Origin of the sequence: Curtobacterium sp. GC_Cur_3 (assembly GCF_026544205.1) — a bacterium.
In the GTDB taxonomy this organism is placed as follows: Bacteria; Actinomycetota; Actinomycetes; order Actinomycetales; family Microbacteriaceae; genus Curtobacterium.
This window is the reverse complement of record NZ_JALNUI010000010.1, coordinates 57672-115342: the sequence shown is the minus strand read 5'-3', so window position 1 is coordinate 115342 and position 57671 is coordinate 57672. Positions and strand designations below refer to the sequence as shown.

At 71.5% G+C, this 57671-nt stretch carries 48 protein-coding genes, 2 tRNA genes and 1 pseudogene (1 of these 51 only partly in view); 32 read left to right on the top strand and 19 right to left on the bottom strand.

The window, feature by feature from the left end:
• The 12 genes from OXR63_RS07360 to OXR63_RS07305 form a co-directional block, all read left to right on the top strand.
• Positions 1-2355, top strand: the final stretch of a protein-coding gene (locus OXR63_RS07360; RefSeq protein WP_267421452.1) for a choice-of-anchor G family protein. Its footprint begins 5235 nt before the window's first position; only the last 2355 of its 7590 coding nucleotides appear in the window; its start codon lies beyond the left edge, outside the window; its stop codon occupies positions 2353-2355.
• 161 nt (positions 2356-2516) lie between these two features.
• The gene (locus OXR63_RS07355) at positions 2517-5429 is read left to right on the top strand and encodes a DNA polymerase III subunit gamma and tau (RefSeq protein ID WP_267421449.1); all 2913 of its coding nucleotides are present in this window, start codon (positions 2517-2519) and stop codon (positions 5427-5429) included.
• Positions 5429-6028 (top strand): recombination mediator RecR, encoded by a 600-nt coding sequence (recR, locus tag OXR63_RS07350; protein ID WP_071270267.1) that lies wholly within the window; start codon positions 5429-5431, stop codon positions 6026-6028. The genes OXR63_RS07355 and recR overlap by 1 nt, the downstream gene beginning before the upstream one ends.
• 127 nt (positions 6029-6155) lie before the next feature.
• Positions 6156-7421 carry an aspartate kinase gene (locus OXR63_RS07345; RefSeq protein ID WP_071270270.1) on the top strand — a complete coding sequence of 422 codons (1266 nt, stop codon included), beginning with the start codon at positions 6156-6158 and terminating at the stop codon, positions 7419-7421.
• A 22-nt stretch (positions 7422-7443) separates the two neighbouring features.
• A complete protein-coding gene (locus OXR63_RS07340) occupies positions 7444-8499 on the top strand; it encodes an aspartate-semialdehyde dehydrogenase (protein ID WP_267421443.1) in 1056 nt (351 codons plus the stop codon).
• A gap of 139 nt (positions 8500-8638) precedes the next feature.
• Positions 8639-10126, top strand: a complete 1488-nt coding sequence (locus OXR63_RS07335) for a malate:quinone oxidoreductase (protein WP_267421441.1) — start codon at positions 8639-8641, stop codon at positions 10124-10126.
• 66 nt (positions 10127-10192) lie between these two features.
• Positions 10193-11329, top strand: a complete 1137-nt coding sequence (locus tag OXR63_RS07330) for an Rv2578c family radical SAM protein (protein ID WP_267421438.1) — start codon at positions 10193-10195, stop codon at positions 11327-11329.
• 168 nt (positions 11330-11497) lie between these two features.
• Positions 11498-12727 (top strand): sensor histidine kinase, encoded by a 1230-nt coding sequence (locus OXR63_RS07325; protein WP_267421436.1) that lies wholly within the window; start codon positions 11498-11500, stop codon positions 12725-12727.
• Complete coding sequence (locus OXR63_RS07320) at positions 12724-13857, top strand: hypothetical protein (RefSeq protein WP_267421434.1); 1134 nt, start codon at positions 12724-12726, stop codon at positions 13855-13857. The genes OXR63_RS07325 and OXR63_RS07320 overlap by 4 nt, the downstream gene beginning before the upstream one ends.
• Positions 13844-14545, top strand: coding sequence for a DNA-binding response regulator (locus tag OXR63_RS07315; RefSeq protein WP_071270285.1), 702 nt, complete (start codon positions 13844-13846; stop codon positions 14543-14545). The genes OXR63_RS07320 and OXR63_RS07315 overlap by 14 nt, the downstream gene beginning before the upstream one ends.
• A complete protein-coding gene (locus OXR63_RS07310) occupies positions 14545-15177 on the top strand; it encodes a thymidine kinase (RefSeq protein WP_267421425.1) in 633 nt (210 codons plus the stop codon). Before OXR63_RS07315 ends, OXR63_RS07310 begins: the two co-directional genes overlap by 1 nt.
• A 124-nt stretch (positions 15178-15301) precedes the next feature.
• Positions 15302-16342 carry an LLM class flavin-dependent oxidoreductase gene (locus tag OXR63_RS07305; RefSeq protein WP_267421423.1) on the top strand — a complete coding sequence of 347 codons (1041 nt, stop codon included), beginning with the start codon at positions 15302-15304 and terminating at the stop codon, positions 16340-16342.
• A gap of 41 nt (positions 16343-16383) precedes the next feature.
• On the opposite strand, the gene OXR63_RS18370 is transcribed toward OXR63_RS07305, so the two are convergent.
• The 5 genes from OXR63_RS18370 to OXR63_RS07280 all read right to left on the bottom strand — a co-directional run bounded on the left by OXR63_RS18370 (position 16384) and on the right by OXR63_RS07280 (position 21849).
• Positions 16384-17007 carry a response regulator transcription factor gene (locus OXR63_RS18370; RefSeq protein ID WP_267421421.1) on the bottom strand — a complete coding sequence of 208 codons (624 nt, stop codon included), beginning with the start codon at positions 17005-17007 and terminating at the stop codon, positions 16384-16386.
• On the bottom strand, positions 17004-18029 hold the full coding sequence (locus OXR63_RS07295) for a sensor histidine kinase (protein ID WP_267421419.1): 1026 nt from the start codon (positions 18027-18029) through the stop codon (positions 17004-17006). Before OXR63_RS07295 ends, OXR63_RS18370 begins: the two co-directional genes overlap by 4 nt.
• Positions 18030-18161: 132 nt before the next feature.
• Positions 18162-18235 (bottom strand) — tRNA-Pro (locus OXR63_RS07290).
• 93 nt (positions 18236-18328) lie between these two features.
• Positions 18329-19288, bottom strand: a complete 960-nt coding sequence (locus OXR63_RS07285; RefSeq protein ID WP_267421417.1) for a metallophosphoesterase — start codon at positions 19286-19288, stop codon at positions 18329-18331.
• Complete coding sequence (locus OXR63_RS07280; protein WP_267421415.1) at positions 19285-21849, bottom strand: transglycosylase domain-containing protein; 2565 nt, start codon at positions 21847-21849, stop codon at positions 19285-19287. Before OXR63_RS07280 ends, OXR63_RS07285 begins: the two co-directional genes overlap by 4 nt.
• Before the next feature lie 50 nt (positions 21850-21899).
• On the opposite strand from OXR63_RS07280, the gene OXR63_RS07275 reads away from it, so the two are divergent.
• On the top strand, positions 21900-22058 hold the full coding sequence (locus OXR63_RS07275) for a DUF4177 domain-containing protein (RefSeq protein ID WP_111106559.1): 159 nt from the start codon (positions 21900-21902) through the stop codon (positions 22056-22058).
• A complete protein-coding gene (locus OXR63_RS07270; protein WP_267421401.1) occupies positions 22055-22516 on the top strand; it encodes a RidA family protein in 462 nt (153 codons plus the stop codon). Before OXR63_RS07275 ends, OXR63_RS07270 begins: the two co-directional genes overlap by 4 nt.
• Positions 22517-22601: 85 nt before the next feature.
• On the opposite strand, the gene acs is transcribed toward OXR63_RS07270, so the two are convergent.
• The gene (gene acs, locus OXR63_RS07265) at positions 22602-24593 is read right to left on the bottom strand and encodes an acetate--CoA ligase (protein WP_267421398.1); all 1992 of its coding nucleotides are present in this window, start codon (positions 24591-24593) and stop codon (positions 22602-22604) included.
• 677 nt (positions 24594-25270) lie between these two features.
• Between acs and OXR63_RS07260 the strand changes: the two genes are divergently transcribed.
• The 10 genes from OXR63_RS07260 to OXR63_RS07215 all read left to right on the top strand — a co-directional run bounded on the left by OXR63_RS07260 (position 25271) and on the right by OXR63_RS07215 (position 33918).
• Positions 25271-26317 carry a TadA family conjugal transfer-associated ATPase gene (locus OXR63_RS07260; RefSeq protein ID WP_267421396.1) on the top strand — a complete coding sequence of 349 codons (1047 nt, stop codon included), beginning with the start codon at positions 25271-25273 and terminating at the stop codon, positions 26315-26317.
• Entirely contained in the window at positions 26314-27156 is an 843-nt protein-coding gene (locus OXR63_RS07255; RefSeq protein ID WP_267421394.1) for a type II secretion system F family protein, read from the top strand. The genes OXR63_RS07260 and OXR63_RS07255 overlap by 4 nt, the downstream gene beginning before the upstream one ends.
• 84 nt (positions 27157-27240) lie before the next feature.
• Entirely contained in the window at positions 27241-27453 is a 213-nt protein-coding gene (locus OXR63_RS07250; protein ID WP_267421392.1) for a DUF4244 domain-containing protein, read from the top strand.
• The gene (locus OXR63_RS07245; RefSeq protein ID WP_267421390.1) at positions 27434-27769 is read left to right on the top strand and encodes a TadE family type IV pilus minor pilin; all 336 of its coding nucleotides are present in this window, start codon (positions 27434-27436) and stop codon (positions 27767-27769) included. The genes OXR63_RS07250 and OXR63_RS07245 overlap by 20 nt, the downstream gene beginning before the upstream one ends.
• Entirely contained in the window at positions 27759-28100 is a 342-nt protein-coding gene (locus OXR63_RS07240; RefSeq protein ID WP_267421389.1) for an Rv3654c family TadE-like protein, read from the top strand. Before OXR63_RS07245 ends, OXR63_RS07240 begins: the two co-directional genes overlap by 11 nt.
• A 143-nt stretch (positions 28101-28243) precedes the next feature.
• Complete coding sequence (topA, locus tag OXR63_RS07235) at positions 28244-31063, top strand: type I DNA topoisomerase (protein ID WP_267421387.1); 2820 nt, start codon at positions 28244-28246, stop codon at positions 31061-31063.
• Positions 31060-31692, top strand: coding sequence for a dTMP kinase (gene tmk / locus OXR63_RS07230; RefSeq protein ID WP_267421385.1), 633 nt, complete (start codon positions 31060-31062; stop codon positions 31690-31692). The genes topA and tmk overlap by 4 nt, the downstream gene beginning before the upstream one ends.
• 49 nt (positions 31693-31741) lie before the next feature.
• Positions 31742-32884 (top strand): DNA polymerase III subunit delta', encoded by a 1143-nt coding sequence (locus OXR63_RS07225; RefSeq protein ID WP_267421384.1) that lies wholly within the window; start codon positions 31742-31744, stop codon positions 32882-32884.
• Between the two features lie 111 nt (positions 32885-32995).
• Positions 32996-33068 (top strand) — tRNA-Thr (locus tag OXR63_RS07220).
• A gap of 163 nt (positions 33069-33231) precedes the next feature.
• Entirely contained in the window at positions 33232-33918 is a 687-nt protein-coding gene (locus OXR63_RS07215; protein WP_267421383.1) for an SGNH/GDSL hydrolase family protein, read from the top strand.
• Positions 33919-33931: 13 nt separating this feature from the next.
• Here OXR63_RS07215 and OXR63_RS07210 read toward each other — a convergent pair whose 3' ends face one another.
• Together OXR63_RS07210 and OXR63_RS07205 are read right to left on the bottom strand one after the other, a co-directional pair.
• Positions 33932-34840: a family 16 glycosylhydrolase gene (locus OXR63_RS07210; RefSeq protein WP_267421381.1), complete on the bottom strand. Its 909-nt coding sequence runs from the start codon at positions 34838-34840 to the stop codon at positions 33932-33934.
• Between the two features lie 212 nt (positions 34841-35052).
• Positions 35053-36732: an HAD family acid phosphatase gene (locus OXR63_RS07205; RefSeq protein ID WP_267421379.1), complete on the bottom strand. Its 1680-nt coding sequence runs from the start codon at positions 36730-36732 to the stop codon at positions 35053-35055.
• Between the two features lie 151 nt (positions 36733-36883).
• Here OXR63_RS07205 and OXR63_RS07200 point away from each other — a divergent pair, with 151 nt between their 5' ends.
• From OXR63_RS07200 to OXR63_RS07185, 4 genes are all read left to right on the top strand, one after another.
• Positions 36884-37882, top strand: coding sequence for a Gfo/Idh/MocA family protein (locus OXR63_RS07200; RefSeq protein ID WP_267421378.1), 999 nt, complete (start codon positions 36884-36886; stop codon positions 37880-37882).
• A 72-nt stretch (positions 37883-37954) separates the two neighbouring features.
• Entirely contained in the window at positions 37955-39457 is a 1503-nt protein-coding gene (locus tag OXR63_RS07195) for a D-alanyl-D-alanine carboxypeptidase/D-alanyl-D-alanine-endopeptidase (RefSeq protein WP_267421377.1), read from the top strand.
• A gap of 23 nt (positions 39458-39480) precedes the next feature.
• Positions 39481-40101, top strand: coding sequence for an isochorismatase family protein (locus OXR63_RS07190; RefSeq protein ID WP_267421376.1), 621 nt, complete (start codon positions 39481-39483; stop codon positions 40099-40101).
• A 101-nt stretch (positions 40102-40202) separates the two neighbouring features.
• Positions 40203-41630 (top strand): NAD-dependent succinate-semialdehyde dehydrogenase, encoded by a 1428-nt coding sequence (locus OXR63_RS07185; RefSeq protein ID WP_267421461.1) that lies wholly within the window; start codon positions 40203-40205, stop codon positions 41628-41630.
• Positions 41631-41653: 23 nt separating this feature from the next.
• On the opposite strand, the gene OXR63_RS07180 is transcribed toward OXR63_RS07185, so the two are convergent.
• The 10 genes and pseudogenes from OXR63_RS07180 to OXR63_RS07135 all read right to left on the bottom strand — a co-directional run bounded on the left by OXR63_RS07180 (position 41654) and on the right by OXR63_RS07135 (position 51024).
• Positions 41654-43510 carry an ABC transporter ATP-binding protein gene (locus OXR63_RS07180; RefSeq protein WP_267421375.1) on the bottom strand — a complete coding sequence of 619 codons (1857 nt, stop codon included), beginning with the start codon at positions 43508-43510 and terminating at the stop codon, positions 41654-41656.
• Between the two features lie 6 nt (positions 43511-43516).
• The gene (locus OXR63_RS07175) at positions 43517-43732 is read right to left on the bottom strand and encodes a hypothetical protein (RefSeq protein WP_267421373.1); all 216 of its coding nucleotides are present in this window, start codon (positions 43730-43732) and stop codon (positions 43517-43519) included.
• A gap of 188 nt (positions 43733-43920) precedes the next feature.
• The gene (locus OXR63_RS07170; RefSeq protein WP_267421371.1) at positions 43921-45330 is read right to left on the bottom strand and encodes an MFS transporter; all 1410 of its coding nucleotides are present in this window, start codon (positions 45328-45330) and stop codon (positions 43921-43923) included.
• A gap of 184 nt (positions 45331-45514) precedes the next feature.
• A pseudogene (gene ribA / locus OXR63_RS07165) lies at positions 45515-46138 on the bottom strand (GTP cyclohydrolase II); the annotation flags it as partial.
• 29 nt (positions 46139-46167) lie between these two features.
• The gene (ribD, locus tag OXR63_RS07160; RefSeq protein WP_267421459.1) at positions 46168-47223 is read right to left on the bottom strand and encodes a bifunctional diaminohydroxyphosphoribosylaminopyrimidine deaminase/5-amino-6-(5-phosphoribosylamino)uracil reductase RibD; all 1056 of its coding nucleotides are present in this window, start codon (positions 47221-47223) and stop codon (positions 46168-46170) included.
• A gap of 72 nt (positions 47224-47295) precedes the next feature.
• On the bottom strand, positions 47296-47895 hold the full coding sequence (locus OXR63_RS07155; protein ID WP_267421369.1) for a GNAT family N-acetyltransferase: 600 nt from the start codon (positions 47893-47895) through the stop codon (positions 47296-47298).
• A gap of 1 nt (position 47896) precedes the next feature.
• Positions 47897-48907, bottom strand: coding sequence for a tryptophan--tRNA ligase (trpS, locus tag OXR63_RS07150; protein WP_267421367.1), 1011 nt, complete (start codon positions 48905-48907; stop codon positions 47897-47899).
• Between the two features lie 38 nt (positions 48908-48945).
• On the bottom strand, positions 48946-49788 hold the full coding sequence (locus tag OXR63_RS07145; RefSeq protein ID WP_267421365.1) for an exodeoxyribonuclease III: 843 nt from the start codon (positions 49786-49788) through the stop codon (positions 48946-48948).
• Between the two features lie 126 nt (positions 49789-49914).
• Positions 49915-50187, bottom strand: a complete 273-nt coding sequence (locus tag OXR63_RS07140; RefSeq protein ID WP_071270420.1) for an HPr family phosphocarrier protein — start codon at positions 50185-50187, stop codon at positions 49915-49917.
• Between the two features lie 66 nt (positions 50188-50253).
• Positions 50254-51024, bottom strand: coding sequence for a DeoR/GlpR family DNA-binding transcription regulator (locus OXR63_RS07135; RefSeq protein ID WP_194629987.1), 771 nt, complete (start codon positions 51022-51024; stop codon positions 50254-50256).
• 312 nt (positions 51025-51336) lie between these two features.
• Here OXR63_RS07135 and ptsP point away from each other — a divergent pair, with 312 nt between their 5' ends.
• The 4 genes from ptsP (at position 51337) to OXR63_RS07115 (ending at position 56355) form a co-directional block, all read left to right on the top strand.
• Positions 51337-52992, top strand: a complete 1656-nt coding sequence (gene ptsP / locus OXR63_RS07130; RefSeq protein ID WP_267421353.1) for a phosphoenolpyruvate--protein phosphotransferase — start codon at positions 51337-51339, stop codon at positions 52990-52992.
• A 95-nt stretch (positions 52993-53087) separates the two neighbouring features.
• Positions 53088-54644: a PTS mannitol transporter subunit IICB gene (locus OXR63_RS07125; protein ID WP_267421351.1), complete on the top strand. Its 1557-nt coding sequence runs from the start codon at positions 53088-53090 to the stop codon at positions 54642-54644.
• A gap of 125 nt (positions 54645-54769) precedes the next feature.
• Positions 54770-55207 carry a PTS sugar transporter subunit IIA gene (locus OXR63_RS07120; protein WP_194662079.1) on the top strand — a complete coding sequence of 146 codons (438 nt, stop codon included), beginning with the start codon at positions 54770-54772 and terminating at the stop codon, positions 55205-55207.
• The gene (locus OXR63_RS07115) at positions 55204-56355 is read left to right on the top strand and encodes a mannitol-1-phosphate 5-dehydrogenase (protein WP_267421346.1); all 1152 of its coding nucleotides are present in this window, start codon (positions 55204-55206) and stop codon (positions 56353-56355) included. Before OXR63_RS07120 ends, OXR63_RS07115 begins: the two co-directional genes overlap by 4 nt.
• A gap of 132 nt (positions 56356-56487) precedes the next feature.
• On the opposite strand, the gene OXR63_RS07110 is transcribed toward OXR63_RS07115, so the two are convergent.
• Positions 56488-57468, bottom strand: a complete 981-nt coding sequence (locus OXR63_RS07110; protein WP_267421345.1) for a diacylglycerol/lipid kinase family protein — start codon at positions 57466-57468, stop codon at positions 56488-56490.
• Positions 57469-57671: the final 203 nt, after the last annotated feature.

Sequence of the window (57671 nt, the reverse complement as noted above, 5' to 3'; positions counted from 1 at the left end):
GCTCCTGTCACCGCGACCTTCGAGGTCGTCGCCGGCGCACCCGTCCGGGTCACCACACCGACCACTGACGCGCAGTTCCGCGTCAGTGACGCGGACGCCACCACCACGATCCGTGTCAGCGGGACCGCCGAGCCCGGCGCGAACGTGGTCGTGGACCTCGGTGGCGGCCGGAGCGAGTCCACGACCGTCGACCGCGACGGCCGTTGGACCGTCGACGTCACGGACGTCGGAGCCGGTGACCCGGTGGTGTCGGTGACGCAGCGCATCGGCGACACGCAGTCCGCCCCGGTGACCGTGCCGGTCCACGTCGTCGTCGCCGACCCGCTCACGATCGCGGTCCCCGCGGACCAGTCGACGATCCGCGTCGCCCAGGACGACTCAACCACCACCGTCACCGCGACCGGTGCCGCCGCGGTCGGTGCCACCGTCCGGGTCCGTCTCGACGACGGCACCGAGCGGAGCACCACCGCGACGGACGCCGGCACCTGGTCGGTCGACTTCACCCGGGTCGGGACGGGGCGCCACACCGTCCGCGCCACCCAGACGGTCGACGGGTCGACGTCGAGCCCGGTCACCTCGCGGTTCACCGTCGCCGGTGCCACCACCCTGGCGATCGACGCCCCCGCAGCCGGCTCGACGATCACCGTCCCCGCCGGCACCACCGGCACGGACGTGGTCGTCAACGGCACCGGCCAGCCCGGCGCCACCGTCATGGTCGTCGCCGACGGGGGCGACCCCGTCGCAGTGCCCGTCGGGACCGACGGCCGCTGGACCACCACCCTCGAGGGCCTCGACGCCGGCGCCCACCAGCTGTCGGTGACGCAGGTCGTCAACGGCACGACCTCCGACCCGGTCGGCCGCGGCTTCACCGTCGTGGTCGCCGACGCGGAGAGCATCGTCGTGACCTCGCCCGCGGCGGGCACCGTGTACCGCGTGCTCGGTGGTTCGACCGACGTCGTCGTGACGGGCACGGCAGCGGCACGCGCCGCGGTGTCCGTGGCGGTCGACGGCGGCACGGCGGTCACGACCACGGCCGACACCGACGGCGCCTGGCGCGTCACGGTGCCGGGCATCGGCACCGGTCGGCACACGATCGCCGCGACGCAGACCGTCGACGGCCGGGGCAGCACCGCCCCCGAGGTCGGGTTCTCCGTGGTCGCCGCGACGCCGGTGACCGTGTCGAGCCCCACCGACGGCCAGGTGTTCCCGGTGACGGGTGACACCGCGGACGTCCCGGTGAGCGGCACCGCCGAGCCCGGGGCGAGCGTCACGGTCGAGCTCGACGGGCAGACGGTCACCACCGTCGCCGGCGACGACGGCTCGTGGACGGTCACCGTCGACGACGTCTCGACGGGCACCCACACGGTGTCCGTCACGGAGACGGTCGGGGGTCGCACGTCCGACCCCGTGACCGCCGACGTGCGGGTCGTCATGGCCCAGCCGACCGACGTGGTCATCACGTCGCCCACGAGCGGGCAGCTCATCCCGGCCACCGGGACGGGCTCGACGGGCTCGTTCACGGTGACGGGGCAGGCCACACCGGGCGTCATGGTCACGGTCACCCTGTCCGACGGCCAGGTGCGCACCGCCATGGCGGACGACGACGGTCACTGGAGCGTCGTGTTCGACCGGGTCCCCGAGGGGGAGTGGACCATCCGGGCGACGCAGACCGTCACCGGGGTGGACGCGCAGTCGCCGACGGTGACGATCGTGGTCGACGCGGTGGACCCGCTCGCGGTCACCTCGCCGGTGCACGGATCGCACCAGACCGCCGGAGACGCGGGCTGGGTCGACTGGATGATCACCGGGACCGCCGAGCCGGGCGCCACCGTCACGGTCTGGGCGGGCGACGGCACGCCGATGACGGCCACGGCCGACGCGGACGGCTCCTGGTCGCTCGTGCTCCGGCTGCCCGTCGGGACTCACCGGCTCTCGGCGACGCAGACGGTCCGCGGGGTCACGTCCGCGGTGCAGGAGTGGACCGTCATGGTGGACCGCGCGGCGGTCACACCGGGTCAGCCGACGGACCCGGGCCAGCCGGGCACGCCCGGCCAGCCGGGTCAGCCGGGCACGCCGGGTCAGCCGGGTCAGCCGGGCACGCCGGGTCAGCCCGGTCTGGGCGGGACCGGTGGGACGGGTCTGCTGGGCTCCGGGGTGACCGGCGGCGCGACCGGCGGCACCACCGGCGGCACCACCGGCGGCACCACCGGTCAGGGGACGCCGCGCGGTGACCTCGCCTTCACCGGCGCCGACGTCGCGCCGCTCGCCGCAGCCGCCGGCGGCCTGGTGGTCCTCGGGTTCCTGCTGCTCGGACTGTCGCGCCTGGCACGCGGCGTACGCCGCCGCCGGAGCTGACCGCTCGACCCCCAGCGCGCCTCCCGACCGTCGTCCTGACGGCCGGGAGGCGCGCTGCCGTTCCCGGGTCCCGGCACCGTCAGGCGGCGGCGGCTCCAGGGCCCCGGGCAGCCTGTGGAGAGCGGCCTCCGGGTGTCGGCCGTCCCGGCTACCCTTGTCGCGTGGTCACCGCCCTGTATCGCCGTTACCGGCCTGAGAACTTCGCCGAGCTCATCGGGCAGTCGCAGGTCACCGACCCGCTCCGCACGGCGCTCCGCACCAACCGCGTCAACCACGCGTACCTGTTCAGCGGACCGCGCGGCTGCGGCAAGACGACGTCGGCGCGCATCCTCGCACGCTGCCTGAACTGCGCGGAGGGCCCCACCGACACCCCGTGCGGCGTCTGCCCGAGCTGCGTCGAACTCGCGCGCGGCGGCAGTGGGTCGCTGGACGTCATCGAGATCGACGCCGCAAGCCACAACGGTGTCGATGACGCCCGCGACCTCCGCGACCGCGCCGTGTTCGCCCCCGCGCGCGACCGCTACAAGATCTTCATCCTCGACGAAGCCCACATGGTGACGCCGCAGGGCTTCAACGCGCTGCTCAAGCTGGTCGAGGAACCGCCGGAGCACGTCAAGTTCATCTTCGCCACCACCGAACCCGAGAAGGTCATCGGGACGATCCGGTCGCGCACGCACCACTACCCCTTCCGGCTCGTCCCGCCCGCCGCGATGCTCGAGTACGTCGAACAGCTCTGCACGCAGGAGTCCGTCACCGTGGCGCCCGGCGTGCTGCCCCTCGTCGTCCGGGCCGGTGGCGGCTCCGTCCGCGACACCCTCTCCCTGCTCGACCAGCTCATCGCCGGCAGTGAAGACGGGGCGCTCCGCTACGAGCGCGCCGTCGCCCTGCTCGGGTACACCGACAGCGCACTCCTCGACGACGTCGTCGACGCGCTCGCCGTCGCCGACCCGGGCTCGGCCTTCGCCGCCGTGGACCGCGTCGTGCAGACCGGGCAGGACCCCCGCCGCTTCGTCGAGGACCTGCTCGAACGCCTCCGCGACCTCATCGTCGTCGCCGCGACGAACGAGAGCGCCGGAGCAGTGCTGCGCGGCGTCTCACCCGAGGAGCTCGACACCATGTCGCGGCAGGCGGGCGTGTTCGGCGCGACGGGGCTGTCCCGCGGCGCGGACATCGCGAACCGGGCGCTCACCGACATGACGGGGGCGACGTCGCCGCGGCTGCACCTCGAGCTGATGGTCGCGCGGATGCTCGTGCCGGAGGCCGACGACTCCCAGCGCGGGGCGCTCGCGCGGGTCGAGCGGCTCGAACGCCGCGTCGGTGTCGGTGACGCTGGTGGGCACAGCGGTGGTCCCGCGGTGCTCGAGTCGGCGCCGTCCGCAGGGTCGTCGGCTGCCGCACCCGTCCGCGATGCCGCGCCGTCGGTGTCGTCGGCGACGGTGCCGGCCTCGTCCTCGATGCAGCCGGTCCGGCAGTCCGAGCCCGTGTCGACGAGCGCCAGCAGTGCGCCCGGAACGATCGGCGCGGCCGGGTCGTCGTCGGTGCCGTCGTCTGCCGTGCCGTCCTCCGCTGTGTCGCCCTCTGCTGGAGACGCTCCGCAGGGTGCCCCGGCTGCTGCTTCGGCAGCGCAGGACGCCGCCGCCTCGTGGGCCGCTGTGGCTCCGGGCAGCGCGGACTCGTCTCGGTCATCAGGTTCGTCGTCGACGCCGGGTACCGACGCGTCACCGACCGCCGAGTCCACCGACCGCCAGGGTGCTGCCGCGTCGGCGCCCAGCGAGCACGCCTCGTCGTCGTCCACCGGCCAGGGCACCGTCATCGGCTCGGAGCCGGCGGTCCGTCCGATCGCGCCGGTCGGGCTCCAGCAGATGCGGGACTCGTGGACGCAGGTCCTCGAGCACGTGCAGCACGCCAAGCGCTCCGCGTGGACGGTCGTCGTCACGGCACAGGTGACCGCGCTGCGGGACGACGTCCTGACGCTGACGTTCCCGAGCCAGCAGGACGTCGCCTCGTTCAAGGAGATGGCCGACCCCGCCACCAGCGTCAGCGAACTCGTCCGTGCGGCGATCCTCGACGTGCTCGGGTTCCGGGTGAAGTTCGTCGCCCGCGGTCCCGGTGGTGCCGGCGGCCCCGGACAGCAGCGTCCGGCCGAGCCGCCGCGGGACCAGCCTGCCGCCGCACAGCGCCCCACGTCGGCCCAACCGGCACCTGCACCCGTGCCGGCACCGACGACCCCGTCCGCGCAGGCTCCGGCGCAGCCCGCGTCGGCACAGCCCGCGTCAGCACAGCCCACGTCGGCCCAGCAGGCACAGGCGTCGCCCGCTGCCGCCGCACCGGTGGCGTCGTCCCGGCAGGAGTCGCCGCGGAGCGCGCCCGAGCAGCAGGAGCAGCAGCCGGAGTCCGCGCCGCCCGAGCCGCAGCAGCAGGAGTCCGTGCCGGCCGTGCAGCAGGCGCCTGTGTCGAACGACCCCGTGACCGAGTGGGCCGTCGCGACCATCCCGTCCACGGACCCGAGCACCGGCGCCGTCCCCGAGGACGTCGAGCCGGCCTGGGGAGCGCCCTTCGGGTCGACCGGGCCGTCGGACACCGTCGCCCCGACGACGACGACCACCACCGCTCCGGTCGCCGCGGCATCATCGCGTGCCGGTTCCCCGGACGCGGCGCCCAGTTCGTCCGCGTCCGGAGACCGCGACGGGCAGCGGGCGTCTGCCACGGCACCCGGCGCAGCAGCACCCCGGTCGGACGTCCCCGTCGACGACTACCCGATGGACGACGCCCCCTTCGACGACGGCCCCTACGACGACGGCGCCCCGTTCCCCGACCCCGGCTTCGGCGGTCGCGCGGCGGGTCCGGCACCGACGCAGCAGGCACCGACGCAGCAGGCACCGGCCGCCGCACAGCCGGCACCGACGCAGCAGGCACCGCAGCAGGCCGCTCCCGCACAGCAGCGTCCGGCACGACAGGCCCCGGCCCAGCAGCCGCGCCGTGCCCCCGTCCCCGGTCGCTACGGCGAGGCCGTGGTGCGTGAGATCCTCGGCGCGCAGTTCATCGAGGAGACCACCCTGAGCGAAGGCAACTGATGTACGACGGCATCGTCCAGGACCTCATCGACGAGTTCGGCCGCCTGCCCGGCATCGGCCCGAAGTCGGCGCAGCGCATCGCGTTCCACATCCTGCAGAACGAGTCGTTCGACCCGGCCCGGCTCGCCGAGCTGCTCGCGGACGTCAAGGAGCGGGTCCGGTTCTGCGAGGTCTGCGGCAACGTGACCGAGTCGGTGCGTTGCAGCATCTGCCGTGACCCCCGCCGCCAGCCTCAGACCATCTGCGTGGTCGAGGAGGCGAAGGACGTCGCCGCGATCGAGCGCACCCGGGAGTTCCGCGGGCTGTACCACGTGCTCGGCGGAGCGATCAGCCCGATCGACGGCGTCGGCCCGGACGACCTCCGGATCCAGCAGCTCATGACCCGACTGGCCGACGGCACCGTGGAGGAGGTCATCATCGCGACCGACCCGAACCTCGAGGGGGAGGCCACCGCGACCTACCTCAGCCGGCTGCTCGTGCCCATGGGCATCAGGACGACCCGCCTGGCGTCCGGACTGCCCGTCGGCGGCGACCTGGAGTACGCGGACGAGGTCACCCTCGGCCGTGCGTTCGAGGGCCGCCGCGTCGTCGGAGGCTGACGCTCCGACACCACCACGCACGATCGTTGCGTGGACGACCGCTCGCACGCAACATCCCCGAAACACCGTCTACGATTGTCGACAGCCGCGCCCGTCGCGGACCACCTCGTCCCAGGAGTACCCGCCCGTGGCCTTGATCGTGCAGAAGTTCGGTGGATCCTCCGTCGCGGACGCGGAGAGCATCAAGCGCGTGGCGAAGCGGATCGTCGAGACGAAGAAGGCCGGCAACGACGTCGTCGTGGCGGTGTCCGCGATGGGTGACACCACCGACGAACTCGTCGACCTCGCGCACCAGGTCACCCCGATCCCGGCCGGCCGCGAGCTCGACATGCTCCTCACCGCGGGGGAGCGCATCTCGATGGCGCTGCTCGCGATGGCGATCAAGAGCCAGGGCGTCGAGGCCTCGTCGTACACGGGCAGCCAGGCGGGCATGCTCACCGACGCCCAGCACGGCAAGGCCCGCATCGTCGACGTCACCCCGAAGCGCGTGCGTGAGGCCCTCGACGCCGGCCACGTGGCGATCGTCGCCGGGTTCCAGGGCTTCAACCGCACGACGGGCGAGATCACCACGCTCGGCCGCGGCGGGTCGGACACGACGGCGGTCGCCCTCGCAGCCGCTCTCGACGCCGACATCTGCGAGATCTACACCGACGTCGACGGCATCTTCTCCGCCGACCCCCGCATCGTGCCCAAGGCGCGCAAGATCGACCGCATCACGAGCGAGGAGATGCTCGAGCTCGCGGCGTCCGGCGCCAAGGTCCTCTACATCCGAGCCGTCGAGTACGCCAGGCGGCACGGCGTCACCCTCCACGTCCGTTCGTCGTTCTCCAACGCCGAGGGCACCATCGTCTACAACCCTGCGAAGGGGGAAACCGTGGAAGAACCGATCATCACCGGCATCGCCGGAGACCTCTCCGAGGGCAAGATCACCGTCGTCGGCGTGCCCGACCAGCCCGGCAAGGCGGCGGAGATCTTCACGATCGTGGCCCGTGCCGGCGCCAACATCGACATGATCGTGCAGAACGTGTCCGCGGCCTCGACCGGTCGCACCGACATCTCCTTCACGCTGCCGAAGGACCAGGGCCAGAACGTCCTGACCGCACTCGGCGTCGCGAAGGCGGACATCGGCTTCGAGAGCATCCAGTACGACGACCAGATCGGCAAGCTCGCCCTGGTCGGCGCCGGCATGCGCACGAACGCCGGCGTGTCCGCGGAGCTCTTCCGCGCCCTGCACCAGGCGTCGATCAACATCGAGATGATCTCGACGTCGGAGATCCGCATCTCGGTCGTCACCCGCGCCGACACGCTGAACGAGGCCATGCGCGTCGTGCACGAGGCCTTCGGCCTCGACGCCGACAGCGAGGCCGTCGTCTACGCCGGCACCGGCCGCTGACCCGCACCACCAGGAGCCACCCATGACCCGAGAACTCACCGTCGCCGTCGTCGGCGCCACCGGCCAGGTCGGTGCCGTGATGCGTCGTCTGCTCGAGGAGCGCGACTTCCCTGCCACCACCGTCCGCTTCTTCGCGAGCGCCCGGTCCGCCGGCACGACCCTGTCCTTCCGTGGGCAGGACGTCGTCGTCGAGGACAGCGAGACCGCCGACCCGTCGGGCATCGACATCGCGCTGTTCTCGGCCGGGGCCACCGCGTCCCGTGCGCTCGCACCGCGGTTCGCCGCCGCGGGCGCCCTGGTGATCGACAACTCGAGTGCCTGGCGCATGGACCCCGAGGTCCCGCTGGTCGTCAGCGAGGTTAACCCCCACGCCATCGACGCCGCGGGCAAGGGCATCATCGCGAACCCGAACTGCACGACGATGGCGATCATGCCGGTGCTGAAGGTCCTCGACGCCGAGGCCGGTCTGCAGCGCCTCGTCGCGACCACCTACCAGGCGGTCTCCGGCAGCGGGCTCGCGGGCGTCGAGGAGCTCCTCGGCCAGGCCCGCGCCGCACTCGAGCAGGACACCGCGGCGCTCACGCACGACGGCAGCGCCGTGACCTTCCCCGAGCCGGTCAAGTACGTCCGTCCCATCGCCTTCGACGTCATCCCGCTCGCCGGCAGCATCGTCGACGACGGCCTCGGCGAGACCGACGAGGAGAAGAAGCTCCGAAACGAGAGCCGGAAGATCCTCGAGCTCCCCGACCTGCTCGTCGCCGGCACCTGTGTCCGCGTGCCGGTGTTCACCGGCCACTCGATCTCGGTGCACGCCGAGTTCGCCCGGCCGCTGTCGCCGGAGCGCGCGACCGAGGTCCTCGCCGCCGCGCCGGGGGTCGAACTGTCCGACGTCCCGACGCCGCTGCAGGCCGCCGGGCAGGACTCGACGTTCGTCGGACGCATCCGCGCCGACCAGTCCGCACCCGAGGGCCGCGGCCTGGTCCTGTTCGTCAGCAACGACAACCTGCGGAAGGGCGCGGCACTGAACGCCGTGCAGATCGCGGAGGTCGTGGTCGCGCGTCGCGCGGTCGCCGCCTGACCGGACGCACGACCTGACGGGACGCACCACCCGACGGACGGGAGGCCCGGTGCCAGCTGGCACCAGGCCTCCCGTCCGTCATCCCGGAACCGTCTCGACCACCGGTCGCGCTGTCAGCGCCCGACGCTAGGATCGTCTGGTGGCAGAGAAGCAGGTGGACCCGATCGACGTCGTCCTCATCGGGGGCGGCATCATGAGCGCCACGTTGGGCGCGCTCATCCACCGGCTGGAGCCGTCGTGGAAGATCCGGGTCTACGAGCGCCTCGGCAGCGTCGCGCAGGAGAGCTCGAACCCGTGGAACAACGCCGGCACCGGGCACTCCGCCCTCTGCGAGCTGAACTACACGCCCGAGCTGCCGGACGGCCGCGTGGAGATCACGAAGGCCGTCAACGTCAACGAGCAGTTCCAGGTGTCCCGGCAGTTCTGGTCGTTCCTCGTCGAGACCGGCACGCTCCCCGACCCGTCGAACTTCATCAACCCGACGCCGCACATCTCCTTCGTCTGGGGTGCCGACAACGTCGCCTACATGCGCGCTCGGTACGAGGCCATGAAGGACCACCCCCTGTTCGCCGGGCTCGAGTTCAGTGACGACGCCGAGCAGATCCGGAAGTGGGCGCCGGCGCTCATCCCCGGCCGCAAGAAGGACCAGCCCATCGCGGCGACGTACTCGGCCGCCGGGTCGGACGTCGACTTCGGGTCGCTCACCCGCCAGCTGTTCGACCAGCTCGAGGTCGACGGCGTCGAGTTCGAGCCGAGCCACCGCGTGCGGAACATCAGCCGCGGCAAGGAGTTCGACGGCTGGGCCCTCGACGTCGTGAACGAGGTCGGCCGGTCCCCGCAGAAGATCGCCGCGAAGTTCGTCTTCGTCGGCGCCGGCGGTGGGGCACTGCAGCTCCTCCAGAAGTCGGGCATCCCGGAGATCCGCGGCTACGGCGGGTTCCCGGTGTCGGGGGAGTTCCTCCGCACCGACGACCCCGAGGTCGTCCAGAAGCACGCGGCGAAGGTCTACGGCAAGGCCAGCGTGGGCGCCCCGCCGATGTCGGTGCCGCACCTCGACACCCGCATCGTCGACGGCAAGGCCTCGCTGATGTTCGGCCCGTACGCCGGCTTCAGCCCCAAGTTCCTCAAGCAGGGGTCCGTGCTCGACCTGTTCCGGTCGATCCGTCCGCACAACCTGCGCCCGATGCTGAGTGTCGCCTTCGCGAACTTCGACCTGCTGCGCTACCTGATCGGACAGCTGCTCGCGTCGAAGTCGACCAAGTTCGACGCCCTGCGCGACTTCATGCCGAGCGCCGAACCGGAGCACTGGCACAAGATCATCGCCGGCCAGCGCGTGCAGGTGATCAAGCCCGACAAGGACAAGGGCGGTGTCCTGCAGTTCGGGACGGAGGTCATCACGGCGGCCGACGGGTCCATCGCCGGGTTGCTCGGAGCGTCGCCCGGGGCCTCGACCGCGGTGCCGATCATGCTCGGCCTGCTCCGGAAGTGCTTCCCCGACCGCTGGGACCGCTGGGAAGACGCCGTCCGGGTGATGGTCCCGACCTACGGAAAGGACCTCGGCGCCGACGCGGCACTCGCCGACGAGACCCTCGGCCGCACGGCAGCGGTGCTGGGCCTGCACCACTGACGCCTCCCGGCTCGCGCTGACCCTCCCCGGCTTGCATCGGGTTCGAACGTGTGTTCGAATGACGACATGCGATGGAACGGGCAGGCGATCGACGCGTCGCTCGACAACGCCCTGCCGGGGCTCGAGTCGAACAGCGGGTTCGTGCGGAGCGTCACGACGCCGGAGTTCGCGGACGTCACCTTCCACGAGGTCCTGGCGAAGTCCGCGCTGAACCGGGTCAACGGGGTGCAGGGGGACACCTGGGGGATGACGATCAACCCCTACCGCGGCTGCAGCCACGCCTGCGTGTACTGCTTCGCCCGGCCCACGCACACCTACCTGGAGTTCGACGCAGGCGCCGACTTCGACCAGCAGATCGTCGTGAAGACGAACGTGGCAGAGGTCCTGCGCCGTGAACTCGCGAAGCCGAGCTGGGACCGCCACCCGGTCGCACTCGGCACCAACACCGACCCGTACCAGCGGGCCGAGGGCCGGTACCGCCTGATGCCCGGCATCATCAAGGCCCTGGCCGAGTCCGGCACCCCGTTCAGCATCCTGACGAAGGGCACGCTGCTCCGCCGGGACATCCCGCTCCTGGTCGAGGCCGCCCGCAGCGTGCCGGTCGACGTGGCGATGTCCATCGCCGTGTACGACGACGACCTGCAGCAGTCCGTCGAGCCGGGCACCCCGACGACCTCGGCACGTCTCGCGACCGTCCGTGCCGTGGTCGACGCCGGTCTGCCGTGCTCGGTGTTCCTGATGCCCGTGCTCCCGTACGTCACGGACACCATCGCCCACCTCGACGACGCCATCGGACGCGCGGCGGCGGCGGGTGCCACGAGCCTGATGTACTCGGCCCTCCACCTGAAGCCGGGGGTCAAGCCCTGGTACATGGAGTGGTTGGGGCGCACACACCCGGACCTCGTCCCGCGGTACCGCGCGATGTACCTCGACAACACGTACGCGCCGAAGGACTACCGGCGCTGGCTCGCCGAGCGCATCCGTCCGATCATGCGGGCCCACGGCGTCGGGCTCGGCCGCGTCGACCCGGCGACGGGGTCGATGGGGTTCTCGGACGGCCCGACGGACGTCCGCAGCCCGGCGCTCGGCGTGGAGGGCCCCGGCAGCGACCGAGAGGCCGGCGTCTCCCCGCTGAAGCGCGCCGACCCCGGCTGGGACCGCCGCCGCACCGGGATCACGAACGGCGTGCCGACGCTGTTCTGACGCCGATCCGGGGCGTCGTCCAGCACGCCTTCGGGGGACATCGAACGTCAGACCCCTGCCGCTATCATCGAAGCAGTCGTCATCCGGTACCCGATCCGGGGTACACGACCGCGTCGATGGTGGTTGGATCGTGGGCGGCGCTCCCTGGCTCCCGGAAGGAGACGCACCGTGCTCGGCATCCCCACGCATCTCGCTCCGCGAGTGAACGCGTGGTCGACCGTGCGGGCCTTCCACGCCGCGGCCGTCGGGTCGCTGCTGGCCGCCGCGGTGACGCTCCTGCTCTTCGTCCTCACCGACACCGACGTCCGTGTCGCGGGAGCGTTGATCGCCCTGCTGCCGATGCTCGCGATGATCGGCGTGCACGTGCAGTTCGGCACGTGGCGCTCCGCCGTCGCCTTCCTGCTCGTCGGCGGGGTCTGCGCCTGGTGGTTCTCGCTCGTCGTGCAGCGCGACATCGCGGTGCCGTGGGTGACGTCCTACCTGCTCTCGCTCGTCGTCGTGCCGCTCGTCCTGGTCGGTGGTGCCGGCGCGGTGCCCGGTCGTGTCGTCCTGTGGTCCGTCGGTGGCCTGGCGGTCGGACGGGTCGCGACGGGCATCGCCACCGCGCAGACCGGCGGCCCCGGGCACCCGCTCGTGCTCGCGTGGATGACCCTGGCGTTCGTCGCCGGCATCGTGCTGGTCGGCGGCCGCAGCACCGCACGGTCGCAGCGCGTCCAGCCCGAGCTCCTCCGCTCCGCGCGCGAGGAACACGTCTCCGCGTACCGCGCCGGCGTCGAGTCCGAGGCCTCCGCGATCCTGCACGACACCGTGCTGAACCACCTCGGGGCGATCGCCCTCGCACCCGACGGCCCGATGGACGAGCAGCTCGCCCGCACGGTGGACGCCGACTTCGCGATGCTCACCGGCAAGGCCTGGTTGGCGAGCGAGCCGCACGACACCGGTGACAGCGCCGCCGTCGACGCCTTCGAGCACGTGATCGAGGAACACCGGGCCGAGGGGCTCCAGGTGCTGGTGACGGGGGACCCTGCCGCGCTCGCCCGGCTCGAGTCCCCGTCCCTGACCGCGCTCGTCCGGGCCGTCGGCGCGTGCCTGGCGAACGTCCGGAAGCACGCCGGCACCGACTCGGCAGAGGTCAGCGTGTTCGACGACGGCGCGGCCTGCACCGTGATGGTGGTCGACGACGGCCGCGGGTTCGACGAGCAGCAGACCGGTGCCGACCGGATGGGCCTGCGCAACTCCGTCCGCGACCGCATCGGTCGTGTCGGCGGCGACGTCCAGGTGTGGACGTCACCCGGCAGCGGCACGAGCGTGATGATGTCCGTGCCGTACGCCACCACGACCAGCCCCGTGCACGTCATCGGCCACGGTGACACCGACGGCCTGCGGGAGTCCGCGTGAAGGGCTCCAGGACCGCGCAGCAGTACGACCCGCTCGGCGCGATGGGGTCGAGGCCCCTCGCCGTCGTCCTCGGCGCCGCAGGCGTGGTCTGGGCGATCCTCGTGTCGCTCTTCGACCGTGACGTCCTCGGCAGCCCCACCCTCAGCGCCGTCGCCGTGCTCCTGGTCGCGGCGTCGACCGCCGTCGTGATCGTCGCGTCCAGTCCGTTCCGTGCGCCGTTCCCGCGTTGGGCCTTCGTCGCCCACGTCGCGCTGCTCGGCACAGCCGTCGTCGCGAGCGTCGCCGCGCAGTGGGGGCCCGACCGCAACGCGCTGAACGACTTCATGTCGCTGCTGACCGCCACCGGCATCGTGATGGTGGCGCCGTACCGCCCGTGGCTCGACCTCGTCGTGGGCGGCGTGGTGCTCGCCGCCGTCGACGCCGTCACCTGGGGCGTCGCCGCGACCGTCTTCCCGCACGCCGTGCCGGTCGCGGTGTCGGCGTTCCTCGCCGCCGCTCCGACCCTCGTGCTGACCGCGGCGGCCGTGGTCTTCGCGTGGACGTTCGCCGGCCTCGCCGAGCGGGTGCAGATCCGCGCGGGGTCGTACTCCGTCGAGCGAGCCGAACGTGACGGCATCGCGGAGAGCGTCCAGCAGGACCGCTCCTCGATCCTCGCGGAGGATGTCGCGCCGTTCTTCGCCGAGCTCCGCACCCGCGAGACGATCACCGACGCCGACCGGGCCAGAGCACGCTCGATCGCCGACGGCATCCGCCGCGTGATGGTCGCCGACGCCGACCGGACCTGGCTGCAGCAGGCGGTCCGGGCCGAGGGCGGGGCAGCCGCCACCATCGACGACCCCGACGGGCTCATCGCCGCGCTCGACGCCGACCAGCGCACGGTCGTCCGGACGTTCCTGCGTGCCGTGCTCCGGGCGTCGACCGTCGACCCCGCCGGCTTCCAGGCCACGGTCGCGCGCCGTCCGGACGACCGCATCGACGTCACCCTCGAGGCCGTGGTGGCCGACTCCGACGTCGGCATCCACCGTGCCTTCGACCCCTACCTCGCCGTCCTCCGCGTGACGTTCCCGGACCTCGACGTCGCCGTCCGCCCGTCCGCCCTCGCATTAAGGTTCTCCTATGACCAGCACTGACCCGAACAGGCTCTCGGAGGGCATGCCAGCCCTGCCGAACCCCGGATCGCGCCGTGTACGACTGGCCATCCTCGACGACCACGAGGTCCTGCTCGACAGCCTCTCCAGCTGGATCGCCGTCAACGCCTTCGACTTCGACCTCGCCCTCACCGCGCACACCTGGCTCGAGATGGTCCACAGCGACAGCTTCCCGACCGACCTGGTGTTCCTCGACTTCCAGCTCAAGGAACCCGTCTCGATCGAGGCCCGCGTGCGCACCTGCCGTGCCGCCGGCGCGAAGGTCGTCGTGCTCTCGAGCCTCGACACCCGTGAGTCCCGCGACCGTGCCCTCGCCGCCGGTGCCTCGGCGTTCCTGTCGAAGTCGCTGCCGATGCGCGAGGTCATGGACGTCGCCCGTGACGTCATGGGCGTCGCGCGCGAGACCCCGCCGCAGCGCGAGTGGCGGCCGCTGCCGACCGGTGCGACGGCGCACCAGCGGCCCAAACTCAGCCACGGTGAAGAAGAGGCCCTGCGGCTCTACGTCTCCGGGTACTCCACGAACGAGGTCGCCGCGCAGATGAACGTGCAGTACGAGACCGCCAAGACGTACCTGCGCCGCGTGCGCGAGAAGTACGCCAAGGTGGGGCGCCCGGCGTCGAAGAAGTCCGACCTGATCCGTCGCGCGGCGGAGGACGGCTTCCTCTCCTAGTGGCCAAGCTCTACTTCCGCTACGGGGCCATGAACAGCGGCAAGAGCACCGGCCTGCTGCAGGCCGCGTACAACTACGAGGAACGCGGCCAGCGGGTGCTCCTCGCCAAGCCCGGCGTCGACACGAAGGGCGACCGCGAGATCGTCTCCCGGCTCGGGGTCACCCGGCAGGTCGACGTCGTGTTCGCTGCCGAGGACGACGTCCGCACCGCCGTGGCCGCCGCCGGTGCCGTCGATCCCGCCGCCGCGGAGCTCGACGGCATGGTCCGCCCGGTGAGCTGCGTGCTCGTCGACGAGGCCCAGTTCCTGACGCCCCACCAGGTCGACGACCTGCTGCGCATCGCGGTGCTCGACGACGTCCCCGTGATCGCCTACGGCATCCGCACCGACTTCCGCACCGAGGCCTTCCCGGGCAGCCGACGTCTGCTGGAGCTCGCGCACTCGCTCGAGGAGCTCAAGACCATCTGCCGCTGCGGCCGCAAGGCGGTCTTCAACGCCCGCAAGGTCGACGGCGCCTTCGTGTTCGACGGCTCGCAGGTGGCCATCGACGGCGTCGACGTCGAGTACGAGTCCCTCTGCGCCAACTGCTACCTCACGGAGTCGGGCGGTCGCCTCGACGGCGACCTCGGCTGACCGGTCGCGCCACGCACCACGTGCCGGCCTGGAGGCTCGGTGCCGGACCGGAGCCGAGCCTCCAGTCCGACGCGGTGACCGCTGGGCGTGGAATGCCGACGTGGCAGCGCGCGTTCCAGCCTGCATGAGCGACGCTTCCCTGCACCTGTCCGTCCTCGACCTGGCGACCCGCGAGTACGGCCAGTCCAACACGGAGGCCCTGCAGGGGTCCATCGACATGGCGGTGCATGCCGAGGGCCTCGGCTACGAGCGCTTCTGGGTCGCCGAACACCACGGCATGCCCGGGATCACCTCCTCGGCCCCCGCCGTCCTGCTGAGTGCCGTGGGCGCCGCCACGAAGACGATCCGCATCGGGTCCGGTGGTGTGATGCTCCCGAACCACGCGCCGCTCGTCGTCGCGGAGCAGTTCGGCACGCTCCGGGCGCTCTACGGCGACCGCGTCGACCTCGGCCTCGGGCGTGCCCCTGGTACCGACGGCGCGACCGCGATCGCGCTCCGCCGCACCGACCGCCTCGACGTGGACGACTTCCCCGAGCGCCTGGCCGACCTGATCGGCTTCTTCACCGGCATGGACGCCGAGAACCCCCTGTCCCGCATCCGCGCGGTGCCCGGCTACGGTGACGTGCCGGAGTTCTGGCTGCTCGGGTCCTCCGGGTACAGCGCCCAGGTCGCCGGTGCGCTGGGCATCTCGTTCGCGTTCGCGCACCACTTCGCCTCCGACAACACCGAGGCCGCGCTCGCGCTCTACCGGGACTCGTTCCGACCGTCCCGCTTCCGCTCGGAGCCGAACGCGCTCATCGGCGTCCAGGTCGTCACGGACGAGGACCCCGCCGTCGTCGACGAGCAGTCCGCCCCCGGCATGATCTCGTTCATCCGGATGCGCCAGGGCACCAAGCCCGAGCCCGTCTCCATGGAAGAGGCCCGCGCCTACCAGTTCAGCGACCTCGAGCGCCGGTTCATCGCCGCCCGCACCGAGCGTCAGGCGTACGGCACGGCCGACCAGGTCGCCGAGAAGATCAACGCGCTGGTGGAGTCGACCGGGGCGAACGGCGTCATCGTCGCACCGGGGGCCGCGCAGGCGCGGTACCGACACCAGGCGCTCGACGTCGTGGCGTCGCTGCACGAGGCCGGCCGCCTGGTCCGGCGCTCGGTCGCGGTCGCCTAGCGGGCGAGGCCGAGTCGCGTTCGTCTGCCGGGAGGCTCCGCTCAGCTGAGCAGGCCGAGTCGCGTGGCCGTCGCCACGGCGCCCACGCGGCTGGTCACGTCGAGCTTGCGGAACACGTTGTAGACGTGGCGCTTCACCGTCCCCACCGCAAGACCGAGGTCGACGGCGATCTCGGCGTTCGACCGGGCGGCGGCGACCAGGCGGAGCACCTCCACCTCGCGGTCGCTCAGGGCTGAGCCCGCACGGGCGTCCGTCACGAGGTCGACGGGGAAGGTGACGGGCGTGTCCGGCCGGGTGCTCGCGCGGACGATCCGTTCGACGAGCTCGCGGCTCGGGGTGTCCTTCGTCACGAAGTCCACGGCGCCGGCGTCGAGCAGCGTCCGCCGCAGGACCGCGTCCCGGTGCATCGTCAGGACGACCACGGCGATCTGCGGGTGGTTCCGTCGCACGGTCGCGATCGTCGTGCGCGCCGGGGGCCCGTCGAGCTCGACGTCGAGCAGCAGCACGTCGATCGCGGCGGTCTCGGGACCGTCGAGCACGTCGGCCGGCCGCTCGCCGTGCGCGACGACGCGGATCGTGGGCACCGAGGCCAGGATCGTCGCCAGGCCCTCGCGGAACAGCCGGTGGTCGTCGACGATCGCGACGTGCGTGACGACCGGGCTCACAGCGCTCCCGTCGGCACGACGAGCGTCACCCTCGTGCCCGCGCCCGGTGCGCTGACGACGTCGAGGGTGGCGCCGATCAGGGCAGCGCGCTCGCGCATCGTCGACTGCCCGAGCCGACCCGGGGCGAGCGCTGCCTGGTCGAACCCGGGGCCGTCGTCCTGCACCGCGACCGTGATGGTGTCCTCCGCCCAGGTGAAGACGACGCGGACGGCGGCGTCGCCGGCGTGCTTCCACCAGTTCGTCAGTGCCTCGAGCAGGATCGTCAGCGACTCCTCGGCCCGCCAGTTCACGAGCGCGACCGGTGTGCCGTGCGACACGATCGCGACGTGGTCGGTGTCCGGGAACAGGTCCGCCGTGTGCCGCGCCAGAGCGGCGTCGAGCAGGTCGTCGCCGACGCGGGCGTGCAGGGCGACCGCCAGGTTCTGCACGTCGCCGAGGGCACGTCGGAGCTGCGCGGCCGCCGCCTCGAGCTGCGCCGTGCGTTCGGGTGCCGGGGGATCGGTGAGCAGCGCGAGGTCGATGCGCTGCAGACCGGCGAGGATCCCGTGGGCGACGCGGTCGTGGAGGTCGCGGGCGATGTGGACCCGCGAGTCCAGGTTCGCCGCCGTGACGCGTTGGCGGAGCGCTTCGGTGTACGCGATGGCTCCGGCGGGGAACCGTCGCCAGATGCCCGCGTGGAGGGCCCTGGCGGCACGTAGCAGCTCAGCCGGCGTCTCGGCACCGACCTCGTCGACGAACACCGGCAGGTACTCGTCGAAGAGCACCTCGGCCGCGAGCATCGCGCCGGCCGGGTGCTGCATCCGCTCGGCGTGCAGAGCGCCGGTCGCCAGGTGCTCGTCCGCCAGCAGCTGGTCACTCGTGATCGAGGCGTCGTCTCCGTCGGCGTAGTGCCGGTGCGCGTCGGCGAGCATCGACGTCACGTTCTCGACCAGGCTGGCTGCGAGGGCCGGGTCATCGCCGAGCTCCGGCGACGTGGCGGCGATCCGCTGCAGGACGGGGGCGAGGCGATCGGGGATGTCCATGTCCGCATCACGGTAGCGGTGCGACAGCCCTCACCCGATCGACGCGGAGCCGATGTGTCGAAGGACGTAGGCCGCGGCGGCGTCCGTCACATGCAGAAGGCCCGGGTCCTGGTGGACCCGGGCCTTCGTGTGTCGGGGTGACAGGATTTGAACCTGCGACCTCCTCGTCCCGAACGAGGCGCGCTACCAAGCTGCGCCACACCCCGAGGTGTGTTCGCCGCTCCGCGGAGCGACCCATGAAGTCTAGCGGATGATCGAGGTGCTCACGACCACGCGGCGACCCATCGGGCGCGTCGCGGTCAGGCGGTCCGAGCCGTCAGGGTGACCACGACGGCTTCGGGGCGGACGGCGAAGCGCACGGGTGCGTAGATCGACGTCCCGAGGCCGGCGGAGACGTTGAGCCACGCCCAGTGCGTCCGGTTCTGCCACTGGTGCAGGCCGCTGGCGTACCGGCGGGGGAGGTCGCTGTTCGTGACGAGCGCGCCCACACCGGGGACCGCCACCTGTCCGCCGTGCGTGTGCCCGGCGAAGATGACGTCGGCACCCTGCGTGACGAAGGCGTCGAGGACACGGCGGTAGGGCGCGTGCGTCACACCGATCGAGACCGGAGCGGGGCCGTCCTCGTCCTCGGACCAGGGGACCTCGCCGCGCATCTCGTCGACGTTCGTCGGGAGGACGTCGAGGCGGTCCCAGTCGCGGTGGGCGTCGGAGGTGCCGAAGAGCTCGAAGCGTGAGCCGCGGACCTCGATCGCGCGGGCCCTGTCGTTCAGGTCGAGCCAGCCGAGCGACTCGAAGAACGCCGTCTGCCGCTCGATGTCGAGGTCGACCGCTCGGGCCTTGGCGTGCATCGCGCTCGGGCCGCCGAAGTACTTGAGCGGGTTGCGCGGGGAGGGGCCGAAGAAGTCGTTCGACCCGTAGACGAACGCACCGGGGACACCGCGGAAGGGCTCGAGCGCGTACTCCACCGCGGTGTTGGCGGTCTCGTGCCCGAGGTTGTCGCCGGTGTTCACGATGAAGTCGGGCTCGACCAGGCTGAGGTCACGCAGCCACTGCTGCTTGTCCGCCTGCCACGGGGCCATGTGGATGTCCGAGAGGTGCAGGACGACGACGTCGCGGGCACCCGGCGGCAGGACCGGGACGGTCTCCCACCGGATGCCGAACCGCCGCCGCTCGATGAGTGCGCCCCAGGCCGCGGAGCCCGCACCGACGACGGCGCCGGCCGCGAGGACCCCGAGGCCGGCGCGGCCAGCAGCCGTCACTTGCAGTTCTTTCCGGGCTTGCCGTCCTTGTCGCCGAACAGCTTCAGGGTGATCGGGGTGGTCTTCGCGACGTTCGTGCCGACGCCCGGGTCGACCGCTGCCACGCGGCACTGCTGCTTCGAGTTGCCCTTCTCGAACTGGTCCGACACCGCCACGGAGCCGAAGCCCGCGGAGTTCAGGGTCGCCTGGGCCTCGTTGACCGGACGGTTGCCGACGTTGGGCACGGTGGCCTGCGAGCCGTCGGTCGTGTACACCGTGACGCTGGAGCCTCGGGACAGGAGCGCTCCGGCCGTCGGGGAGGTGGACGACACGGTGCCAGCGGTCCCGCCGCCGGCCTGGACGCCGCCGTCGACGTACGAGAAGCCGGACGACGCCACGAGGGAGCGGGCCTCCTCGGCCGTCTTCCCCGCGAGGTTCGGCAGCGCGATGCTGTTGCCGCGGATCGCCGTCTGGGAGGGGGTCGGGAACGCCCCACCCGGGTGCAGCTGGTTGATCGGCGTCATGGCCTGACGCCACACGTTTGCCCGGGAGCTCGCGTAGGAGCCGCCCGCGCCGCTGTAGTAGTGGCGGAGGTTGGTCTTGCCGCCGTCCGTGTTGCCCTGCCAGTACGCGGTGGTGACCGAGGTGCTCCCACCGACGAGCCAGATCTGGTCGGCCTCGTCGGTCGTGCCCGTCTTGGCGAAGAGCGGTGTGCCGTCCGCGGTCTGGGCTCCGACGGCGGTGCCGTACTTGATGGTGCCCTGCATCGCGTAGGCCGCGGTCGCGGCGACACCCGGGTCGAGGACCTGCTTGCAGTCCTTGGGCTGCCCGCCGAGGCTCTTGCCCTCGGCGTTCGTGATGTTGTCGATGGCGATCGGGGCGCAGTAGGTGCCGCCGTTCGCGATGGTGGCGTACGCGGAGGCCATGGTCATCGGGGCGATCTCGTTGATGCCGAGGACCGAGGTCGGGTTCGACTTCAGCTCACCGCCGTCAGCGCGGTGGACACCGAGAGACTTCGCCGTGTCGCGGATGTCGCAGAGGTCGAGCTTCTGCGCCATGTTGAGGAAGGCGACGTTCACCGACAGTGCGGTGGCGCGCGCGACCGTGAAGTTGCCGTTCTCCCCAGGGCTGTCGTTCTTCGGTGTGTACCCGCCGGCGTAGTAGGGAGCGCCGCACTCGGTCCAGCCGGAGGACATCAGGCGCGGTGTCCCGCTGACGGTCTCGTTGAGCCCGTGGCCGTTCTTCAGCCAGTCGAGCAGCGTGAAGACCTTGTAGGTCGACCCCGTCTGGAAGCCGCTCGACTCGCCGTACTTCTTGTCGACGCTGTAGTTCAGCGACGTCGCCGTCGGCGGGGACTGGATGGACTGGTCGTAGTCCTTGTTCTGCGCCATCGTCAGGATGCGACCGGACGAGGCCTCGATCGAGTTCATCGTCGAACCGAGAGCGAAGCGGCTCTCCGTGTTCGGGTCGTACGTGTTCAGCAGGTCCTTCTGCTGCCCGTTCAGGTTGATGTCCAGCGTCGTCTGGATCGTGTAGCCGCCGTTGCGCCACGCGGTGGCACGGTCCTTCTCGGAACCACCGAGCTGCGACATCTCCTTGACGACCTTGACGGCGTAGTCGCAGAAGAACTGCGCGCCGTTGCCCGCTGCTGCCTGGCAGCCCTGGGTCGGTTCGGTCAGGTGCACGTAGTCAGCGGGCTTCGAGGCGATCGCCGCGTCGAACTGCTCCTGGGTCAGGTGCTTCTGCGCGAGCATCGACTTCAGGATGACGTTGCGGCGCGCGACGTTGGCCTCGTAGTTCTTCGGGCTTGACAGGTTGCGCGTGTTCGGGGACTGCACGATCGCGAGGATCGAAGCGGCTTCCTGCGGGGTGAGGTCCGTGGCGTTCTTGTTGAAGTAGTGCTGCGCCGCGGCCTGTACGCCGTAGGTCTGGTCGCCGAAGTAGGCGATGTTGAGGTAGGCGGTGAGGATCTGGTTGTGCGAGTACTTCTTGGACAGCCCGATCGCGAGCTTCATCTCCTCGAGCTTGCGGGAGATCGACTGCTCGACCGCGGCGTTGTAGGCCTTCTCGCGCTCTTCCTTCGTCGGGAGCTCGAGGGCCTGCTGCATCTTGATGTTGCGGACGAGCTGCATCGTCAGCGTCGAACCGCCACCCGACTCGCCGAGCCCGCCGGCGACACTGCCGACACCGGCACGGACGAGCGAGGTCATGTCGACACCGCCGTGGTCGTAGAAGCGCTTGTCCTCACCGTCGATCGCGGCGTTCTTCAGCTGGTCGCTGATCTCGTCGTACTTCAGCTCCTCGCGGTTCTGGTCGTAGACCGAGGCGAGGTGGACCGGCTTGCCGTTCGCGTACGCGTACAGCTCGTTCCGCTGCGGGAGCTCACCGATCTCGATGTACTCGGGCAGGGACTCGAACACCCCGATCGTCGAGGTCGTCGTGACGCCGGCGACCGCGATGGCCGGGGTGACCCCGATGGTGACCAGGAGGCCGGCGAGCACGCTGAAGCCGGCGAAACCGATGAAGGCGCCGACTGCAGAGACGGGCTTGGTCCGCGATGCAGACGTCTTCTGGGCAGACATAGGATGCAGCCTAAACGACACCCACGACTGAAAGGCTGGCAAGGAACCGCATGACTCGCTGGGAGTACTTCACCACGCCCTTGATGATCCACAACACCACCGCCATCCTCAACAACTACGGGGACGAGGGCTGGGAACTGGTCCAGATCGTCACCGGACCCGAGGGCGGGCTCGTCGCGTACCTGAAGCGTCCGAAGGCCCAGGCGTGAGCGTCGCCGACCGCCTCGCGGAGCTCGGGCTGACGATCCCCGCGGTCGCCGCCCCAGTCGCCGCCTACGTCCCCGCGGTCCTCACCGGGAAGTACGTCCAGACGGCGGGCCAGCTGCCGTTCGTCGACGGAGCACTCCCCGTCACGGGCAAGGTCGGCGCCGAGGTGGACGCCGCGACCGCGACCGCCCAGGCACGCCAGGCGGCCCTGAACGGGCTCGCCGCCGTGCAGAGCGTCGCCGGGTCGCTCGACCGGGTCGCCCGTGTCGTCAAGCTCACGGTCTTCGTGGCGTCCGACCCGTCGTTCACGGGGCAGCCCGGTGTCGCCAACGGCGCCTCGCAGCTCGTCGGTGACGTCTTCGGCGAAGCGGGTGTCCACGCGCGGAGCGCCGTGGGTGTCGCCGTGCTCCCGCTCGACGCGCCCGTCGAGGTCGAGCTGGTGGTGGAGCTGACGGACTGAACCACCGTCGGACGCAACGCGTCCGCACACGCAGGAAGAGCCTCCAGTCCGAACGGGACGGGAGGCTCTTCCTACGTCCGGTGGGCTACATCAGCTCAGCGATGGTCGCCATGATCGTCGGGTCGGCCAGCGTGGTCGTGTCGCCGATGCGGCGGCCCTCTGCGGCGTCGCGGAGCAGCCGACGCATGATCTTGCCGGAGCGGGTCTTCGGCAGCTCCGGCACGATCACGACCTGGCGGGGCTTGGCGATCGCGCCGATCCGGGTGCCGACCCATGCGCGCAGTTCGGCGGCGACGGCATCGCGGTCGACGCCCTCGGCTGCCTCGGTCGTCAGGATCACGAACGCGACGATGGCCTGACCGGTCGTCTCGTCCGCTGCCCCGACGACGGCGGCCTCGGCGACGCCCTCGTGGCCGACGAGCGCCGACTCGATCTCGGCGGTCGAGAGCCGGTGTCCCGACACGTTCATGACGTCGTCGACGCGGCCCTGCACCCAGATGTCGCCCTGGCCGTCGAGCCGGGCGCCGTCGCCGGCGAAGTAGCGGCCGGGGAAACGGTCCCAGTACGTCTCGACGAAGCGGTCCGGGTCGTTCCAGATGCCGCGCGCCATCGACGGCCACGGTTCGGTGATGGTGAGGTAGCCGCTCTCGCCCGGGTCGGCGCGGTTGCCGTCCTCGTCCACGATCTCGGCGACGATGCCCGGCAGCGGCGTCTGCGCTGCGCCCGGCTTGAGCTTCGTGACGCCGGGGAGCGCGGAGATCATGATCGCGCCGGTCTCGGTCTGCCACCACGTGTCGACGATCGGGGTGCGGTCGTGGCCGATGACCTGCCGGTACCAGTGCCAGGCCTCGGGGTTGATCGGTTCGCCGACGCTGCCGAGCAGGCGCAGCGACGACAGGTCGTGCGCGTCGGGGACCTGGCGGCCGGCCTTCATCGCCGCGCGGACCGCGGTCGGGGCGGTGTAGAGGACCGTGACGCCGTACTGGTCCACGAGGTCCCACCAGCGACCGGGCTTCGGTTCGTCCGGGGTGCCCTCGTAGAGGACCTGGGTCACGCCGTTCGCGAGCGGCCCGTAGACGACGTACGTGTGTCCTGTGATCCAGCCGATGTCGGCGGTGCACCAGTAGACGTCCTTCTCCGGGTGCATGTCGAAGACGTTCTTCTGCGTGTACGCGGCCTGGGTGAGGTAGCCGCCCGACGTGTGCACGATGCCCTTCGGCTTCCCGGTCGTGCCCGAGGTGTACAGGATGAAGAGGGGGTTCTCGGCGGGGAAGGCCTGCGGCTCGTGGTGCTCGTCCGCCTTCGCCAGCTCGTCGTGCCACCAGCGGTCGCGGTCGTCGTGCCAGTCGATGGCGTTCTCACCGCGCCGCACGACCAGGACGTGCTCGACGCTGTCCGTGCCCTCGCCCTGCAGTGCCTCGTCGACCGCGGGCTTCAGGGCCGCCACGGCACCGCGACGCCAGCCGCCGTCCGCCGTGACCACGAGCTTCGCGCCGGCGTCCTCGATGCGGGCCCGGAGGCTCTCCGCGCTGAACCCGCCGAAGACCACCGAGTGCACCGCGCCGATGCGGGCGACCGCGAGCATCGTGACGACGGCCTCCGGGATGAGGGGGAGGTACACGACCACGCGGTCGCCCTGGCCGACGCCGAGGTCCGTGAGCATGTTCGCCGCCCGCTGCACGTCCGCGGTCAGCTCGGCGTACGTGATGCGGCGCGTGTCACCGCGGGTACCCTCGAAGTGGATCGCGACCCGGTCACCGTTGCCCGCGCGGACGTGGCGGTCCAGGCAGTTCTCCGCGACGTTGAGCGTGCCGTCGTCGAACCACTTGGCGAACGGCGCGCCCGACCAGTCGAGTGTCCGCGTGAACGGCGTGCGCCACTCGAGGAGCTCCCGGGACTGGTCCGCCCAGAACTGCTCGCGGTCGGCGCCGGCAGCGGTGTGCAGGTCCTCGCGCGCGACGGCGTCGGCGACGAACTCCGGCGTCGGGGGGAACGTGGGCGAGTCGTCGGTGCGTGCGTCGCCGCCGTCGTGGCGTGCGTCGTCGCCTCGGGGGTCGACCTGGGTCGGAGTGGACATCGATGTCCTTTCGCGTCGGTGCGTCCGGTGTGCACACGGAGACTACCGCTCGGCCGGAGGGGGAGGTGCGTCGTGCAACGGGCGGTTCTGCAGGGCGGCGTGGGGCTGTCGTGGTGGGTTCGTGCCGGTGTGCGTCTGGTCGTCGTGGTGGGTTCGTGCGGGTGCGTGTCGTACGCCCTCGGCGGACACGTGCCGGATGCGCGACACGGGTTGCCCCGGATGGCCCGACGTGGGGTACAGTGGTGCTTGCCGGACTCGTTTCCGGCGGCATCGGATCGGATTCCCCCCAATCCTCCGGTGTCCTGGCGGCACCTGTTCCCCCCAACCGGTGCCGCCTCTTCTTTTTCCCGGACGCGTCCAGCGTGATCCGGTGCGTGCTCGGGCCGGTCAGATCGGTCCGATCCGCGCGGTGACGCGGAACAGTGGACAGACCGGTACATGTCGACGCATACACCACCACTGACCGACCGGTGGTACATCGGTGGAACGAAGTTCCCGGGATGCCGATGCCCCGGGTGCCACGGCCCCTGACGGAGCATCTGCTCGCCCGCCGACTGCCCGGGGTACGTCGCTGTCGAACGGGGTACAAAACGTCTCGTTGACAGGACCGTCAAAGGTCCTCCACAGACGGCTGCATGGTCCGGCTCGGTCGCTCCTGCGCTCCCTAGCGTGCCCCCATGTACCGCCACCGCGCCGACGCTCCACCGTTCCTGCCGGGGTCCACCGTGCCCCTCCGGCTCCGCAGCGGCACGGACACGCTGGAGTTCGAGGAGCTGACTCCGTTCGTGCTCGACGACTCCGTGACGGACGTCCTCGTCCAGGGCGGCGTGTCGGTGTGGGTCGACCGCGGGACCGGACTGGTGGACACCGGACTCCGGATCGACGAGACCCGGACCAGGGACCTCGCGACCCGGCTCGTCGCGCTCGGGGGCCGACACGTCGACGAGTCCACCCCGATCGCGGACGTCCGCCACGGCGAGGGCGTCCGCGTCCACGTGGTCCTCGCCCCGGTGGCGGTGCGCGGGACGGCCCTCTCCATCCGGCTCCCGCGCGGCGACCCACCGACGATCGACGCCCTGGCACACAGCGGGGCGTTCGACCGGGTGTCGCGCCGACTCGTCGAGGACGCGGTCACGCGGCGGCGGAACGTGCTGGTCTCCGGTGCCACCGGCAGCGGGAAGACGACCCTGCTCGCGGCGATGCTCGGGCTCGTCCCGCACGACGAACGCATCGTCACGGTCGAGGACGTCGCCGAGCTCCGCATCGACCACCCGCACGTCGTGGGGCTCGAGGCCCGGCAGGCGAACGCCGAGGGAGCGGGAGCCCTCGGGCTCGACCGGCTCGTCCGCGAGGCCCTGCGCATGCGCCCGGACCGGATCGTCGTCGGGGAGTGCCGTGGAGCCGAGGTGCGGGAGCTCATGTCGGCGCTCAACACCGGGCACGACGGCGGAGCCGGGACCGTGCACGCGAACGGGATCGCCGACGTGCCCGCACGGCTCGAGGCCCTCGGGGCGCTGGCGGGCCTCGACCCCGACGCACTCGCGCGGCAGGCCGTCAGCGCCTTCGACCTCGTGCTGCACGTGGAGCGTTCACGGGGCACCCGCCGGCTGGCCGCTGCCGGGAGGCTCGGGGTCGACTCCGCCGGTCGGCTCGCCGTCGCGCCGGCCGCGGGAGCGGACACCCACGCCCGCCGACGTCCGGTCCCGGTCGCCGAGCGCCGGTGAGCCGTCCGGCCCCGACGTTCGACCCGGTCCGCGCGGCCCGGGTGCTCGACCAGGTGGCGACGCTGGTCACGGCTGGGATCCCGGCGCCCCGGGCGATGGCCCTGGCGGCGTTCGACCCCGGTCGGGGGAGCGGCACCCCCGCGTGGGACGACGTCCGCGCCGTGCTCACCGTCGCCGAGCGCACCGGGGCACCCGTCGCGCCGACACTCCGTGCCCTCGCCAGGGCCCTGCGGCGCGCGGCGTCCGGCGACCGGGCCGTCCGGGTCGCGCTCGCCGGACCACGGACCAGTGCGAACGTCGTGCTCATGCTGCCGGCGCTCGGTGTGGTGCTCGGGTCGCTGTGGGGGATCGACACCGCGGGGGTGCTGCTGCGCTCGCCCGTGGGGTGGGTCTGCGGCACGTCCGCGCTGTTCCTGGTCGGCGTCGGTCGTGCCTGGACCGCCCGGATGATCCGCGCCGCCACCCCGGAGGGCGGGGTCCCGGGGGTGCTCCTCGACGCATGGGCGGTGGCGCTCGCCGGAGGAGGCTCCTGGACGAGCGCCGCGGCAGCTGTCCGGGCCGTGATCGACGAGCGGCCGTCGCGGCCCGCCGAGGCAGCACGGCTGCGGGAGACGCTCGACCTGGCACGGCGGGCCGGGGTACCGGCGGCGGCACTGCTCCGGGCCGCCGCTGACGACGTGCGCGACGACGTCGCCGCGGACGCCCTGGCCGCTGCCGAACGGCTCGGTGTCCGGCTCGTGCTGCCGCTCGGGACGTGCGTGCTGCCGGCGTTCGTGCTCGTGGGTGTCGTCCCCGTGGTCGTCGGCATCCTGTCCTCCACCGTCCCGGGTGTCGGGTGACTTGTCCACGGGTGCGTCCGGAGCCGCGTCGTCGGACCGTCCGATCGTGAGGCTGGTCCCACCGAACGCGAAGGGAAGACCACCATGACCACCTCCACTCCAGACGTCCGACCCGGTCGGCGCTCCGACGTGCGCCGTCCTCCTGCACTCGACGATGACCGCGGGTCCGCCACCGCCGAGTACGCCGTCGTGATCCTCGCCGCCGTGGCGTTCGCCGGCGTCCTCGTCGCGGTGATGCGCTCCGGCGAGGTCCAGGCGATCCTCACGGACCTGGTCCGTGGTGCGCTCTCCCTGTGACCGTGGTGCCGTCACGGTCGAGTTCGCCGTCGCGCTGCCGGTCGTCGCCGTTGTCGTTTCCCTCGCGATCGGCGGGGTCCTGCTCGTCGACGCCCAGGGTCGGCTGCAGGTCGCTGCCGTCACGGCCGCGCGGGCCTGGGGCCGCGACGACGCCGACGGTGCCCGAGCCGCTCTGGGGCGGATCGCCGCCGGTGCCGACAGCCGCGTGGACCGGCACGACGGTCTGGTCTGCGTCACCGTCGAGCGCTCCGGCAGCGGACCCTTCTCCGTGCTCACCCTCCGCGCCTCGGGCTGCGCGGCGGACGGTGGACGCTGACCGCGGATCCGCCACGGTGGTCATGGTCGGCGTCGTCACCGTGACGACGGTCCTCGCCACGGTGCTCCTCGCCGCTGCCGGCACCCGGGTCGCGGTCCTGCGGTCCCAGGGGGCCGCGGACGCCGCCGCCGTGGCCGGGGCAGCGGCAGCCGTCGGGCTGGTCCGCGGGGAACCCTGCGCGGCCGCGGACCGGGCCGCCGGCGGCAACGGGGCACGGGTCTCCTCGTGCCAGGTCGCCGACGCCGTCGTCCGGGTCCGGGTGCAGGTCCGCGCCGGACCGTTCACCGTGGAAGCCGCCGCGCTCGCCGGTCCTCCGACCGCCGACGCATGACGACACGACCCGGACATCGACCCGGCGGGCATCCCCGTCACTGTGTGTATGGTGTGCCTGTCGGCCCGCCGGTCATCGATGTCCCGGTCGACCCGGACGCGTCCGCGTCCCAGGGCCGACAGCACCATCGATCAAGGAGTCACGTGCCAGGCACGAAGAAGCTCGTGATCGTCGAGAGCCCCGCGAAGGCGAAGACGATCGCGCAATACCTCGGTGACGGATACGAAGTCCAGGCGTCAGTCGGACACATCCGTGACCTCATCGAGCCCAAGAACCTGCCGCCGGAGCTGAAGAAGGGCTCGGTCGGCAAGTTCTCGGTCGACGTCGACAACGGGTTCGAGCCGTACTACGTGGTCTCCGACGCCAAGAAGAAGACGGTCGCCGACCTCAAGCGCGCCCTGAAGGACGCCGACGAGCTCTACCTCGCGACAGATGAGGACCGCGAGGGCGAGGCCATCGCGTGGCACCTCCTCCAGGTCCTGAAGCCCAAGGTGCCCGTCAAGCGCATGGTCTTCCACGAGATCACCAAGGAAGCCATCCAGCGGGCCCAGGAAGCCACCCGCGAACTGGACACGGCACTCGTCGACGCCCAGGAGACCCGCCGCATCCTGGACCGTCTCTACGGGTTCGAGGTCTCGCCGGTCCTCTGGCGCAAGGTCGGCCCCGGCCTGTCCGCAGGTCGCGTGCAGTCCGCAGCCACCCGACTCGTCGTCGACCGGGAGCGCGAGCGGCTCGCCTTCGTCTCGGCCAACTACTGGGACCTGACCGCTCGGTTCGAGAAGGCCGGCGACAGCGCGTTCACGGCCAAGCTCGCCCGGATCCACGGCACGCGTGTCGCCTCCGGCCGCGACTTCGACGACCGCGGTGTCACCACCTCCGACGCCGTGCGGCTCGACGAGGCCTCCGCCACCGCCCTGACCGCCGTGCTCGAGCGTTCCGGGGACGCCGTCGTGCGGAGCGTCGACTCCAAGCCCTACACGCGTCGACCGGCCGCACCCTTCACCACGTCGACCCTGCAGCAGGAAGCAGCACGCAAGCTCCGCTTCTCCGCGCGGCAGACGATGAGCGTCGCCCAGTCGCTGTACGAGAACGGCCACATCACCTACATGCGAACCGACTCCGCGTCGCTCTCGCAGCAGGCAGTGGCCGCCGCCAGGAAGCAGGCCGCCGAGCTCTACGGCGGGGACACGATCCCGGACAAGCCGCGCAGCTACGCCGGCAAGAGCAAGAACGCCCAGGAAGCCCACGAGGCCATCCGTCCCGCCGGTGACGTGTTCCGCACGCCGTCGCAGATGGAGAAGGTCCTGCGCGGCAACGACTGGAAGCTCTACGACCTGATCTGGAAGCGCACCGTCGCGTCGCAGATGGCCGACGCCAAGGGCTCCACCGCCTCCGTGGTCCTCGGGATCACCTCCACGGAGTCCGTCGAGGGCCTCGCGTCCACGGCGACGGGCACGGACGTCGAGTTCACCGCATCGGGCACCGTCATCACGTTCCGCGGCTTCCTCAACGCCTACGAAGAAGGCCGCGACGAAGAGCGCCACGACGCATCGGCCAACGCAGCGGACGCCAAGCTCCCCGTGATGACCGAGGGCGACCACCTCGGCGTCGACGAGGTCGAGGCCAAGGGACACGACACCTCCGCACCGCCGCGCTACACCGAGGCCAGCCTCGTCAAGACGCTGGAGGAGCTCGGCATCGGGCGTCCCTCGACGTACGCGGCGATCATCTCGACGATCGTCGACCGCGGCTACGTCACCCCGCGTGGCACCTCGCTCGTCCCGAACTGGATCGCGTTCAGCGTCGTCCGGCTGCTCGAGGACTACTTCGGCGACCTCGTCGAGTACGACTTCACGGCCGAGATGGAGAACGACCTCGACCGGATCGCCAACGGCGAGGCGGACCGCGTCGACTGGCTCAAGGGCTTCTACTTCGGTGGCGGTGACCAGCGCGGACTCCGCACGGTCATCGACAACCTCGGTGAGATCGACGCCAGGGAGATCAACTCCGTCGAGCTCTCGCCCGGGCTGACCCTGCGCATCGGTCGGTACGGTCCGTACATCGAGACCCCGAGCGACGACCCGGAGAAGCCCCGCCGTGTCAACGTCCCTGAGGACCTCGCTCCCGACGAGCTCACCGCCGAGAAGGCGCGCGAACTCGTCGAGGCCCCGGTCGTCAGCGACCGTGTGGTCGGGATCAACCCGGAGACGGGAAAAGAGGTCCTGGCCAAGGACGGCCGCTTCGGTCCCTACGTGACCGAGCGCACGCCCGAGCCGGAGCCCCAGGTGGACCCCGCGACGGGAGAGGTCATCGAGACCCCTGCCGAGCCGGAGCCCGTCGCGACGACCGCTGCGGCGAAGAAGACGACCGCCGCCGCCGCGAAGAAGGCCGCGGCCGCCGGCACGACTGCCACCGCGACCAAGGCCAAGAAGCCCGCGAAGAAGGCCGTCGCGCCGAAGGAACGCACCGCGTCGCTGTTCAAGTCGATGGACCCGCAGAGCGTGGACCTCGAGACCGCGCTGAAGCTGCTGTCCCTGCCCAGGACGGTCGGCGCCGACCCGGAGTCCGGTGACGAGATCACCGCACAGAACGGCCGCTACGGTCCGTACCTGAAGAAGGGGACGGACACCCGCACGCTGCCGAGCGAGGACGCGATCTTCGACGTCGACCTCGCCGGTGCGCTCGAGATCTTCGCGCAGCCGAAGTACGGCGCCAAGCGGGCCGCGAGTGCGTCGCTCAAGGAGTTCGAGGCGGACCCGGTGTCCGGCAAGCCGATCAAGATGAAGGACGGCCGCTTCGGTCCGTACGTCACCGACGGTGAGACGAACGCCACGATCCCGCGCGGCGAAGAGGTGGAGGCCGTCGACTTCGAGCGGGCCGTCCAGCTGCTCGCCGACAAGCGTGCCAAGGGCCCCGTGAAGAAGAAGGCCCCCGCACGACGCGCCCCGGCCAAGAAGAAGTGACCGGCCGCTTCATCACGCTCGAGGGCGGCGACGGGGCGGGGAAGACGACGCAGGCCGAACTCCTCACGGCGTGGCTCGAGGCGAACGGCCGGACGGTCGTGCGCACCCGCGAGCCCGGGGGCACCGACCTCGGGCTCCGCGTGCGCGAGATCGTCCTGCACGAGCGGGGACACATCGCCCCGCGCGCCGAGGCCCTGCTGTACGCAGCCGACCGGGCGCACCACGTCGAGACCGTGGTGCGGCCGGCGCTCGCACGGGGAGACGTCGTGCTGCAGGACCGCTACATCGACTCCTCCGTCGCGTACCAGGGGATCGCCCGTGGTCTCGGTGCCGACCGCGTCCGTGACGTCTCGGCGTGGGCTGCCCACGGCCTCCAGCCCGACCGGACGGTCCTGCTCGACCTCGACGTGACGGAGGGGCGTGCCCGCGTGGCCGCCGCTCGCGGTGACACGTTCGACCGTCTCGAGTCCGAGGCCGCCGCGTTCCACGAGACGGTCCGCCGCGCCTTCCTGGACATGGCCGACGCCGAGCCCGACCGCTTCCTCGTGGTCGACGCCGCCCAGCCGGCCGACGACGTCCAGCGGGCCATCCGTCGTGCGCTCGCACCGCTCGTCGGGATCGATGCATGAACGCCAGCACGAGCGCGCCCTCGTCGGTGGTCGCTGCCAGGATGTCCGCGTGAGCGTGTGGGACGGCCTGACCGGCCAGGACGAAGCGGTCGCCGCGCTCCGCAACGCGGCCGAGTCGCCCGACGGCACCGGCGGGATGACCCACTCGTGGCTGATCACCGGCCCCGCGGGTTCCGGCAGGTCGAACGTCGCGACCGCCTTCGCCGCCGCGCTCGTCGGCTCCGGCCCGGACGACGACCACACACTCCGGCAGATCACCGCGCACACGCACCCGGACGTCTCCGTGCTGACGACCCAGCGGGTGATCATCACGATCGACGAGGTCCGGCACCTCGTGACGTCGTCGTACTACTCGCCGTCGGTCGGTCGGTGGCGCGTCGTCATCATCGAGGACGCCGACCGCATGACGGAGCGCACGTCCAACCTGCTGCTCAAGGCGCTCGAGGAACCGCCGGAGCGCACGGTGTGGATCCTCTGCGCTCCGAGTGAGGCCGACCTGCTCCCGACCATCCGGTCCCGCGTCCGTTCGGTCCGGCTCCGGGTCCCCGGCATCGAGTCCGTCGCCGACCTGCTCGTCACGCGGACCGGGGTCGACCGCACCCTCGCCCTCGACGCGGCGCGGCAGGCCCAGAGCCACATCGGCATGGCACAGCGCCTCGCCACCAGCCCCGAGGCCCGGGAACGCCGACGCCGGACCCTGCAGACCGTGCTCGGCATCCGGAGTGTGGGCGAGGCCGTCACCGCCGCGGCCGAGCTCCTCGCCGTTGCTGACGAGGACGCCAAGTCCATCACCATCGAGCGCGACGCGGAGGAGCGCGACGCCACGCTCCGCTCCCTCGGGGTCGAACCCGGGGGCACGGTGCCGCCAGCGCTCCGGTCGCAGCTCCGTGCCATGGAAGAGGACCAGAAGCGTCGGGCCACCAGGAGCCTGCGAGACGGTCTCGACCGCATCCTGGTCGACGTGTCCTCGCTGTACCGGGACCTCCTGCTCATGGGACTCGGCGCACCGGGCGAACCGGTGAACCTCGCGATGCAGGACGAGCTCGACCGCGCTCAGGAGTCGGTCCCGCCGGCGGCTGCGCTCGAGATCCTCGACGCCATCGCCCTGGCACGGCAGCGGATCGCGGCGAACGTCGCGGCGCTGCTGGCGCTCGAGGCGCTCCTGGTGACGCTGGTGCGCGCCCTCCGCTGAGCCGCGCGTCAGCGACCCCGCGCGACACGCGAGGTGCGGTGGGCTCGTTTCGCGCTCGCGCGTCTGGACCTGTATAGTCGTGACCCGTGCCGCTCCGGATCCGGAGCGTCCGCCGCCTTAGCTCAGTCGGTAGAGCGATTCACTCGTAATGAATAGGTCGTCGGTTCGATTCCGACAGGCGGCTCCCTCGAAGGCCCTGGTCAGACCGCGTCCGCACGCGAGTCGGAACAGGGCCTTTCGTCTGCCCGCAGACACCAGCGCACCAGCGCACCAGCGCACCAGCGCACCAGTGCGCACGGGTGCGAGGGCACCTGTGTCGCCGTCAGTGGGTCGCCTACGATGAGACCGTGCCCGCCTCGTCCCGCATGCTGACGCGTCCCGTGACGGCGGTGCTCGTCGTCGCGGCGGTCGTCGCGGCCATCGCATCGACCCTGCTCGCGGTCGCACATGCCCGGCAACCGTCAGCGCAGCCGGTGGTCGCGTTCATGGGTGACTCGTACACGGCAGGGTCACGGGAGGACGACGGCTTCGCCAGTCGCTACCCGGCACTGATCGCGAAGGACCTGGACATCGAGCCAGCGGTGTCGGCCGAACCCGGGGCAGGGTACGTGCGTCCCGGCGTGGTCGGTGTGCCGTTCGCAGACGAGGTGGCAGCGGTCCCGGTCCACGCGGACGTCGTCGTCATCTACGGGAGCCGCAACGACCCGTTCGACGGGAGCGTCGCCGCCGCGGTCGGCCAGGCCGCGTCGGAGCTCATCGCGGCCGTCGAGGAGCGAGCACCGGACGCCGCTGTGGTCGTCATCGGGCCGAGCTACGTCGAGCACCCAATCCCCGTCGGCGGTGTGCAGAACGCGGCGGCGATCAGGAGCGCGTGCGCGGCAGCCGGCGTCCGCTACGTCGATGCACTGGACTGGCTGCAGCACCCGGATCCCGGGGTGATCGGCTCCGACGGCGTCCATCCCACCGCGCTGGGGCACCGCGACCTCGCGAAGCGCATCGGGCCGGTCGTGGCCGAAGCGCTGCAGGAGCGGTGACGCCCTCGCTGCGTCAGTGCGTGGTGGTGGCGACCCAGTCGATGAGCAGGTGCCCCGGCTGACCCCAGTTGCCGACCTGGAACATGTAGCGGTGCGGCGTCGTGGGGACGTTCTCGGTGACGGTGCCGATGAGCTCGCCGTCGAGGTAGTACTTGACGTACTGCCCGGGCACCCAGTCGGTCGTGTAGGTGTGCCAGCCGTGCCACGAGACGTGCGTGTCGATCGACTTGGCCTTGTCCTCGTGACCGGGGACCATCGAGTGGTGGAAGACCGTCGGGCGTCCGTCGAACTGGCCCTCGGGGTAGTTCAGCTCACCGTCCGCACGGACGTTCGAGGTCGGCCACAGCATCACGGCCACACCGTTGGCGGCGCCACCGCTGGCCTTCGCGCGGATGCTGAAGGTCCCGCCGACGTGTGACCAGGCACCGGTCGGCGTGCCGAACGTCCCGGCGGCGCCGTGCGTGCCGTCCATCGCGACGTCCATCACGCCGTCGTGGGCGCTCGTGATCAGGCTGGACCAGTACTTCCCGCCGGTGGCGTCCGGGTAGGGCTGCCAGGCGTTCGCGTAGGTCGCGGCGAACGCGCCACCCGCCGCTGCGGGCGTGTCGAAGCCCTCGGCGAAGGTCGCACCGGCCGGGGGGTTCGTCGTGTGGTAGTTCGCGATCGGAGGCGCCGTCGCCTCGGGCTCGGCCGTCGTGGACGGGGCGGTCGCCTTCGTCGTCGACTCATCGACGGGCGCGGACGCTGCCGACCCGGTCGCCGAGGGCTGCTTCGTCGTGGGAGCGGAGGGAGTGGCGCTCTGCACCGAGCTGCCGGCCGTCCCGGGGGCGGGCTCGGAGGAGCCGGCCGGGGCGACGGTCGCGAGGGCCAGCGCCGCCGCACCCGCCGCCACCACCACCACTGTCATCACACGCTTGATCATGGGAACCCCGCGGAACATCTGCCTCAGGGATCTCCAGGGTCCAGATCGTTCTCGTCATCACCTTCGAGTACGCCTCAACGCTAACGACGAGCGTCCGGGGTGTCTGGTCCGGCAGGCAGGTCAGCGCGGCCTTTGCGGCTTCCCGCTGACATGACAGTGTGCGACGTGGTCACCGTCCCCAGTCCGGGGGACAACCGGCGCAGATCGGCTCCTCACGGCAGGTAGTACGTGGGGTTCGGCAGCTTCACGGACCGGTCGGACGAGCCCCCGAGCAGGTCGCTGAACTGGTCGCCGACGTTCGCCACGACGTCGTAGTGCCCGCCGCTGCGGGACTCGATGTGCGCACGCGTCTGCGACTTGTACTCGACCGTCGTGCACTTCGCGGTGGCGCACTGCACGTACGACGGCTGCTGCGAGGCGCCGACACCGGTCCACTTCGTGTAGTAGGTCTGCGTGCCGCGTCGTTCGGCGGTGAACTGGGGGAACCCGACCCGCTGCAGGTTCGCGATCGTGGCTGCCTTCTGGTCGTCATTGCGGCCGGTCAGCCCGATGACGGTGCAGCCGGACCGCTGCGCCACGGCGACGAGGGACGTCATCGACGGAGTGGCCGGGAAGCGCTGGTCCTGCACCCAGACGTCCTGCTCGGCGGCGTTGAACACGAAGTGCATGTCGGCGACCTCCATGTCGTAGGTCCACAGGGTGGTGTCGTCCGCGTCGAGGACCACGGCGGGGTTGCGGTGCTGGTACCGTCCCGCGGCGCACTGGGCGGCGATGACCGGCGCTTGGCGGGCCACGATCGAACGCATCTCCCGGATGTAGGGGGAGTCCTCCTTGTTCGCGATGCCGGTGCCCGGGTCGCCGTAGTAGGTCGCGATCGTGGACTTCACCGAGTCGATGTTCGGGATGCCTTCTCCGCCCTGCGTGGCACCGGAGGAGCCGTCCGGCGCCATCGTGAACCGGGTGCGCGGTGCGAGTCGGGGCTCGGAGACACCGGGCAGGTTCGTCGAGGGGAGGAAGTAGGTCGGGTTGGGGAGCTTCAGGGTGCGGTCGGCGTACCCGCCCTGCAGGTCGCTCCACTGGTCGCCGACGTTCAGCGTGATGTCGTAGCCGAGGTCCTGCTCGATGTGCTTGCGGGTCTGGGCCTTGTACTCGACGGTGGTGCACTTGGCGGCCGCGCACTGCACGTACGACGGCTGCTGCGAGGCGCCGACACCGGTCCACTTCGTGAAGAACGTGTCGGGGGTGAAGCCCTGGTACCCGACCTCGGTGAGGTTGGCCACGGTGGCCGCCTTCTGGTCGTCGTTCCGGCCGGTGAGCCCGAAGACCGTGAAGCCCATGCGCGACGCGGTGTTCACGAAGCCCACCATCGACGGGGTGGCCGGGAAGCGCTGGTCCTGCACCCAGACGTCCTGTTCGGTGGGGTCGAACACGAAGTGCATGTCCGCCACCTCCATGTCGTACGTCCACAGGGTGGTGTCATCGGCGTCGAGCACGATCGCGGGCTTCTCGCCGCGGCGGACCGCGTGGTCGTGGATGCGCTGCAGCTGCGACGTCTGTCGGGCGACGATGCCGGCCACCTCACGGATGTAGGGCGAGTCCGCCTTGTCCGCGATGCCGGTGCCGGGGTCGCCGTAGTAGGTGGCGATGGTCTTCTTGACGGAGTCGATGTTCGGGATGCCCTCGCCGCCCTGTGTCGCTCCGGAGGACCCGTCCGGCGCCATCGTGAAGGACGTCCGCGGTGTGAGGGCGGCGTCACCGCCGTGGCCGTGCCCGGGCGAGCCCCACCCGTGCGCGGACGCCGGGACGGCACCGACGACCGTCGACGTGACGACGACGGCCGCTGCCGCCGCAGCGACGGTGAGGAACCGGGAAGGGGACGCGGAACGGCGCATGGGGATCCTGATCTCGAGGTGGCGACCCCTGACCGGGGGACACTCGAGCACGCTAGCTGGCAGTCGGCCGTGCAGTCCAGAGCAGTCGCCTGCATGTGGACCGACGCGAACGAACCGGCAGGTGTGGAGGACCCGCTGGTAGACATGGCGCATGACGGTTCGATGGGGAGTCATCGGGACGGGCGGCATCGCCCGGACCTTCGTGGGCGACTGCACCGCGGCGGGGGTGGTGTTCACCGCGGTCGGCAGCCGGACGCAGGAGAGCGCTGACGCCTTCGCCGCCGAGTACGGCATCCCACGCGCGCACGGCAGCTACGAGGACCTCGTCGCGGACGACCAGGTCGACGCGGTCTACGTGGCGACGCCGCACTCCCGGCACGCCGAGGACGCGCTGCTGGCCATCGCCGCCGGCAAGCACGTGCTCGTCGAGAAGGCGTTCACGATCACCTCGGACGAGGCCCGCGCGGTCGTCGACGCCGCACGCCGTGCTGACGTCGCCGTGATGGAGGCGATGTGGACCCGCTTCCTGCCGCAGATGACGATGATCCGCGAGCTCGTGGCCGAGGGACGCATCGGTCGACCCCGACTCGTCGAGGCCACCCACCACCAGGCGCTCCCGGACGACCCGACGCACCGGCTCAACGACCCTGCGCTCGGCGGTGGCGCGATCCTGGACCTCGGCGTCTACCCGATCTCGTTCGCGATCGACGTCCTCGGTGCCCCGACCGCGGTCGCCGCGGCCGGCACCCTGAGCGACCAGGGCGTGGACACGCAGATGGGCATCGTCATGACCCACGAGGGCGGGACCCAGTCGACCGTGCACTTCGCACTCGACGTGCGGAGCCCGAACACGGCGTCGATCATCGGCGAGGACGGCCGGATCGACATCGATGCGACCTGGTACACGCCCACCACCTGGCGACTCCGCGACCGGGACGGCGCCGTCGTCGAGGAGTTCGACGGCCGTGAGGAACTGACCGGCTACGCGCACGAGGTCCGTGCGTTCGAGGCGATGGTCGAGTCCGGCGACCACGAGGGCGGTGCGATGGACCCCGAGGAGACCGTCGTCGTGATGGCCGCCATGGACGAGGCTCGCCGACAGGTCGGCGTCCGCTACGCCGCCGACTCCGCCTCCTCCACAGGTAGCTAGCGCGCGCCCGTCCTCCACATCCCGGCGCCCCGGCCTGGAGGCTCCTCCCGCAGTTCCGTAGGATCGCTTGCGATGTCCGAGCACCAGTCCTTCCCCGACCGCCTCCGCGGCGGCCTGTCCGCGATCCGCGCCTCGATGCAACGGAAGCCGCTGCCGTGGGCGGTCGGCGGACTGGTCGCCGTCGTCGCGATCGGGTCCGGCGGCGCCGTCGCGATCGCGTCGGCCGATGCACCGGCCCCGACGGCCTCGGCCTCTGGACGCACGACGGCTTCGGCCACGCCGACCCGGACGCCCTCGGTGACCCCGACGCCGACGCCGACACCGACACCGACACCCAGCGTCACCCCGACCGCGACGCCGACGCCGACCCCGGCGCAGGCGGCGGCTCCCGCTCGCACGTGCTCGATCGCCGGCGCGGCCTCGGCGCCCGGCCTCGGCAACTTCGAGGGCTTCGTCATGAACGCCGCGACCGGGGAGACCCTGTTCTCCAGGAGCGGCGACACCCCGGCCCAGACCGGCAGCGTCATGAAGACCCTGACGACCGCGACGGCGCTGGCGGTCCTCGGCGGCGGTCACACGATCCCCACCACCGTCACCGACGAGGGCAGCGGCACGATCGCGATCGTCGGTCACGGTGACGCCACCCTGTCGCAGGGCGGTGCCACCGTGTACCCGGGGGCGCCCACACTCGCGCAGCTCGCCCAGCAGGTGAAGGCGCGACTCGGCACGACCCCCGTCACGACGATCGTCACGGACGACACCTACTGGAACGACGCCGACGCCTGGGACCCGACCTGGCCCGTCAGCGAGCGCACCATCGGGTACCAGCCGCGGGTCACCGCGCTGATGGTCGACGGTGACCGGGCGAACCCGGGAGCAGCGACCTCGCCGCGCTCCGAGGACCCGGTCGGACGCGCGGGTGCAGCGTTCCGCACCGCCCTGGCGAACGCCGGTGTCGTCGGTGCCGGCAACGCCCAGCTGGTGAAGCGCGCCACGACGAGCCAGACCACGATCGCGACCGTGTCCTCGCAGCCGGTCTCGACCCTCATCGGACAGATGATCCCGAACTCCGACAACACCCTCGCCGAGATGCTCGCCAGGATCTCCTCCCGGGAGTCCGGCGGTGGCGGGTCCGCCGCGTCGCTCTCCGGCGTGTACCAGCGGGCACTCGCCACCTACGGGGTCGACCCGGCCGGCATCGTCATCAAGGACGGCTCCGGGGAGAGCGCGGCGAACGCGGTGTCACCGGCGTTCGTGGCGCACCTCATGGTCCCGGTCGCCGCCGGTGCGAAGGGCCTCGGCACGCTGGCGCAGGTGCTGCCGGTGTCCGGTCAGTCGGGCACGCTCACCAGCCGCTTCACGGGCGCGAACGCCGTCGCCCGCGGAGCCGTGCACGCCAAGACCGGGTGGATCGACAGCGCGAACACCCTCGGCGGGTACATCGACGCCGCCGACGGCACCAAGCTCACGTTCGCGTTCTACGCCATCGGCTCGCCGAGGGCCTCGGCGCTCCCGGCGCTCGACGCGGTGACCGCGGCCGCGTACTCCTGCGGGAACCGCCTCACGGGGTCCTGAGCCGCCGGGTGTTGGATGGGTCCATGACCAGGGCTCTCCTCGTGGTGGACATGCAGAACGACTTCACCGAGGGCGGTGCACTCGGCGTCGGCGGCGGCAACGACCTCGCCACCCGCATCACCGCCTTCCTCGCTCGACACGCTGACGAGTACGACCTCATCGTCGGCTCCCGCGACTGGCACGACGCCGACGGGGACAACGGCGGGCACTTCGCCCGCGTCAACGCCCCCGACTTCGAGACGACCTGGCCCGTGCACTGCGTTGCCGGCACCCCGGGCGCCGAGTACCACCCCGACCTCGACACGGCGCCGATCGACGTGCACGTGATGAAGGGGCAGGGCGCACCGGCGTACTCGGCGTTCGAGGGCGTGACGGAGTCCGGCCAGGACCTCGTCGACGTGCTGTTCGACCGCCAGGTGCACGAGATCGACATCGTCGGGATCGCCACCGACCACTGCGTGCGCGCCACCGCCGAGGACGGCCTGCGTGCCGGGCTCGACGTCGTGGTGTTCGAGGACCTGGTGGTCGGGGTGGACCCGGTACGCAGTGCCGCCGCACTCGAGGAGATCCGCACCGGCGGCGGGCACGTCGACCGGAGCGACATGGACGAGGGGCTTGCGAACCCCGGAGGAGCACAGCTGTGACGACGAACGACACGACCACGACCGACACGAGCACGAGCACGACCGACACGACCACGACCGTCGCCGACGAGCACGTCCGCGTCGAAGGTGTCCCCACGGGGCTGCTCATCGGCGGGACCTGGCGCCCCGCGACCGGCGGACGCACCATCGCCGTGCAGGACCCCTCCACGGGCGCGGTCCTCGCCGAGGTCGCCGACGCCACCCCCGAGGACGGCATCGCCGCGCTCGACGCCGCCGTCGCCGCACAGGACGCCTGGGCCGCGACCGCGCCCCGGAAACGCTCCGACCTCCTCCGCCGCACGTTCGACCTGGTGCACGAGCACGCGGACGACCTGGCCGCGCTGATGACCCTGGAGATGGGCAAGCCCCTCGCCGAGTCCCGGGGCGAGGTCGTCTACGGCGCCGAGTTCCTGCGCTGGTTCTCCGAGGAAGCCGTCCGCATCGGCGGTGACTACCGCACCAACCCCGAGGGCACCGGTCGCGGCATCGTCCTGAAGCGCCCCGTCGGCCCCGTCTACGCGATCACGCCGTGGAACTTCCCACTGGCGATGGCGACCAGGAAGATCGCTCCGGCGCTCGCCGCGGGGTGCACCGTCGTCATCAAGCCCGCCGACCTGACGCCGCTGACCACGCTGTTCCTCGCGGAGCTGTTCCGCCGCGCCGGACTGCCGGACGGTGTCCTCAACGTGGTGACGTCCTCGGACGCCAAGGAGCTCTCGGCACCGATCATCGCCGATCGTCGGCTGCGCAAGCTCACGTTCACCGGGTCGACGCCCGTGGGCTCGGCGCTCCTCAAGCAGGCCGCCGACAACGTCCTCCGCACGAGCATGGAGCTCGGCGGCAACGCCCCGCTGCTCGTGTTCGACGACGCCGACCTGGACACCGCGGTCACTTCCGCGATGCAGGCGAAGTTCCGCAACGTCGGTGAGGCCTGTACGGCCGCGAACCGCTTCTTCGTGCAGGACGGCATCGCCGACGCGTTCCTCGCGGCCCTCACGGCGAAGGTCGAGGCGCTCCGCATCGGCCGCGGCTCGGAGGACGGCACCACCATCGGGCCGCTCATCGACGGCCGAGCGGTCGACAAGGCCGCCGCGCTCGTCGACGACGCCGTGGAGCGGGGTGCTCGGCTCGTCGCCGGCGGCGAGCGGGTCGATCGTGAGGGGACGTTCTACGCGCCCACCGTCCTCGACGACGTGCAGCCCGGGTCCGACATCCTGACGACCGAGATCTTCGGACCGGTCGTGGCGATCACCCGGTTCCACACCGAGGACGAGGGCATCCGGCTCGCGAACGACACCGAGTACGGGCTCGTCGCCTACGCCTACACGTCCGACTTCGCCCGCGGGCAGCGGTTGGCCGAGCGCCTGGAGACGGGCATGCTCGGCCTGAACACCGGCGTGGTGTCGAACGCCGCGTTCCCGTTCGGCGGCGTCAAGGCCTCCGGGCTCGGACGCGAGGGCTCGCACGAGGGCATCGAGGAGTACCTCGAGACGGTGTACGTCCTGACGCCCGACCCGTTCGCGCGGTAGCAGCCCGGCGCCGGTCGCCCACGCTAGACCAGGAGCTGGTGCTTCGCCAGGTCCCGGTACAGCGGGGTCGACTCGACGAGCTCGGAGTGCGTCCCGACACCGACGACCCGACCGTGCTCGAGCACGACGATGACGTCCGAGTCCACGACGGTGGACAGCCGGTGTGCGATCACGAGCAGGGTGCGGTCCTCGGCGACGGCGTCGATCGCCAGGCGCATCTTCTGCTCGTTCACGCCGTCGAGCGAGGACGTCGACTCGTCGAGCAGCAGGATCGGGGGAGCAGCCAGCAGGGCACGGGCGATCGCCAGGCGCTGACGTTCGCCACCGGACAGCATCACGCCGTCCTCACCGACCTGGGCGTCGAGCCCGCGGGCGTCGCGGTGCAGGACCTCGCCGAGGTTGACGGCCTCGAGCACGCGGACGCAGTCCTGCTCCGACGCGGTCGGTGACCCGAGCAGCAGGTTGGCGCGGATGGTGCCGGCGAGCACGGGGGCGTCCTGCTCGACGTACCCGATCTGCGCGCGGAGCTCGTCGCGGTCCAGCCCGCGGACGTCGATGCCGCCGAGGCGGATGACGCCGTCGGTCGGGTCGTAGAAGCGCTCGATGAGGGCGAGGGTCGTGGACTTGCCGGCACCCGAAGGCCCGACGAGGGCGACCCGGGACCCGCGCGGCACACGGAAGGACACGTCGTGCAGCACCGCCTGCTCGTCCTCGGATGCCCCGATGACCGCACCACGGCCTCCCGACTGATCCGCAGCGCCGTCGGACGCGACCGCGCCGTCGGGACCTGACGCGTCGGCGGACCGGGCGTACCGGAACGTGACGTGCTCGAACGTGATGGCGTCGTCGGTCGCGATCGCGGCGGCGGGACGCACGGCGGCGTCGTCCTGGTCCTCGGTCGGCAGGTGCAGGATCTCCTCGATCCGGCCGAGCGCACCGAGTGCCTGGGCGACGGCGACCGCTGCCCCCATGGCCTGGCCGAGCGGCATGATCATCATGAAGAGCAGCAGGATGAACGTGATGAGCGTGGCGATGGTGATCGTGCCCGCGGCGACCTGGGCCCCACCGACGCCGAGGACGGCGATGAACGCCACCTGCATGACGATGCTCGCGACGGGGACGACGAACGCGGACATCTTGGCGATGTCGAGGCCGCGGCGGTAGGCCTCGGTCGCGTGGGTGTCGACCTCGGTGACCTCACGCTCCGTGGCACCGGCGGCACGGATGGTGCGGACGGCACCGATGCCGCGCTCGACGGCTGCGGTGAGGTCGCCGACCTTCTCCTGGGCACGCTTCGACGCGACGCGGATGCGGCGGCTGAGACCGCCGACGACGACGATGGCGACGAGGACGATCGCGAGGGTGATGCCGAGCAGCAGGGGGTCGATGATCGCCATCGCGATGATCGCGCCGATGAAGGTGAGCGACCCGCCGATGGACTCGATGAGGCCCTGGGTCAGGACGGCCCGCAGCAGGGTGGTGTCGCTGCCGACACGGGACACGAGGTCGCCCGTGCGGCGCGTGTCGAACTCGGAGATCGGCAGGTTGAGGATGCGCGCGATGAGCTTGCGGCGGGTGGAGAGCACGACGCCCTCACCGGCGCGCTGCAGCAGGAAGTGCTGGATGCCGTTGAGCAGTCCCGCGACGATCACGAGTCCGACCAGCAGCCACACGAGCATGCTCAGCGTGTTGCCGTGCTGCACCGCGGTGATCACCTGGTTCACGAGCAGTGGCTGCGCCAGGGACGCACCGGCGCCGAGGATGCTCAGCACGATGATCACGACCATCGCCGGCTTGTTCTCGAACAGGTAGGACAGCAGACGTCCGAACGTGGCACGGGGGCCGTCGGTCGTCTTCGGGCGGGCGAAGGGGAGGCTCATCGTGTCCTAGTTTCTGCCGTACTTCTTGTGCACTGCCTGGCGACTGACCCCGAGGAGCGTCGCGATCTCCTGCCACGAGGCGCCGGCGATGCGGGCGCGGCGGGCGGCGAGTTCCTCGGTGCGGTCGAGTTCCCGGCGGAGGTCGCGCACGCTGGCGAGCGCGGAGAAGGGGTCGTCCCCTGATGCTCCCGCTGCGAGGTTCGTGATCGTCGGCCGGTCCATGGCTGTCAACCTACATTGACGCGCCGACATCCGTCAACCTGGGTTGACGCGCGATGCGTGCGCCGGATGCGGAACGACATCGTCGAGGTCGTACGACAGCGAGGTTGTCGTTCCGAGTCGGGGAGCGGACGGACGGGAGGCCCGGTGCCAGCTGACACCGAGCCTCCCGTCCGTGCAGGTGGCCGCGACTACCGCGCGCGCTCCGGCGACACGACACCGGCGCGGACCGCGTCGGCCTCGCCGAAGTCGCTGCCGCGGGTCTCCCGGACGAGCAGCAGCGCGACGAGGGTGACCACGGCTGCGATGGTCAGGTAGAGCCCGACGAGGAAGATGTTGCCGTCCGGCTTCCACAGCGCCAGGGCGATGGTCGGTGCCAGCGAGGCGCCCAGGATCGACGCGATGTTGTACGCCAGCGCGGAGCCCGTGTAGCGGACGTTCGCGGGGAACAGCTCCGGCAGCAGCGCACCCATCGGCCCGAACGTCAGACCCATGAGCGACAGGCCCACGATGAGGAACGTCACGACGGTGATCGGCCCGTGCGACGCCGCGAACCAGAACTGGAACGTCAGGCCGAACAGCGCGATGCCGATCGTGGTCGGGATGAGCGTGCGACGACGGCCGAACCGGTCGGCGAGCATCCCGGCGATCGGGGTGAAGATGCCGAAGAACACGACGCCGATCATGAGCAGCGTGAGGAACTCCCCACGCGAGTAGCCGAGGCCGATCTTCGGCACGAGCGCCGAGGCGGTGGCGCCGGTGGTGCCGTACGACAGTGTGAACGTGGTCATGAAGTAGAAGAGCACGTACGTGGCGACCATGCCGAAGGTGCCGACGATGACGGCCTTCCACGAGGTGCGGAACACGCGGCCCAGCGGGATCTTCGCGACCGTGCCGGACTCCTGCACGCCGCGGAACACGGTCGACTCGACCAGGCGGAAGCGGACGTAGAGACCGATGAGCACGAGCACGGCGGAGAGCAGGAACGGCAGACGCCAGCCCCACGCCTGGAAGTCGGCGTTCGGGGTGCCGTCGGCGCCGGCGGGCATCGCCGCGTTGATCGCGATGAACAGGCCGTTGGCGAGCAGGAACCCGATGGGGGCGCCGAGCTGGGGCATCGAGCCGAAGACGCCGCGCTTGCCAGCGGGGGCGTTCTCCGTCGCGAGCAGGGCCGCGCCGGACCACTCACCGCCGAGGCCGACGCCCTGGGCGAAGCGCATCACCGCGAGGAGCACGGGCGCCCAGATGCCGATCGAGTCGAACGTCGGCAGGCAGCCGATGAGGAACGTCGCGGTGCCCATCACGAGCAGCGAGGCGACGAGGGTGGTCTTGCGGCCGATGCGGTCGCCGAAGTGGCCGAAGATGATCGACCCGACCGGGCGGGCGAAGAAGGCCAGCGCGAAGGTCACGAACGAGGACAGCTGCGATGCGGTCGGGTCCTCGTTCGGGAAGAAGAGCGTCGGGAAGACGAGGACCGCGGCGGTCGCGTAGACGTAGAAGTCGTAGAACTCGATCGACGTGCCGATGAGGCTCGCGACGACGACCCGGGACCGTGGGTTCGTCTTCTGGGTGGGGGCGGGGGCAGCCGATGTGGCGGGCATGGTCGTTCTCCGTGCAGAGCGCCCGGACCGGGCGCGGCTGTGCCGAACGGCGGACACCGTGTGGGCCGCGTGGTGGGCGGTGACCGACGGGTGCGCTCGGGAGGTGGTGGACCGCTCGTGACGGGGGTCACCAGTGTACGACGGTCGTCGCGCACCTGCGAATCCGCCGTGACCGCCCGTGGCGTCAGTTGTGTGCGCCGGCCTCGAGGTGGGCGGGGAGCTGGTGGCCCATCCGGTCGCGCTTGGTGTCGAGGTAGCCGGCGTTCTGCACGGAGATGCCGACGACGAGCGGCACGAGGCCGTCGACCGTGATGCCGTGCTCCTCGAGCTGCCGGCGCTTCTCCGGGTTGTTCGACAGGAGCCGGACGCGGCCGATCCCGAGCTCGGTGAGGATGCCGGCCGCTCCGCCGTACGCGCGGGAGTCGGCGGGCAGCCCGAGGGCGAGGTTGGCGTCGAGGGTGTCGAGGCCGTCCTCCTGCAGGCGGTAGGCCTTGAGCTTGTTCACCAGGCCGATGCCCCGGCCCTCGTGCCCGCGGAGGTAGATGACCACGCCGCCCTCGGCCGCGATGGTGTCGAGCGCGGCGTCGAGCTGGGGCCCGCACTCGCACTTCAGCGAACCGAAGGCCTCGCCGGTCAGGCACTCGGAGTGCACGCGCACCAGGGCGCCGTCGGTCGGGGCGGAGCCGTCCGGGCGCGCACCGATGATCGCGACGTGCTCCGCTCCGGTCACCAGGTCGTGGTAGGCGCGCATCTCGAACAGGCCGTGGGTGGTCGGCACGTTCGTCGCGACCTCGAACCGGACCGGACTGCCCGGGGTGGGGGATGTCAGGGCGTCGGTCATGTGGTGCTCCGGTCGGTACGGGCCCCGTCGTCTGCGTGCTGTCCGGGCGGCCGCTGCGGGGCCGCGGGGATCGGTCGTGCACGCACCAGCAGGTCGGGGCCGAGGCTGGTGGTCGATAGTACGTCCAACCGCAGACGTTCCCGCATGCTTCCCACGCCGATGTCCCCGAGGGCGACCCGGGGACCGCCGAGCAGCACGGGGGCGACGTAGGCCAGGACCTCGTCGACGAGTCCCGCGGCGATGAACGCCGAGGCGACCGTGGGCCCGCCCTCGACGAAGACGGTCCGGATGCCCTCGGCGGCGAGCGCCTGGAGCGCACGGTGCGGGTCGTGTCCGGGGAGCTGCAGGAACCCGCGCGGGTGGCGGCGGACGGCGGCGTCGGCCGGGGCGGCTCGGTCGCCGAGGACGACCGCGAGCGGCTGGTCGGCGAGGAGCTCCCCGGCGTCCCCGCGGGCGGTCAGCGACGCGTCGTCGGCGAGCACGGTGCCGGTGCCGACGAGGATCGCGTCGTGGGCGGCCCGCTGCTCGTGGACGTGCTGCCGTGCGGCTGCGCCGGTGATCCACCGGCTCGACCCGTCGGCTGCGGCGGCCCGACCGTCGAGGCTCGACGCCCACTTGACGGTCACCCACGGACGACCCAGACGGACCGACGTGAGCCAGCGCTCGAGGAACGCGGTCGCCTGGTCCGCGAGGACGCCGGAGACCACGTCGACCCCGGCGGCACGGAGGCGGTCGGCACCGCCGTGCACGGCCGGGCCCGGGTCGTCGATGGCGTAGACGACCCGGGCGACGTCGGCGTCGATGAGCGCGACGGAGCACGGACCGGTGCGCCCGACGTGGTCGCAGGGTTCGAGGGTGACGACGACCGTCGCGCCGCGCTGCTGGTCCGGGGTGAGCTGCGACAGGGCGTCGACCTCGGCGTGCGGGGTACCGGCACCACGGTGGTGGCCCTCGGCGATGGTGGTGCCGTCAGGGGCGAGGACGACGGCGCCCACGCGGGCGTGGTCGCCGAGCGCGGGACCGAGCGCGGCGAGCTCGAGTGCCCGGCGCATCGCCCGCACCTCGATCTCCGACACGGACCCGTCGGGTCCCTCCGACACTGACCTGCTGTTCACGAGCCGAGACTACCGGGACGTCGGGACGGCCCCTGGGGCATCACCCGGAGCGTACGACTCGGACGGCCACGACAGGTCGGACGCCGGGGTGCCGTCGGCGCGACGGAGTCCCTTCCACGCCGACGTGGGGGAGCCGTCCCGGCCCGGGATGTTCGCGCTGCCGGTGCCCGTGTACGCGAAGCCCGCACGCCGGGCGACACCCGCCGAGGCCACGTTGCCGACGTAGCACTCCCAGTACACGTCGGGCGCGCCACGGTCGAAGGCCCAGTCGACGACGAGGGCGACCGCGTCGTGTACCAGCCCCTGCCCGCGGGCACCCGGCGCGAGCCAGAAGCCGAGGTCGCGGTGGGCGGTGCGGTAGGAGATCACGCCGTCGAGCCAGATGGAGCCCTGTCGACGGATGGCCCAGGTGTACTCGCGGTCGGACGCCCACCCCGGTCCGACGAGCGCGTCCACGAAGGCGGCGGCGTCCTGCGGGCGGTACGGGGTGGGGACGGTCGTCCACCGCACCACCTCGGGGTCCTGGCAGCCCTCCGTGATCGCGACGGTGTCGGCGCGCGTGGGGACGTCCAGCCGGACCCGGTCGGACTCGAGCGTGACGGGGAGCACGTCAGCGTCGCACGCGCGGGACGAACCCGATGCGGTCGTAGACGCGGGCGAGGGTCTCGATCGCGATCGACTCGGCACGGTCCGCGCCGAGTGCGAGCAGGCGGTCGAGCTCGGCCGGGTCGTCGAGGAGCTCGAGCGTGCGGGCACGGACCGGCTCGAGCTCGGCGACGACGGCGTCCGCCACCTCGCCCTTGAGGTCCCCGTAGCCCTTGCCCGCGAACGAGGCCTCGAGCTGGGCGACCGGTGTGCGCGTGAACGCCGACAGGATCGACAGCAGGTTCGTCACGCCGGGCTTCTCGGTGCGGTCGGCCCGGATCTCCCGCTCGGTGTCCGTGACCGCCGACCGGATCTTCTTCGCGGTGCGCTTCGGCTCGTCGAGGAGCAGGACCAGCCCCGAGTCGGAGGCTGCGGACTTGCTCATCTTGCTGGTGGGGTCCTGCAGGTCGTAGATGCGCGCGGTGTCGGCGAGGATCCGGGCTTCCGGCACGACGAACGTGTCACCGAACCGGGAGTTGAACCGCCCGGCGAGGTCGCGGGTGAGCTCGACGTGCTGGCGCTGGTCGTCACCGACGGGCACGACCTGGGCGTCGTAGAGCAGGATGTCGGCGGCCATCAGGATCGGGTAGGTGAAGAGCCCGACCGATGCGGCCTCGGCGCCCTGGCGCGCCGACTTGTCCTTGAACTGGGTCATCCGGCTCGCCTCACCGAACCCGGTGAGGGTGTTGAGCACCCACGCCAGCTCGGCGTGCGCGGGGACGTGCGACTGGATGAAGAGCGTCGAGCGCTCCGGGTCGATGCCGGCGGCGATGTACTGCGCCGCGGTGCGACGGGTGTTCTCGCGCAGGGCGGCGGGGTCCTGCGGGGAGGTGATCGCGTGCATGTCGACCACGCAGAAGATCGCGTCGTGGTCGTCCTGCAGGTCCCGCCACTGCATGAGCGCGCCGATGTAGTTGCCGAGGTGCAGCGAGCCGGCGGACGGCTGGATGCCGGAGAAGATGCGGGGGTTCGTCATCGTGGTGGTTCCTGTGGTTCGGAGTGGGGGAAGCGGGGTCAGAGCTCGTAGTCGACGACCACGGGGGCGTGGTCGGACCATCGCTGGTCGTAGGCGCTCGCGCGGTCGACCGTGTAGGTCTGCACCGTCGCGGCGAGCTCGGGCGTGGCCATCTGGTAGTCGATGCGCCAGCCGGAGTCGTTGTCGAAGGCCTGGCCGCGCCAGGACCACCACGTGTACGGGCCGTCGACGTCGCCGGCCTGCTCACGACCGACGTCGACCCACCCGAGGCCCGGCCCGGTGGAGCCGTCGGCGCCCTCGACGGGTTCGCCCTCGGCGCCGAAGAACCGGCTGAAGTAGGCGCGCTCCCGCGGCAGGAAGCCCGCACGCTTGACGTTGCCCTTCCAGTTCTTGATGTCGCGCTGGTCGTGCCCGACGTTGAGGTCACCGACGACGACCGCGAGCGGGTTGTGCGCGCGGACCTGCGGCAGCCGCTGGGTCATGGCGTCGAGGAACTTCCACTTCTCGTCCTGCTTGGGGGTGTCGGCCTCCCCCGAGTGGACGTACGTCGAGACGACCGTGACCATGGTGCCGTCGATCTCGTAGTCGGCCTCGAGCCAGCGACCTGCGGAGTCGAACTCCGCCGGGCCCAGCTCGACGCGGTGGATGTGCGCGCGGTGTCGTGAGGCGATGGCGACGCCCGCGCGGCCCTTCGCCGAGGCCGGGTCGTGGACGACGTCCCACTCGTCGCCGAGCAGCGCGGTCAGGTCGTCGCTCGACGCCCGGACCTCCTGCAGGGCGAGGACGTCCACGTCGCGTGTGGCCAGCCAGTCGCCCATGCCCTTGCGGAACGCGGCGCGGACGCCGTTCACGTTGACGGATGCGAGGCGCAGGCGTGTCATGCGGAACACCTTATCGGCGGCGGCCGACAGCCTGCGGACGTGGGTGCGCGCGCACGGGAGGCCCGGTGCCAGCTGGCACCGGGCCTCCCGGCAGGCAGGTGGTCGCGGTCACCGCGACCTGCGCGGTCAGGCCGCGTCGTGGTCCGTCTTGAGGAACTCGACCAGGCTGTCGGCCGTGGTCTCGGCGTCGTCGCCGGTCACGGTGAGCGTGACCTCGTCGCCGTTCTCGACCCCGAGGCCGAGCAGGCCGAGGATGCTGCCGGCGTTGGCCGACTTCTCGCCCTTGTTGATCGTGACCTGGTGCCCGGACGCGGTGACGCTCTGGACGAACAGCGACGCCGGGCGGGCGTGCAGACCGGATCCGCTGGCGACGGTGACGGTGCGGGTGGCTTCGGACATCGATGAACTCCTTCGACGGGATGGTCGGCCCATGCTAGCGAGCCGGTGGTTGGGGGAGACCGACGGTCAGGACCGGCCGGGCCAGAACACCTCGGCGCCGGCGGCCTCGACCTCGCGGACCAGGTCGAGGTTGACCGCGGGGTCGGTGATGATCGTGTCGATCGCCGCGAGGGGGGCGACGCGGCCGAACTCCTCGCGACCGAACTTCGTGTGGTCGGCGAGCAGGATGCTCCGTCTGGCGGCCTTGATCATCGCGGACTTCACGGCGGCCTCGGCCACGTTGTGGGTCGTCAGGCCGCGCTCCGGCGTGATGCCGTTGATGCTGATGAAGGCCACGTCCACGCTGACCATCCCGATGAGCTGGTGCGTCCACGTGCCGACGCCGGCGAGCGAGTCGCTGCGGATGTTCCCGCCGAGCAGGTGCAGGTCGATGCCCGGGCGGTTCGCGACGGCCATCGCCACCGGCAGCGAGTGCGTGACGACGGTGAGTCCGCGGTCGGTCGGCAGCATCTCGGCGAGGCAGATCGTCGACGTGCCCGCGTCGATCATCACGGAGCCGTTCTCGGGCAGCTCCTCGAGCGCGGCCTCGGCGATCACCATCTTCTCCGGCTGGTTGATCCCGCCGCGGTCGCCGACGCCCGGGTGCAGGGTGATCCGCTCGACCGGGATCGCGCCGCCGTGGGCGCGCCGGACGAGCCCGCGGCGCTCGAGGGAGGTGAGGTCGCGCCGGATGGTCTCCGGGGTGACCTCGAGGAGCTCGGCGAGGTCCTTGACGTCGACGCGGCCCGCGGCGCGGGCCTGCTCGACGATGCGCTGGTGGCGCTCTGGTGCGTACATCGGACCTCGGTGTCTCGTGGTGACGGCGTCCGCCCACCCACTTCGGAGCAGGACTGCCACTCCGCAGCAGAACTGACCACTTCGGAGCGGAACGGACACGGACGGATGCACGCGCGGCGACCGACGCCCGAAGTGGGGGCAGGTCAGACCGAAACGGGCATCTGTTTGTGCATTTTTATCCCCGGATGTGTTTGTTTGTCAACGCGGATCGAGGTATGGTGCTCCAAGCCGCACGGGCGTGGTCCGTTCGTGCCGCTGTGCACCGAACTGATCCACCCCACCGCAAGCGCGTGTGAGATGAAGGAGTCTCGAATGTCCGAACTGCTCGGAACCGGCGTCGGCCGAGGCGTTGCCCACGGCACCGTGCTCCGGATGGCGGACCCGCTCGGCGAGCCGTCGACCGCGCCGCTCGAGGGTTCGTCTGACGACGCCAAGCAGGCCGTGCACGCAGCGCTCGCCGCCGTGGCCGACGACCTCACCAAGCGCGGACAGCTCGCCGGCGGCGATGCCCAGGCCGTGCTCGAGGCCCAGGCGCTCATGGCGCAGGACCCCACCCTCCTCGACGACGTGCACACCCGCATCGACGGCGGCACGAACGCCGAGCGCGCCGTGTACGAGGCCTTCGCGCAGTTCCGCGACCTGCTCGTCGGCATGGGCGGCTACATGGGGGAGCGCGCCACCGACCTCGACGACGTCGCCCAGCGCATCGTCGCCAAGCTCCGCGGGGTGCACGCCCCGGGCGTCCCCGAGTCGGACACCCCCTTCGTGCTCGTCGCCCGTGACCTCGCTCCGGCCGACACGGCACTCCTCGACCTCGAGAAGGTCCTCGCGCTCGTCACCCGTGACGGCGGTCCGACCTCGCACACCGCGATCCTCGCCCGAGCCAAGGGCATCACCGCCATCGTCGGCGTCACCGGCGCGGACGACCTCACCGACGGGCAGGCCGTCGTCGTCGACGCCGCAGCCGGCACGGTCGTCACCGAGCCCTCCGCCGAGCTCGTCGCCGACGTCGAGCAGCGCATCGCCGACCGCCTCGCCGCCGCCGCTGCCCCGCTGACCGCAGGCGCCCTCGCGGACGGCCACGTCGTGCCGCTGCTGGCGAACCTCGGCAGCCCGGCCGACGCCGCCGGCGCCGTCGCTCTCGGTGCGGAGGGCGTGGGGCTCTTCCGCACCGAGTTCCTCTTCCTCGACTCCCCGAAGGCGCCGACGGTCGAGGAGCAGAAGGCCTCGTACGTCCAGCTCCTCGCGGCGTTCCCCGGCAAGAAGGTCGTCGTGCGGGCGCTCGACGCCGGTGCCGACAAGCCGCTGCCGTTCCTGACGGACAAGGACGAGGAGAACCCGGCGCTCGGTCGTCGTGGACTCCGGGCGCTCCGGAACCACCCAGAGGTGCTCCGCGACCAGCTCACCGCCCTCGCCCAGGCCGACGCCGAGACCGAGGCGGACCTCTGGGTGATGGCCCCGATGGTCGCCGACGCCGAGGAGACCGAGTACTTCGTCGACCTGGCCCGTGAGCTCGGGATCCGCACCGCCGGCGTGATGGCCGAGGTCCCCTCGCTCGCGCTGATGGCCGAGCAGGTCTTCGTCTCCGCCGACTTCGTGTCCATCGGCACGAACGACCTCACCCAGTACACGATGGCCGCCGACCGCATGCTCGGCACCGTCGCGAACTACCAGGACCCCTGGCACCCCGCCGTCCTGCGCCTCGTCGCGCAGCTCGGCAGCGCCGGAGCCGACGTCGGCAAGGCCGTGGGCATCTGTGGTGAGGCGGCGGCGGACCCGCTCCTCGCCGTCGTGCTCGTCGGCCTCGGCGCCACCACCCTCTCCATGACCCCCGCGGCCCTCGCCGACGTGCGTGCCGAACTCGGCAGGCACACCCTCGACGAGGCCCGCGAGATGGCCCGGGCGGCACTCGCCGCGTCCACGGCGGCGGCCGCGAAGTCCGCCGCGGCGGCCGCGCACGCCGCCTGAGCCAGCACCAACCAGCACGACCCGCACCAACCAGCACCCCAGCACCAACCCGTCCCCTCCACGCAGCAGCACCACCACACAGAAAGTCACCGCACATGACAACGTCGTCCGTTGCAGCGCCAGACGCCCCCGCCCAGTCGCGGGGTGGCGCACGCGTCGCCGTTCAGAAGTTCGGCACGTTCCTCTCCGGCATGGTCATGCCCAACATCGCGATCTTCATCGCGTGGGGCATCATCACCGCCTTCTTCATCGAGACCGGCTGGACGCCCGTGGGCATCCTCGGCGGCTTCGGTGAGACGAACGGCGTGGCGAACGTCGGACTCGTCGGCCCGATCCTGACCTACCTCATCCCGCTCGCGATCGCGATCCAGGGTGGCCGGATGGTCTACGAGACCCGCGGCGCCGTCGTCGGGTCGATCATGACCATGGGCGTCATCATCGGTGCCAGCGGCACGACGATGATCCTCGGCGCGATGATCTGTGGCCCCCTCGGCGCCTACCTGATCAAGCAGGTCGACCGCATCTGGGACGGCAAGATCAAGCCCGGCTTCGAGATGCTCGTGAACAACTACGCGGCCGGCATCCTCGGCTTCGCGCTCGCGATGATCGGCTTCTTCTGGCTCGCCCCGCTGTTCAAGCTCATCGCGGAGGGCCTCGGCGACGCCGTGAACTTCCTCGTGCAGCACTCGCTGCTGCCCGTCGCGAGCATCATCATCGAGCCCGCCAAGGTCTTCTTCCTTAACAACGCGATCAACCACGGCGTGCTCGACCAGCTCGGTGCGCAGCAGGTCCAGGAGTCCGGCAAGAGCATCCTGTTCCTGCTCGAGGCGAACCCCGGCCCCGGCCTGGGCATCCTGCTCGCCTTCACCTTCTTCGGTGTCGGCATCGCCCGCTCGACCGCTCCCGGCGCGATCATCATCCAGTTCTTCGGCGGCATCCACGAGATCTACTTCCCGTACGTGCTGCAGAAGCCGATCCTGTTCATCGCCGTCATCCTCGGTGGTGCGACCGGTGTCGCCACGAACGTCGCCTTCAAGTCCGGCCTCGTCGCCCCGGCGTCGCCCGGCTCGATCTTCGCGGTGCTCGGTGCCACGGAGCGCAACAGCTTCCTCGGCGTCATCCTCTCGGTGATCCTGTCGGCCGCGGTGTCCTTCGCCGTCGCGTCCTTCTTCCTCATCGCCACCCGCAAGCGCGACCTCGCCGCCGGCAACGCCGGTGACATGAGCGCCGCGATGGCCAAGCTCCAGGCGAACAAGGGCCGCGACGTGAACGCCGCGACCTCGGGCCTGCTCGGCAACAACGCGCCCCGCAACGACGAGGAGACCGAGGCCGCCTTCGGTGGCGTCGGTTCCGGTACCGCCACGGCGACGCGCGTCGAGAACGTCGTCTTCGCCTGCGACGCCGGCATGGGCTCGAGCGCCATGGGTGCCAGCGTCCTCCGCAACAAGATCAAGAAGGCCGGCATCGAGGGCGTCACCGTCGTCAACAAGGCCATCGCGAACCTGTCGGGCGACGAGGACCTCATCATCACGCAGGAGGAACTCACCCCCCGCGCCAAGCAGAAGAACCCGAACGCGCAGCACGTGTCGGTCGGCAACTTCATGAACGCCCCCCAGTACGACCAGGTCGTCGACCAGCTGAAGAACCAGTAGCGCCGACCGGGTCCGGCCAGCGGCCCGATCCACCGACCGGTCCACGACCAGTCAGCAAGTGCACGATGGAGAGGGGGCGGGCAACCGCCCCCTCTTCCACATCCACGAACCGAGGAGAACCACAGATGCCCGTCCTGCAGGAGAGCCAGATCCGGATCCACACCGAGGACACCGCCCCGACCAAGTCGGAGGCGATGAAGGAGGCCGCCGAGATCCTCGAGGCCGCCGGTGCGGTCACGGGCGACTACTACCCGGCCATGCTCGAGCGCGAGAAGAGCGTCTCGACGTACATGGGCAACTTCCTCGCCATCCCGCACGGCACGAACGACGCCAAGGACGCCATCAAGTCCTCGGCCCTGTCGTTCATCCGCTACGCGGCGCCGATCGACTGGGACGGCAACGAGGTCCGCTTCGTGGTGGGCATCGCCGGGGTGAACAACGAGCACCTCGACATCCTGTCGAAGATCGCGATCGTCTTCTCCGACGAGGACGAGGTCCAGAAGCTGACGGACGCCCCGGACACCGCGGCGATCCTCGCGATCCTCGGCGAGGTCAACGAGTGAGCACCGCCGTCCACTTCGGCGCCGGCAACATCGGCCGCGGCTTCGTCGGGCTCCTGCTGCACGAGGCCGGCTACGAGGTCGTCTTCGCCGACGTCGCCGCCCCGGTCATCGACGCCCTCGCAGCAGCCGACTCGTACACCGTGCACGAGGTCGGCACCGGAGCCCAGGACCACGAGGTCACGAACTTCCGTGCGCTCAACAGCGCCCAGGACGAGCCGGCCGTCGTCGCCGAGATCGCCACGGCCGACATCGTCACCTGCGCCGTCGGACCGAACGTCCTGAAGTTCATCGCGCCGGTCATCGCCGCCGCGCTGCAGCAGCGCGACGCCGACGCCGCTCCGATCGCCGTGATGGCGTGCGAGAACGCCCTGAACGCGACCGACCGTCTCCGCGAGTTCGTCGTCGAGGCCCTGCCCGCCGACGTCCGCGACGCGAGCCTGGCCAAGGCCGTCTTCGCGAACACCGCGGTCGACCGCATCGTGCCGGCCCAGCCCGAGGGCGGCGGCCTCGACGTCACCGTCGAGACCTACTTCGAGTGGGCCATCGACCGGACGCCGTTCCACGGCACCGAGCCGGCGATCCCGGGCGCGCACTACGTCGACGGCCTCGCCGCGTCGATCGAGCGGAAGCTCTTCACGGTGAACACCGGGCACGCCACCGTCGCGTACCACGGCTTCCTCGCCGGGGCGGACAAGATCTCCGACGCGATCGCGATCCCCGCCGTGCGCTCCGCGCTCGAGTCGGTGCTCGGTGAGACGAGCGACCTGCTCGTCCGTCGCCACGAGCTCGACCCGGAGGTGCACCGCGCCTACGTGGCCGCGATCATCGCGCGCTTCGAGAACCCGCACCTGCCCGACACCGTCACGCGCGTGGGGCGCCAGCCGCTCCGCAAGCTGTCCCGTGACGAGCGGTTCGTCTCACCGGCAGCCGCCCTGGCCGAGGAGGGCACCGAACCGGTCGCACTCCTCGACGCGATGGGCGCAGCGCTCCGCTTCGACGTCGCCGACGACGAGCAGAGCGTCGAGCTGCAGGCGCTCCTCGCCTCCGACCGTGCGGACGCCGACGTGGCGTCCGAGATCACGGGCCTGGACGCCGGGCACCCCCTGCACGCCGCGTTCACCGACCGGGTGCACACCGCGCGTTCCTGACGCACCCACGTCACGGACGGGAGGCTCGGTGCCAGCTGGCACCGGGCCTCCCGTCCGTCATAGGGCCGCCGCTGCGGCTGCGGCTGCCGCTTCGCCTGTGGCTACGGCTGCCGCTGTTCGGGACGGTCGCCGTCAGAGGACGCGGATCGTGAGGCCGTCGTGGTCCACGGTGATGCGCGCGGCGGTGACCGTGCCGAACGGGTCGCCGTCGAGCTGGATCTGCTCCGGTGCGTCGAGCGCCAGGTCGAAGGACCGTGCGCTCGTGTAGCGGAGGGTCTTCGACCTGGGCAGGACCCACGCGAGCAGCCGGCCGAACCGGGTGCGGTGGAAGAACCGGTTCAGGGAGAGCCCGTAGCCGACACCGCTCCATCCGATGGCGCGCTTGGGCTGGAAGGCGACCGCGTCGAGCACGCCGTCGTCCGGTCGGGCGTCGGGCAGGAGCAGGACCCCGGCGGTCAGCGTGCCGCAGTTGCCGACGATGACGGTGTGCGCCTGCATCGTCCTGGCGGGGGCGTCGTCGAGCCGGTAGCGGACCGCGATCTGCCGGTTGCCGATCACGGACCGGATGATCGGGTCCGAGTACGCCACCCAGCCGAACCGCTTCTTCAGCCGCGGGCTCGTGTTCGCCGCCATGTTCGCGTCGAGCCCGATGCCCGCCATCACCAGGAACGCGTGGCGTGCGACGGTCCCCTCGGCGTCGGTCAGCTCCGCGAGCGCCACGTCGACCCGCCGGTCCGTGCCGGTGAAGGCCGCACGGACCGAAGCGCGCACGTCGTTCAGCGGGATGCGGAGGTTGCGCGCGTACAGGTTGCCGGTGCCGGCGGGCAGGAGGGCGACGGGGACACCGGACCCGCGGAGCTCCTCGGCGACGATCCGCAGGGTGCCGTCCCCACCGGCGACCAGCACGACGTCGGCTCCCGACGCCCGTGCCGCACGCGCTGCTCCGCGGCCGTCATCGGTGGCGTCGGTCTCGAACCAGGCGCTCGGCGCCCACCCGTGTTCGGTCTCGGCTGCCGCGACCGTCGACCGCAGCAGGCCGACGTCGACCTTCACGGGGTTGACGACCAGGGCGAGGCGGTGGTCGGGACCGAGGGTGGGCTCGTCGTGCGGCATCGCGTCGACTGTAGTGGACCGCTCACCCGGCATCGCCTCCGCGGGCGTGGACCACCGGGACGCGATGCGCACCGTCGGGCCGATCCGCGAACGGGGGGACCCCCCGAACGGGTCATCCCTGGGCGTCCGTACCCCGGTCGCCGCACCGCATGCCTGAGACTCCGCTCACCGGGAAGCACGTGGGGGTCGTCGACGCCTGCCAG

Bases quoted from the DNA above. Each gene is read 5' to 3' on its own strand.
- OXR63_RS07135 (WP_194629987.1), bottom strand. From the start codon at position 51,024: ATGTACGCACCAGAGCGCCACCAGCGCATCGTCGAGCAGGCCCGCGCC.
- OXR63_RS07180 (WP_267421375.1), bottom strand. From the start codon at position 43,510: ATGAGCCTCCCCTTCGCCCGCCCGAAGACGACCGACGGCCCCCGTGCC.
- OXR63_RS07140 (WP_071270420.1), bottom strand. From the start codon at position 50,187: ATGTCCGAAGCCACCCGCACCGTCACCGTCGCCAGCGGATCCGGTCTG.
- OXR63_RS07330 (WP_267421438.1), top strand. From the start codon at position 10,193: ATGCGATGGAACGGGCAGGCGATCGACGCGTCGCTCGACAACGCCCTG.
- OXR63_RS07120 (WP_194662079.1), top strand. From the start codon at position 54,770: ATGCCCGTCCTGCAGGAGAGCCAGATCCGGATCCACACCGAGGACACC.
- OXR63_RS07170 (WP_267421371.1), bottom strand. From the start codon at position 45,330: ATGCCCGCCACATCGGCTGCCCCCGCCCCCACCCAGAAGACGAACCCA.
- acs (WP_267421398.1), bottom strand. From the start codon at position 24,593: ATGTCCACTCCGACCCAGGTCGACCCCCGAGGCGACGACGCACGCCAC.
- OXR63_RS07110 (WP_267421345.1), bottom strand. From the start codon at position 57,468: ATGCCGCACGACGAGCCCACCCTCGGTCCCGACCACCGCCTCGCCCTG.
- OXR63_RS07195 (WP_267421377.1), top strand. From the start codon at position 37,955: ATGTCCGAGCACCAGTCCTTCCCCGACCGCCTCCGCGGCGGCCTGTCC.
- recR (WP_071270267.1), top strand. From the start codon at position 5,429: ATGTACGACGGCATCGTCCAGGACCTCATCGACGAGTTCGGCCGCCTG.
- OXR63_RS07145 (WP_267421365.1), bottom strand. From the start codon at position 49,788: ATGACACGCCTGCGCCTCGCATCCGTCAACGTGAACGGCGTCCGCGCC.
- OXR63_RS07340 (WP_267421443.1), top strand. From the start codon at position 7,444: ATGACCCGAGAACTCACCGTCGCCGTCGTCGGCGCCACCGGCCAGGTC.
- OXR63_RS07210 (WP_267421381.1), bottom strand. From the start codon at position 34,840: ATGATCAAGCGTGTGATGACAGTGGTGGTGGTGGCGGCGGGTGCGGCG.
- OXR63_RS07190 (WP_267421376.1), top strand. From the start codon at position 39,481: ATGACCAGGGCTCTCCTCGTGGTGGACATGCAGAACGACTTCACCGAG.
- OXR63_RS07175 (WP_267421373.1), bottom strand. From the start codon at position 43,732: ATGGACCGGCCGACGATCACGAACCTCGCAGCGGGAGCATCAGGGGAC.
- OXR63_RS07280 (WP_267421415.1), bottom strand. From the start codon at position 21,849: ATGTCTGCCCAGAAGACGTCTGCATCGCGGACCAAGCCCGTCTCTGCA.
- OXR63_RS07205 (WP_267421379.1), bottom strand. From the start codon at position 36,732: ATGCGCCGTTCCGCGTCCCCTTCCCGGTTCCTCACCGTCGCTGCGGCG.
- ptsP (WP_267421353.1), top strand. From the start codon at position 51,337: ATGTCCGAACTGCTCGGAACCGGCGTCGGCCGAGGCGTTGCCCACGGC.
- ribD (WP_267421459.1), bottom strand. From the start codon at position 47,223: ATGCGCCGGGCACTCGAGCTCGCCGCGCTCGGTCCCGCGCTCGGCGAC.
- OXR63_RS07295 (WP_267421419.1), bottom strand. From the start codon at position 18,029: ATGGACATCCCCGATCGCCTCGCCCCCGTCCTGCAGCGGATCGCCGCC.
- OXR63_RS07200 (WP_267421378.1), top strand. From the start codon at position 36,884: ATGACGGTTCGATGGGGAGTCATCGGGACGGGCGGCATCGCCCGGACC.
- OXR63_RS07260 (WP_267421396.1), top strand. From the start codon at position 25,271: ATGTACCGCCACCGCGCCGACGCTCCACCGTTCCTGCCGGGGTCCACC.
- OXR63_RS07275 (WP_111106559.1), top strand. From the start codon at position 21,900: ATGACTCGCTGGGAGTACTTCACCACGCCCTTGATGATCCACAACACC.
- OXR63_RS07305 (WP_267421423.1), top strand. From the start codon at position 15,302: ATGAGCGACGCTTCCCTGCACCTGTCCGTCCTCGACCTGGCGACCCGC.
- OXR63_RS07125 (WP_267421351.1), top strand. From the start codon at position 53,088: ATGACAACGTCGTCCGTTGCAGCGCCAGACGCCCCCGCCCAGTCGCGG.
- trpS (WP_267421367.1), bottom strand. From the start codon at position 48,907: ATGACGAACCCCCGCATCTTCTCCGGCATCCAGCCGTCCGCCGGCTCG.
- OXR63_RS07315 (WP_071270285.1), top strand. From the start codon at position 13,844: ATGACCAGCACTGACCCGAACAGGCTCTCGGAGGGCATGCCAGCCCTG.
- OXR63_RS07250 (WP_267421392.1), top strand. From the start codon at position 27,241: ATGACCACCTCCACTCCAGACGTCCGACCCGGTCGGCGCTCCGACGTG.